Source organism: Caballeronia concitans (genome assembly GCF_001544615.1).
Classification (GTDB): domain Bacteria; phylum Pseudomonadota; class Gammaproteobacteria; order Burkholderiales; family Burkholderiaceae; genus Caballeronia; species Caballeronia concitans.
Genome location: NZ_FCNV02000022.1, coordinates 1 through 44,101, shown reverse-complemented (window position 1 = coordinate 44,101; position 44,101 = coordinate 1). Strand labels below are relative to the sequence as shown.

The following is a 44,101-nucleotide window of genomic DNA, read 5'->3' as shown; positions in this document are numbered from 1 at the left end:
GCTGTTGATACTGAGTTCTTTCGTGCATCGCAACACCTTATACGAAACGGGTGTTGCACTTCGGATTTGAGGCCGCCATGTTTATTGTGCTCGTGGATGTAATGCATGAGTTTGCGATCCAGATCTTTTACTGAAGTGAAGATGCCACGGGCGATCACATCACGCTGGATGCGCGAGAACCAGTTTTCCACTTGGTTAAGCCACGACGAATAGGTCGGCGTGAAGTGCAGACGTACGTTGCGATGCGCGTTGAGGAAGGTGGCCACCCGCTCCGTCTTATGGCTACTCACGTTGTCACAGATGACATGGATTTCTCTGCGTTTGGGCTGGCTGGCCACGACGTCGGTCAGGAAGGCCACAAACTGTTCGCTGGTGTGGCGCGGCGCTGTTTTGCCCAGCACCTCGCCGGTAGCAGTATTGAACGCCGCGAACAAGCTGAGCGTGCCGTTGCGCTTGTACTCGAAGCCGTGACTCTCGGCGCGCCCCGGCGACAACGGCAGCATCCGGTCCTTGCGGTCGAGTGCCTGAATCGCGGTCTTCTCGTCCACACAGAACACCGCTGCGTGCGCCGGCGGGTTTAGGTAAAGCCCGATCACGTCGGCTGCTTTGGCCTCGAAATCCGGGTCGTTGGAGACCATGTGCCGCTCCAACTTCTGCGGCTTGACCCCATGCTTGCGCCAGATGCGCTGCACGGTCGAGACCGACACGTCGCCGAGCTCTGCCGCAAGCTTATAGCTGCTCCAGTGTGTCGAGCCGTCGGCGGGTTTGTGCTTGAAAGTACGGTTGAGCACACGCGCCTCAAGTCTGGCTGGCGGCTGCTTGGGAGCGCGCCCGGGATGTCGGGCGTACATGCCAGACAGTCGCTCGCTAAGAACGCGCCCCGACCAGCGCGCGATGAAGCGCGAGTCGCAACCCAGTGTGCGCATGATGCTGTCGCGCGATTCGCCGTCCTCGAGCATCAGGATCAACTTCGCGCGTCGTACGTCCGCCGCACGCACCGTTCGGCTGCGCGCCGCCGACAGCAGTTGCTCGCGTTCGGTATCGGTCAGATTCATTTTGCCCATGACCTGCATCTGAACACACTTGGGGTGCCAATTCAATGTTGCAATGCACTAGCACGACAAGGGCGCCGGATTTTTCAAGGTAACGATACTCATGGAGCGCGAGGCCCAGCGCAACATCGAATTGATGTGGCTCGCCGGCGGCCTGGCACCGGACTTCAAGACGAGCCACTGGGGGTGACAAAATCCCGTCGGCGCGGACAGTGCAGCTTGCCAGTCGAGTCCAACGAACAACCCGTCGCCGCCCGTCCGGGCACCTCCGTCGTGGGCGGGATGTTCATTGTGGCGTTACGTAGCTGGCACTGGAGCCGCGCATAGGAGATCCTTCTGGAACGGCAGCGATCGCTTCCCAAAGCGCCTCGTGGCGATTTCCAGACAGTGCCTGCAGCGCGTTCGCTCGGCCAGCACCTGCAAAGTCGCGGCGTTCGAGTTGCGGGCGATTTCCAAAGTCGTTGAGGGACGCAAAAAGGGCGCACGAGCCGCGCGCCCTCAATTTGGGCCGCTGTATTTTCACGCATTCCGCGAACGACGGGCATTCAAGGCGCACCGGCATCATTGACCCTCCGCCTCCAGGGAGGAATGCCAGTCGCTGATTGGCACTTCGAACGCGGCATCTGCTGCGCGACTCGCTCGATTGAAAACTGTTCGCGGCGCGTTTCGTCGCCTGGCGCGAAGTCACTCGAAATCCGTCCTGCGCCGTGAACGACGCTTTTTTCCTACCGTCTTTCCAGTCAGTCTCAACACGTTGACAGCGTCTTTAAATGTCACCGGCTAAGGGCCGCGATCTGCCTAAGTCGTCGCGCCAGCGCCTTGGAAATGACTGGTGCCCGCTTTCCATCAGCGACGTCATCGGCTGCCTCGCTCTCGCGCAAAAACAATAGAATCTCTCTCGCCACGATCTCGCGCTCGTTATCGGACGTGATCATGTGATACGAGTCGTCGAGGTAGATAGTGCGCAGGAAGCTGGAGCCGATAGAGCTGCCCACGAAACGCGCGTTTAGCGGGCTGGAGGTCTCATCGTCAATCGCGTGAATAACCAGGCTGTCGGTGGTGATCGACGGCACCACCCGACGAACGCATTTAGCCAGGCGGCTTGCCTCGTGCAGCGCGGGCAACGAGATGGTTGACGGTCCGACTTCGCTGAAGTCGCTGCTTTGCATTGCTCGTGCGACCTTTGCGCGCAGCGCTTCGTTGCGCAGGCCGAAGGGCTCTTCTTCGCGATACCGCCAACGGTGGCGCAGCGGAGTGTAATACGCCCAATATAGTAAGAATCTGTACCAGGGCATCGCCCAGCCATCGTAATCCAGCGTCAGCGAAAGCAGAATCACCGCTTGCGCCGACGGCCGTTCGTGAACAACGGCCAACGACAATGCAGCACCGATCGATAAGCCACAAACGGAGACTCGGGCATATTGTCTTGCCAGCGCATCGAACTCTCGGACTGCAGCGGATATCCACCGCTCTTTCCTAGAGTGGGGCGATCCGGCACTATAGCCATCCAGCAGCGGTGCGACTGCGGTGAAACCTTGGCGATTCAAGGCGCGGGCGAGGAAGCGCATTTCTAGCGGAGAACTCGACAGGCCGTGTAGCAACAATACCGCGTGATCGCCACCTGTGTACTCTATGGGCTTCAATTCGCTCATGACGATTCCTCGAGACGAAACACAAGGAAATCGCCCACATGGGTCGTAAAGCGTTCGCACAGACAGTTCACCGTTTTTTGTGCGGCTCCAACGCTTAGGCGCACGCGGTGACTGCCTGCATGAACCGTCGCCGCCAAATGCTTGACGTCGTCCGCATGAACACTGTTGTAGCGGATTCCCTGCGCAATCGCTGCATTTGAGGTTTGCGCTACGTGAATGCTCGCGCTGGCCCCCGGGGCGTTCCGGTCGACCGCTTTGATCATGACGATATCATTGTGATAATGGGGAAGATGGCGCAGCAGTCGATGTGTCTCGTCAGCTGCGCGATTGGCGACCGCCCGCTCGTTATCGGCCCGCAGGAGCATTTCATATCGCGAGCGCGCCACGTCCGCAATGAGCTCCGCGCGAAACTGAGCACGGCGCAACCGTTCAATGAGACATATAACCAACAGGGTGGCCAGCGGGTAGGAAATAATCAGCGCGACATCGGATTGATCCAACACATCGAACTGGCCATATGGTGGAACGAACAGATAATCCGCGACCACCAGTCCAAAAATCATCACCGTGATCGCGGGGCCTAACCCAAAATAATACTCAACGAGTGCCGCCGCTATAAAAAACAGGGTGCCCGGCATGATTGGCCCGAGGAGCGGTTGGGCTAGGAATCGTATGACGCCCGCAATTCCCAGCGCAATGCCAGCGATAAGCCAGGGCCTTAGCCCACGCGGCGCCCAGCGAGCAGCGTTTCTAACCTTCATTCTATATTCTTCCCAGCCGCAAGTAATCTTGAAAAATGGAGCGCAGGATGAATATACCGTACGCGCTTGCGAAGAAAGCAGCCAGTCGGGGGTCTCAAACACACTTGGAAAGGTCTGCCCGTGGTTGCTAGCAACAACTTCGCAGCGAAATCTCGTGCCGCGCGATCTCTGCTCGACCGTCTTCGACGTTCAAAATGCACTCAGTGGGTCGCGACCTTTGCGCATCTTCGACCGCATCTATCGCGTCGATCCATCTCGCGTGGTGTCGGGCCATTCGGTAAGGTCCGTCGGCTGGGGCTCGCCGTCGGGAAGAGCATCAGGGAGTTGCATCAGGGCTTCGCGCACGGGGAGCGTGATGCAAGAAGCACGCGCTTCATCCCGTCATTTCCCCAGCGTACCAACGCCCCCTGAGCATCGGTAGCGCGGCTTGTTATGCGGTTTTGATTTCAAAATCGTAATCAGGCGGTCAGTTTCCGATCAGCGTGCGAATCGCACAATCGTTCCAACGTCGTTGCCTGAAGCGCGGCGTTGGGAGGCAACCTGCAAAGTCGCAAGGCCCTTCCTCTCTTCTAACGGGAGGTAAGCACCAAACGACGCGTGCTAGGTCTGTTTGCGGTGGCGGCGCTATTGCCGATGAGTAGCCTCGCCGACCATATCGGGCTATGGCGGTGTTACGGACGGTCATGGCGTGGAACGATGCAAGGAGATCAATCAAATGCAGTGTCGAGCGGTGCGACGATGAACGCGCGCTGCGTCTGTTTCGATGCAATGCGACGTGGCCACGAGGACCGGCTTGAAAGTCGTGCACGCAAAGCCGAGGCGATGAAGCTTTATGTCGGTCCCGGTCCGCAAGAATCCGATTGCCGCTAAGTGTCGCTTAAGCGTTCGTTATCGATAATCAAGGCGCGTTGACCAATGCTGCTGCTCGGCCCAGCCGAAGCGTGGAGATCCAGTTGCCATTTTGTTCTGCCGTCTATTTCATTCGCTTGCGATTCAAACGATCAAGCCTCGCCGTACTGACGGGCGCTTGCTTGCTGACGCTATCGGGCTGCGCCTCGTATTACCGCGAACCCCTCGCGCCGTACGCGAGCCGAACGTTATCGAGCCAACTGCAACGCGTGCAGATCGATTCATCGCGGATGCCCTTGCCTGAGCTCGCTGCGCACCGTTTTGACCCGTCGGACGGTTTCGATATCGAAGAAGTGGCCATGCTGGCGGTGGCTAACAATCCGGCGCTCAAGCTTGCACGCGACGACCTGCATATCGCTTGCGCGCAGGCTTATGCGGCGGGGCTGCTGCCCGATCCGCAACTTGGCCTCGCGCGCGACTACCCAGGCGCATTCGGTGCAGTACCCGCATTCAGCTATGCGTTGAGTATCGACGTGATGGCAATCGTGACGCGTAGTGCGAACAAGCAATCGGCGGATGCCACCGTCGCGAAGACCGACCTCGGTCTACTTTGGCAGGAGTGGCAGGTCATTGCACAGGCGAAGCAGCTCTTCATCAAATCCCGATTCCAGACAGACACGTTGCCGCTCTTGCAGCAGCAGCGCGACCTCACGCGCATGCGCTACGAGCGTATGGCTCAGGCGCAACGCGAAGGCAATCTAACTTCGGATGCGCTTACTGCAGCCCTCACCGCCTACACAGACGCAAACCGGCAATATACCGATTTGCAGCGCGCAGCCGTGCAAACGCATCACGACCTGAACGCGCTTCTCGGCCTTGCGCCCGATGTGCAACTGAAGCTCACCGACAGCGATGACATCGCACCCCTGCCCGCGGGCACCGTCGAAGCAGCGTTGCAGGCATTGCCGCAACGCCGTCCCGATCTGCTTGCCCTTCAGGCGGGTTACGAGGCACAGGAACAAAAATACCGTGCGGCGATACTGGGCCAGTTCCCAAGCCTCTCGGTCGGCTTCGTGCGCGCCCGTGATACGGCTCCCATCTACACGAGCGGCTTCCAGCTCAACCTGAGTCTGCCGATCTTCAACCGCAATCAGGGCAACGTCGCGATCGAGCGGGCCACACGCCAGCGTCTGCACGACGAGTATGAGGACCGGCTCAACACCGCATACGCAGACGTTGCGCAGATGCGCGCCGATACGCTCATCCTCACTTCACAGTTGCGCGCGACGGAAACCGCGCTGCCCGATGTCGATCGCGCGGCAAAGGACGCGGCCGCTGCGTACGCCGAACACAATCTTGCGCTGCCCACATATGTCGATGCACAGAGCGCGGCTCTGACGAAGCGCATCGATGCCGCTACTCTGCGCGAGTCGCTCGCAGAACAGCGCGTCGGTTTGCAGGCACTGCTGGGCAGCGTGATTCCTGATGCCTACTCCTCAGATCAGCAATTCACCGGATCCAATGCGAAATAACCCCGTCCGGCTCGTAGAGAGCCTCAGTGCTGCGCCTGTCGCAGTCGTCATCGCCCTCCTGGGGTCGCTCGCGCATGCGGATGAGGCGCCTGTCCCCGTGACGGCAGTGCAGACCGTCGCACTGACCCGAGGCCCAATATCGCGGCCGGTTCACGCGTATGGCGTGGTGGCCGCTTCCGCTTCGAACGTGACGACAATCGACCTGCCTTATATCGCGCGCATCGTACAGCTGCGAGTTCAGACGGGGCAAAGCGTCGTTCGCGGCGCGCCGCTTTTCGTCGTGCAGGCGGATCCTGCCGCCGTTGTCGCGGCTGCTCAGGCGAGAAGCGCGGCGCAGCTGGCAGACGACGAACTCGCGCGCACGCAGTCGCTATTCGACAAGTCGCTCGCGACGCAATCGCAACTCGCCACTGCCCGTAAGGCGGCGCTCGACGCACGGCAGGCGCTGGCTGCGCAGAATCAGCTCGGCGTGGGCAATGGAAAGACGACCGTCGTTGCGCCGCACGACGGCGTGGTGACGCAGGTGTCTGCCGGACAGGGCGACCAGGTCCAGGCCGGCGCGGCGATTCTTTAACTGTCGGCGGGAACGCGCGGTGGCGACGCACAGCCGAACGTGATGCTAGGCGTCGAACCCTCCGATATGCCGTCGATTCATCGCGGCGATAGCGTCACCGTGAGCGGACTGTCGACTGCACTGCAAAGCGCGCATATCGCTGGACGCGTCGTGATGGTAGGCGCAGCCGTTGATGCCCAGACTCAGTTAGTCAGTGTCGGTGCGAACGTTCCGACGGAGGGGAGCGCCTTCATTCCGGGCACGCGCGTGAAGGCCGATATTGATACGCAGTCGGGCGTCCACTGGATCGTGCCGCGCAGCGCCGTGCTTCACGATGCGCAAGGCGATTATGTGTTTCAAACGGGAAGTGACGGCAAGGCGCATCGGGCTAACGTGAGAATCGTCGTGGAAGACGGCGGCCGTTACGGTGTAGAGGGGCCGCTCGACGCGACGCGCCAACTCGTTGTCGTCGGCAACTATGAGCTGCATGACGGAGCACTCGTGCGCGTCGACAGCGCGAAGCAGGGACCGGCGCAATGAACTTCGGTCAGTGGATGCAACGACATTCGCGTTCGTTGCTGTTCGTCATCGCGCTCTTGGCCATTGCGGGCGGGCTCACGGCTTTCCGCATGCCGATTTCGCTCTTTCCCAACGTCGCGTTTCCACGAGCCGTCGTCTCGCTCGATGCCGGCGATCGGCCTGCGGAGCAGATGACCACGCTCGTCACGATGCCCGTCGAGGAAGCCCTGCGCCGTGTGCCGAATGTGCGCGATGTCGAATCCAGAACGAGCCGGGGTTCGGCCGAGATCTCGATTAACTTCGATTGGGGCACGGATATGGCGCAGGCGACCTTACAGGCGCAATCGGCCATCAGCGAGATTCTGGGTACGTTGCCGCCGGGCACATCGATGCAAGTGCGCCGGATGGATCCGACTGTCTTTCCGGTGCTCGCCTACAGCCTCACCTCGCAACGACAGTCGCAATCCGCGCTGCGCGATCTTGCGCAATTCCAGCTGCGGCCATTGTTGTCGTCGGTGGAGGGCGTGGCGCGCGTCGACGTCATGGGCGGCGCTCAAGACGAGTTCGAAGTGGCCATCGAGCCGGCGCGTCTGGCGGCCTACAAGCTGTCGCTCGCGGACGTATCGAAAGCGATCGGGGCGAGCAACGTACTGATGGCGACCGGCCGGATAGAAGACCACTACAAGCTGTATCTCGTCATCGCCAACACGACGATCACGCGCATCGACGAACTCGAGCACGTTGTCGTTGCGTCGAATGGGGGCACGCAGGTCTTGCTGGGCGACGTCGCCAAGGTGCGGCAAAGCGTCGTGCCGCAGTGGATGCGCGTGACCGCCGATGGCAAGGACGCCGTGCTCGTCAACATCTATCAACAGCCGGGCGCGAACAGCGTCGCAATGGCGCGGGCGATCCACGCTAAGCTCGCGGACTTTGAACGCAAGATGCCCTCCGGCGTGCATCTCGCGAACTGGTACGACCAGAGCGAACTGGTGATCGCGTCGGCCACCAGCGTGCGCGATGCCATCATGATTGGCGTCGTCCTCGCTGCCATCACGCTGTTCGTGTTCTTGCGCAACTGGAAGATCACCGCCATCGCCGTTGCACTGGTGCCCGTGGTCATGGCGTCCACCATCCTGCTGCTCGATGTGTTCGGCATGGGCTTCAACATCATGACGCTGGGCGGCATGGCGGCGGCCGTGGGTCTTGTCATCGACGATGCGATCGTGATGATCGAGCATGTCGTGCGGCGCATGCGCGAAGGCGGCGCGCGGGCATTTCATGGCCGCGTGATGGCGGCGGCGCTGGAGTTCACGCGTCCCCTCGCGGGCTCGTCAGGTGCAACGCTGATCATTTTCGTGCCCCTTGCGTTTCTCTCAGGCGTCACGGGCGCCTTCTTCAAGGCGCTGTCGGTAACGATGGCAAGCGCGCTGTTCATCTCTTTTCTCGTGACGTGGCTCGCGGTTCCGATTCTCTGCGACCGGTGGCTGAAGCCAAAGGATGCCGAGGAGCACAAGGAGTCGCGCTTCGCGTCGTGGATGAATCGGCGTTACGCGTTTCTGGTCGCACGCGTCACCGAGAAGCCGCTGCTGGTTCTGGTGGGCGTCGTGCCGCTGTTAGCGGCTGCGGGCTTCGCATTCACACAGGTTGGCAGCGGCTTCATGCCGAGCATGGACGAAGGCGGCTTCGTGCTCGATTACCACACGGCGCCGGGCACTTCCGTTGCGGAGACGAACCGGCTGATGCAGCAGATCGAAGTGATCCTCCAGTCGAATCCGAATGTCTTGACGTATTCGCGCCGCACGGGAGCCGGTCTCGGGGGCGATCTCAATGAGCCGAACAAGGGCGACTTCTTCGTGCGGCTAAAGCCGGGCAAGCGTGAGCCGATCGAGACCGTCATGGAGGAAATACGTTCGCGCATCGACAGCCAGGTTCCGGGTGTCAGTATTGAGCTCGCTCAGTTGATGGAAGACCTGATCGGCGACTTGACCGCCGTGCCGCAACCCGTGCAGATCAAGATCTATTCCGACGACCAGCAGACGCTCGATACCACTGCGCGCAAGGTCGCGGCGCGAATTGGCAAGATACGCGGCGTGGTCGATGTGAACGACGGCATCAATCCGGCCGGCGATGCGCTCGAGTTGCGCATCCGTCCCGACGCAGTGGCTGCCGAAGGAATGGATGTGCAGTCGGTTGCGCAGGCGGTTTCGGACATGCTGCAGGGTAGTGTCGCCACGCAGTTTCAGAGCGGGCCTAAGACGGTGGGCGTGCGCGTGCACGTTGCGAACGCCTTGACGCTTACCGATACGCAACTCGGCCAGTTGCTGGTGCGCGCGCCGGACGGACATTCGTTTCCGGTGGGCCGCGTGGCGAACATGGTCAAGGTCACCGGGCAGCCTGAGATCAGTCGCGACAATCTCAAGCGCATGGTGGCGGTCACGGCACGCATCGATGGGCGAGACCTGGGTTCGACCGTCGCCGACGTGCAGAAGGCGCTCGGCGAATCCAGCCTTTTGCCATCGAGCGTCTATTACGAGCTTGGCGGTCTCTATCAGCAACAGCAGATAGCGTTCAAAGGCCTGATGACGGTGTTCGGCGCAGCTGTGGCGCTTGTGTTCGGCTTGTTGCTCTTTCTTTACGAGCGATTCCGCGTCGCCCTGGCAGTCATGGCCATGCCACTGCTCGCGGCGGGCGCGGTATTCGTGGGGCTGTGGATGACGCACATCGAACTTAACATCTCAGCGATGATGGGCATGACGATGATCATCGGCATCGTGACGGAAGTCGCGATCTTCTATGTGTCCGAGTTGCAGGGCCTGGTGCGCGACGACGGCATGGCGTTCGATCGGGCGCTGGTCGAAGCGGGGCGCAACCGCTTGCGGCCGATTGCGATGACCACCATTGCCGCGATTCTTGCGCTTCTGCCATTGGCCTTCGCTTTGGGACAAGGCTCCGCTATGCAGCAGCCACTGGCGATCGCTATCATTTCCGGACTCGTCGTTCAATTGCCGCTTGTTCTGCTGCTCCTGCCTGTGCTGCTGCGGATCTTGATGCGTTCACGAGGGGAGTAATTTCGCCACTGCTCGCGTTCAGGTGGTCTGGATGCCGGCTGAAATTTATAGTCGTAGCGTCGCTTGTCGTCCAGCCTTCAGGCGATAGCCGACACCTCTCACCGTCACGATCTCTTCAGCACCGATCTTCGACCTAGCATCCTCGATGAGCTGTTCGACCGTACTACTGCTTGTGTCGCAACCCCATTCGAGGAGCTTGGCGTGCAGCTCGTCTCTACGCAACACACGCGTAGGCGCCTCCATAAGTAGCGCAAGCAGATTGAATTCAAGCGGTGTAACGTCAAGTGTAACGTCGGCTCTCTTGACTTCGTGCGAGGCTACGTCGAGTTCGAGTTCGCCGTGGCGCCATGGACACAGTCGGGGCCCGTTTCGGCGAAGTAACGACTGGACCGTCGCGGCTAACTGGTAAAGATCGAACGGCTTCACGAGATAGTCGTCGGCCGCCGCGTCCGACACACTGCTTTGAAACTCGTCGTCCTCAGTCAGGATAATAATCGGCACCGCAGCGTTTCTTCCGCGACAATTGGTCAGAGAATCTCGCCATCGCGCTTTTTGGTGGGATGCATCGATGAGCACGAGGTCATAGGGACGGTTGTTGTCGAGCGAACATCCGGAACATCGGCTGTGATCGGCGCAGTCAACGATGTAGCCCATGCTGCGCAGAGCGGTCGCAATGGTCTCGGCAATCTGTTCGTCGTCCGCAATTAGAAGCAGTCGCATCGACTTATCTCAGGGTAACTCTGTGGAGTGTCCTCTCCCGCTGCTTAAAGGCGGCTTAAGGCTTGCTTTCGTCGTGAAAAAGCGACGGACGTGAGAGGCGGTTCACCCCTTGACAGCAGTCATTCAGCGCGTCGAGGCGCGGGCGTCGCATACGGGTCGGGTACGGCCTCCCTCATGGGGCGGCACCCGGCCGAGGGTGTGTGAAAACGCATTGATCGCCTACACTGAATCAACTCACTGAGACCGGGTGACTCATGAAGCGATTCGTTGAAGGCGATGACCGCAAGCAGGTTTCACTTCTTCCCGAATGCGTCGACGACTATATAGGACAGGACAACCCGGTCAGGATCGTGGACGTCTTCGTCGCCGAATTGGATCTTGAGGAACTCGGATTCGGCGGCGCTACGCCCGCCACCACAGGGCGCCCGTCATATCATCCGAGTGTGATGCTCAAGATCTATATTTACGGCTATCTGAATCGCATACCTTCCAGCCGGCGTCTCGAACGTGATTGTCAACGCAATATCGAGTTGATGTGGCTGACGGGACGCTTGGCGCCAGACTTCAAGACCATCGCAGACTTTCGCCGCGACAACTGTCCAGCTATTCGCAACGTGTGTCGCCGTTTCGTCGAGTTGTGCCGAGGGCTGAAGCTGCTCTCCGGCGATACGGTGGCCATCGATGGCAGTAAGTTCAAAGCTGTGAACAGTCGTGACCGGAACTACACGGAAGGCAAGATCGACAAGCGTCAGCAGCAAATTGAAGAAAGCGTGCAACGCTACCTCGACGCGATCGAAAGCGCAGACCGCACCAGCCCAACGGGTTTCGATGTGAAGACGGTGCGCTTGCACGAGAAGATCGCCCGCTTACGCCAACAGATGCGAGAGCTCGAGCAGATCCGAAAGCAGATAAAAAACCAACCGGACAAACAGCTATCTCTCACAGATCCGGATTCACGCTCGATGACCAGCGGTGGCAAAAGAACCGGAACAGTGGGCTACAACGTTCAGGTCGCCGTGGACGCAAAGCATCATCTGATCGTTGAACACGAAGTGACGAATGTCGGAAGCGATCACGGACAACTTAGCGGAATGGCGATTGCGGCAAGAAAGGCGATGGGCAAGTCTCGATTGAAGGCTCTGGCCGATCGAGGTTATTTCAGCGGTCCGGATATCCGGGCGTGCGAACTGGCAGGTATCACGGCGTATGTCCCAAAGCCGCTCACATCAGCGTCAAGAAAGAAAGGCCTCTTTACCAAGCGCGACTTTATCTACGTTGCAAGGCACGACGAATATCGATGCCCCGCCGGCGAACGTGCGATTCGTCGATTCACGACAGTCGAACACGGCATGAATCTTCAAGTTTACTGGTCCAGCGCATGCCCGCATTGTCATTTAAAGGAGCGATGTTCGCCCAGCGACTATCGCCGCATCCGACGATGGGAGCACGAAGCCATACTCGAAGCGATGCAGCGACGGCTCGATCGGAAGCCAGATGCAATGACTATCCGACGAAGCACTGTCGAGCATGTTTTCGGCACGCTCAAGCAGTGGATGGGTGCGACACATTTTCTGACGCGGACGCTCAAGCGGGTGAGCGCCGAGATGAGCCTTCAGGTGCTTGCCTACAACCTCAAACGCGTCATAAACATACTCGGAGTCGCGAAAACCATGAGGGCCATGAAGATGGTCGGAAGCTGAGGCCCGAGGGGCCTGTCTTTTCGCATATGACGTTTGGATGATGGCCCTCAGGTTTACCGAAATACTCTCTGGGCAGGCCAATTGAACTCATCCTTGCGGCAAGAAAGCAGTTTTCACACACCCTCGGCCATTTCCGGTCATTCGACCGGACAGGTCGTCGGACATTCGGATGACTGCTAGGCTCAATCATCGGCCTGCGAGCCGGTGTGACGGAAAGACATTGCCACGCGATGGCCTCACGCAACCGTCGGCTCATCACGCGGTCACCGAATGGATGGAGACCTATCGCGGCCGAACGCTTTGCGGGCGCAACCAACGTCGATGTCGCCGTCTTGATGAGCACACGCTCTTTGTTGGTTGGCCGGATTGCTTTTTCAGATACAAGTGCCTGCGATTACCTCAAGGTAGGAGCGGCATATCTTTCTGCACAGCCGTCTCCGCGACACAAAGACAGCGAACAGACGCTTGCTGAGGCGCGAGCTAGTATCCGCAAGACAGTCGCGTACCGTCGAGTCAGCCGCCTCTTGACGAATTCGAACTCAGGCGCTTCACGCCATGCCTTGCCTCAGGCGCTTCACAGTATGCTGCGACTCGTCGGATCGGCTGGTGTAGAGCTGTGGGTCGTAGCGCGCGCCTCTTTAGGGCGCCGTCAAGAACGTTCGCGTTGCCAGCAGCGCAGGTCGAAGAACGGTGCGATGCCGTACGCATGATCGAGCATGTCCGACAGCAGACTTTCATACGGCTCCCAGCGCGTTTCATCGATATACAGGCAAATCTCCAGCGCGACGATGGGTGCCTGAGATTGCACGTGACGGATCACGAGCGGCAGGTCGCAACGTACCGCCTGATGCTCGCGCAGATAGCCGCTGAGGTAGTGCCGGTACAAGCCCAGATTGGTGCGCCGCTCGCCTTCGGGGAGGGCGAGCGGATGATCGATGCGCTCGCTTAGTCGCGCGAGCATCCCGTCGTCGGGAAAGCGCACACTATCCACATCGAAATGAATCGCGTGACGCAGACGACGCGCGCCCGCCTCGGTCATGCCCCGCCAGTTCCTTATGCTATGCGTGAGGAGAATCTGGCTTGGCAGCATCACGATGGTGTTGTCGAAGTTCCGGACCTTGATGGTATTCAGCGCGATATCGATCACAGTGCCGTCAGCGAGGAAGCCGGGCACTTCGATCCAGTCGCCTACGCGCACCATGTCGTAGGCCGCGAGCTGGATACTGGCCACGAACCCGAGCAGTGAATCTCGAAAGATGATGATGAGCAGTGCGGTGATCGCACTCAGGCCAGTGAGAAGATAGACCGGCGAGCGGCCGATTAACAGCGACACAATGCCGACCAGCGCGATCAGATAGACGGCGATGGTCGCGATCTGCAAGAAACTCTTGATAGGCCGCTCGGTCGCGTAAGGAACCTGGCTGTAGCGTTCCGCGATGCTGTCGCGCAGTGCTAGCGCCGCTCGCACCAGCGTGTAGACCATGTAGCAGGCGGCGAGCACGGCAATGGGTCGCCCGAGTACCGGGATCAAGGGAAACGTCAGGCCGGATAGGGTCGGCGCGGACGCGTAGACGATCGCCGCGGGCACAAGCGGCGCAAGCCGGTGAAACACCTTGTGGCGCCCGGCAGCGATCAGCCACTTGCGGCCCTCCTTGCGCGCGAGCCGGTTGACCATGCTCAACATGATCGATCGCGTCACGTAATAGCAGATCGTGCTCGCGAGAAGAATGCCCAGAAGCAGAATCGCGACGAGCAGCGTCGCGATGGCCCAACTGTCGGTGGCGACGTGGACCTGAGTCCAGTCGGCTCCGCGTTCGATACGCAAGTGATTGCCGAACATGGACTCTCCGGGTGTGGGACAACCGATGTCTTCGAGCGCGCGTTGGATCGGTCGGGCGGATCGGAAACCTGCGGCGTTGCAGACGATACGCCGAATAGTGTAGGCAGCGTGGGCGCGGGCCGTTGCACGAGTGCTGCGTCGCTGATGTGCCTCTGATGCCCGTCAGGCGCTGCACGTGACGGTCTCCGGATGCCGTATTGAACCAAGCTGGCAATATAACCGCTTATTCGCGCGGTTAGGGGCCCCAAACCAGAGGCACGAATTTGGGCCCGAGTTCGTGAACACGATGCACGCCGAAAATGAGCATGACAGCGTGCCGGGTCGAAGTTCCAGCGGACGCGTTGATAAGCGATTGCGCAACTAACGATCCTCGCCGCCAGCGACCGTAGACATTGGCCGGCACCAGCCGTTGCTTGTCGCCCTTGCCGTGGACGTTGAGCCACCAGCGCAGCGCGCCGTCGGCATCGCGACGCACGAAAAACTGTCCCATCGTATTCGCGCCGACTCCGCGATGCGCAGCCCGCCGAGATAGAGCAGCGTGAACAGCCATCGGGCACGGTACGCATGGGCTTTCTCCCGCTCCGTTTCCCTGGGCATCGTCACGATGAAGTCCTTGACCTGCTGCCAGAGGCTCGGCTCAAGGTAACGAGTTGTGCGCGGCGCGGCATGGCGAGTGCGCTGGCGCGAGAGCGACACCGGATTGCCAGCAAGGTAACCAGCTTGCACCAGCCACGAGAACATGGCGTTCAGGATGACAACCGCCTGGCGTTGACTGGACGGCGAGAGCCGCCCGTAGAACGGCCGCCAGCGCGGGTCGCCGCGCGGATGTTTGCGACCGCCCCCGGCTACCCACGTGGCGGTGGGCTGCGGGTCGGCGAGGAACTGCTGGTAGCGAAGGCAGTCTTCATGGGTCAACGAGGAAAGGGGCCTTTCCATCGCGACGACGGCCCAAAGCAACAGTCGCTCGACTTCCTTGCGATAGGTCTCGAAGGTGGTTTTCGTATCGGCGAAGCGCGACAGCCAGGCGCGAACGGCATCCAGATCGTTATTCGCCGCGATTTGCGCACGGCCCGTCGCGGCTCGGTTCGATCCAGCAGCGCCGTCGAGACCTGCCGGGATAGCGAGCGTTTCGAGCGGTGTCGGCAGGAGCGCCGGTGAGGAAGAGACTTCAATGAACAAGCAGGAACTGATCGACGCCGTGGCGTCGGAGTCGGGCACGAGCAAGGTCGCGGCAGAAGAGACCATCAATGCGGTGCTTGAGACGATTTCAAAAGCAGTGGCCGCGGGGGACGCCGTTCAGCTGATCGGCTTCGGGTCGTTCGGGACCGGTGAGCGGGCCGCACGAACCGGTCGAAATCCGCAGACGGGTGAGATGATCGAGATCGCGGCAGCCAAGACCGTCAAGTTCACGGCCGGCAAGAGTTTCAAAGACGCCGTCAACCAAGCGTGAACGACGGCGGCTCAGTCATGCAGCCGCTCTAGTTTAGAAGAGCTGATCGTCCAACGCCCGCAGACTGTTCAGCTTGACTGCCGTGAGGCGTTCGCTGCCATCCGCATGAATCGACCGAATCATGATCCGTTGGCCGCGCGCTTCGCCCAGCACCTCGACGATGCGAGCCTCATAGCGCACCAGCGTGCCGCGAGGCGGTTTGCGTTTCATGCGGCTGCGACCGGTCGGAGAGGCATAGGGAGTCAAAGCTCGTGGGTCCATCGCATTATGCCAAGACAAAGTCCGACCGATCCGAAGACGCTCATACGAGCCGCGCGAGATTTCGAGACCAAGCAGTCGCGCTTTGCGATGGAGTGTGCGCTTTGCGCCCTGCAATGGATGGAGGCCGGCTACGGCTATGAAGTGTCGATGACTGACGTCACCGATGGCTATGATGCCCTCGTCGCGGCGGCGAGTGTTAGTAAGGTCTCGAAGGCAGCGGTGGACGACTGCGTACGAAGCCTGATTCGCAATGCGGACTCGCTTGTTGGCCGAGCGTTGCACACGCGCATGGAGCCTGTGCGTCCGTGGTCGCGGCAGTGAACTGCCGCTTTGCAATGTCCCTCAACAAAGGAAGTCGGTACTGTCGTCCCGCAATCAGACGTTCTTCCTCCCTCGACAGGAGGCGGCAGGGCGAACAGGGACTTCGATCGTGTCGGCGCCGTTTGCAACCGCCGCTTCGAACGTGTACGCGGCGGCGGCTTGCAAACAAGACGTGGACCAGCCTTACGTCACTAGCGGTTCAAACCGATCCTCCCGCCGGCATTGCGTCCTTATATTCGACAAGCACTTCGCGATACGGCCGATCGCCGTCATTGCGTGCCTTGTGAGTCGCGGGCACGCGTGCGCCCTTGCCGATTTCCGACAGCACTTCGAGATAGCCGTCCTGACACTTGAGCGAATACACCGCGCCCGTCGGTACTTCGAAGATGCCGAGGTCCGCGCCGTCCTTGTCGTAGATATGCAGCGGCGCACCTTCTATCGCGTACCACATATACGAATGCTCGTGCGTATGAACGGGCGTCTCTTCGCCCGGTTCGAGCACAAAGTTCCATACGATCACCTTGTCGTTCTCGAATACCTTTTCGCTTCCTACGCCAGCCATGGTTGTCTCCTGAGATGTGCACCTGTTTGGGCGACGCATGTCAGGCCTGCATGACGATGCTAGGCCAGCAGGCCTTCCATCGGAATCGCCGGCGATTTCCCGGCGACGAGATCGGCCGTGATGCGTGCCGATCCATGAGACATGGTCCAGCCGATATGACCGTGCCCCGTATTCAGATAAAGGTTGCGGTACTTCTTGCGGCCGAAGAACGGCAGGTTCGTCGGTGTCATCGGACGCAAGCCGGCCCACATCTGCGCGTGCTCGTAACCCCCGCCATCCGGATAGAGCTCTTGCGTGACTCGCTTCATGAAGGCGAAGTCGGACGGCTTGTGCGACGTGTCGTAGCCCGCGAATTCGGCTGTCGCCGTCACGCGAATGCGATCCCCGAAGCGTGAGATGGCGACGAGGTTATGCTCGTCCACCGCCGCGACTTCGGGCGGCGCCTTGTGATCGCCGATGGGTATCGTCAACGAATAGCCTTTGATCGGATAGATCGGCAAGTGGATGCCGATTTGTCCGGCCACCTTCGGGCTCCACGTGCCGAGCGCGAGCACATAGGCGTCGCCGCTGACGATTCCGCGGCTCGTCGCCACACCGGTAATGTCGTTGCCCGCGGTCTGGAAGCCGTCCACGAGCGTGTCCGTCATGAACATGCCGCCGCGCTCTGCGACCTTCTCGGCGAGCGAACGCGTGAACTTCGCGGGATCGCCCGTTTCATCGGTCGGGCAGTGGATCGCGCCTGCGATCTTGTCTTTCACACTTGCAAGCGACGGATCGACGGCCACCACTTCGTCGCGGTTCAGCACGCGTATGGTTTGCCCGTCTGATTCGAGCAGCTTCATTTGTGCAATGCCGCGATCGAGCGATTCCTGACTGCGATGAAAATAGAGAATGCCGCGATCGTTGCGGTCGTAGTCGATGCTTTCCTCGCCGAGCATCTCATGCAGCACGCTCTGCGAATACGCAGCGAGCCGATGCTTGAGCAGCGTATTGCGCCGCGCTTTTTCCACGGTGCACTCGAGAAGAAAGCGCCACGACCATGCATAAAGCTGTGGATCGGACGAGAACTTGAAACGCAGTGCCTGATCCTTCATCACGATGGATTTGAGGAGCGTCATCGGCGCTTTCGGGGACGACCACACGAACGAATGACCGGGCGCGACCATGCCCGCGTTGCCCCAGCTCGTCTCCGCGGCCGCAACCGGCTGCCGCTCGATCACCACGACATCATGCCCGTCCCTCTGCAACTGGTACGCGGTAGTGACGCCGACCACGCCCGCCCCGAGAACGATTACCTTCACGATGTATTCCCCATGTGCCGACGGTTTTTGCTTCGAACTGTCGACACCAATGTAGAAAGAAAATAAGACGGCGGCAAGCCCGTTGCAGACTATAAGCCCTGAAAGCAGGGGAAATCAGCATATTTCGGCGTTTTGCAGGTCCGAGAAAACGAGTGCTTGCTTTCACGAATCTTGTTCTGATAGTGTCGACACTGTTGTCGAGACTACGGCTGTTTTCGAACCTTCGCGAAGTGCCTTGCGCTTCGTCGCCACAGGAGAAGTCATGCAGATCCAGCGTTTCGAAAGCGGCAAGCGGATGAGCCAGGCGGTCGTGCACAACGGTTTCGGCTTTCTCGCCGGACAGGTGGCCGACGATACGAACGCCGACGTCAAAGGTCAGACTACACAAATTCTCGCGAAGATCGACCGCTTGCTCGAACAAATTGGCTCCGACAAGACGCGCATTCTGTCCGCGAACATCTGGCTCGCCGACTACAACACGTTCGCGCAGATGAACGAAGTCTGGGACGCGTGGGTGCCAGAAGGCAATGCGCCAGCGCGCGCCTGTGTCGAGTCGAAGCTCGCGTTTCCCCAGTACACGGTGGAAATCGCGGTCATCGTCGCGGTCTAGGGCGGAGCCATCGACATGAACGCTCCAGACGCGCTGTCCCAGTATCAGCGGCTCGGCTTCTCGCTCGATGACGGCATCGCGCGCCGCGCCGCGATCGGCCTCGTCGTGCTCGCGACCGACCACACGATCGAATATGAATGGCGCAAGCTGCTCGCAGCCGATGGCGTCGCGTTCTATGAAAGCCGCATCGCCAATTCGGCCGACATCACGCCGGAAACGCTCGCGCAGATGGACGGTCTCATCGCGCCCGGCGTCGCGCTGATTCGGCCCGGCCAGCGGCTCGACGTGATTGCTTTCGGTTGCACGTCGGCCTCGATGGTGCTCGGCGAAGAGCGCGTGTTCGAACGCATCCGCGAGGCCCGGCCGGGCGTTGCGTGCACCACGCCGATCACCGCCGCGCGCGTCGGCATACACGCGCTCGGCGCGCAGCGTATCGCGCTGCTCACGCCTTATGTGCGTCGCATCAACGAGTCGATGCGTGCGTATCTCGGCGCGCGCGGCGTCGATGTCGTGAGAATGGGCTCGTTCGAGCATGCGGACGACAACGAGGTCGCGCGTATCGATGCGGCTTCGGTGCGCAACGCGGTGCTCGAACTCGGCCGCCACGACGATGTGGACGCGGTGTTCGTGTCCTGCACCTCATTGCGTCTCGTCGATGACGTCGTCGCTATCGAAGCGGAACTCGGCAAGCCCGTGCTGTCGAGCAATCACGCGATGGCGTGGCACGCCTTGCGTCTCGCGGGCGTTACTGACGCGATGCCGCAATTCGGCCGCCTCTATACGGTTCAGCCTAACCGCTCGCATTGATCGCGCAGTCCCACGTCTGGAGATGCCACTATGAGAAGAGCAAGAGTCCTCGGTGCCGGCCTCGCGGCGAGCGTGTTGCTCACGGCGGGAGGCGCGGCCTTCGCGCAAACGGTGTCCATCGGCGCGACTTTGCCGTTGACGGGCGCGAGCGCGTCAGTGGGTGAAGATCAGCGCCGCGGCGCCGAACTCGCCGTCGAGCAGGTGAACGCGCACGGCGGCGTCCTCGGCGGCAAGCTTAAGGTGATCGTCGAAGATTCCGGCGGCAGCGCGCCGACGGCGTTGAGCGCCGCACGCAAGCTGGTGTCGGTCAACAAAGTGCCCGTGGTACTCGGCGAGTTCTCTTCGGGCATCACGATCCCGATTGCGCAATACGTCGTGCAGCAAGGCGATGTGCATCTGAACGTCGGTTCGTCGAGTCCGCAGATTCGCAAGATCGGCGATGGATCGTTCAGCGTGATCGGCCTCGACGACCTCTCCGCGCGCTTCGCCGCCGACGATCTCTACGCGCAGAACCTGCGCAACGTGGCGTTCATCGCGCCGAACAATTCGTATGGACAGGGCGTCGCGCCCGAGTTCAAGAAGCGGTTCGAATCGCTCGGCGGAAAAGTGACGTCGATTGTTATGTACACCGAAGGACAGTCCACGTATCGCCGGGAATTGCAGCAGATGTCGAAGACGCAGCCGCAGGCGTACGTCTACAGTGCCTACGGTCAGGAAGCGGCGACCATCAATCGCGAAGCCTACGAGCTAGGGCTCAACAAGGCGAAATGGTACGGCATCTATCTGACCATGTGCACGAGCGATACCGTCGCACAGGCCGCGCACGGGCAGGAAGGGCTGGAAGTCGCGTCCATTGGCGACGCGGGCAAGTCGTACCAGCAGGCGTATCAGCAGAAGTACAAGGAAGCGCCCAAGTCCGCGTTCGGCGCATACGTGTATGACGGCGTGATGGTGGCGGCCTCGGCCATCAACAAGGCGGGCGCGGCGGATCCCGCGAAGATTCGCGCGGCGCTGCATCAGATGGGCACGTACCAAGGCGCGACAGGCACCATCGCGTTCGACGCCGACGGTCAGCGCAAGGAGCAGCCCTACGACAAGGTGAAGTACGAAACGACGGTCGTCGCTCGTTGACGCGCGCCGTTGCCGGGAGAACGTGATGTTGCAGTTCGTCATCGATCTTCTCATTCGCGCGTCGGACATCATGCTCGTCGCGGTCGGCCTGTCCGTCGTGTACTCGCTCGTGCGCTTCCCGAATGTGGCGCACGTGCAGTATGCGATGACAGGCGCCTTCGTCACGCTCGGCATGACGAAGGCGGGCATGCCGTTCGCGGCTGCGCTGTCCGTGTCGTGCATCGTGACCGGATGCCTCGCCGTCGCGCTCAACGTGTTCGTCTTCCGGCGGCTCTTGCGCTCGGGCAGTTCCATTGCGATGGTCGGCTCGCTTGCCGTATCGATGATCCTCATTGCAGTTGTGCTCGGCAGCGCGGGCTCGAGGCCGCTGCGCTACACGACCGCGCTCTCGACGCCTCTGCAATTGGGCTCGACGATGATCTCCGTCGATCAGATCACGTCGATTGCGTGCGGCTTCGGATGTGTCGCCTTGCTCGCGCTTCTGCTGTTCAAAACCGGCGTGGGCCGTTCGATGCGCGCGATGGCGAGCAACCCGGCGCTCGCGGCGGCAACGGGCGTCGACGGCGCGCGCGTGCTGAACGGCATATCGTTTCTGAGCGGCGCGCTGGCGGCGCTCGGCGGCACCATGCTCGGACTGACCGAGAACGTAGACGTGGACCTCGGCACGAACCTGCTGCTGCCCGTGTTCGCCGCAGCCATTCTCGGCGGGCTCGGCAATCCGCTGGGCGCGGCAGCGGGCGCGCTCTTGATCGCGCTGGCCGAAACGCTCGCGACGAACATCGACTTCGGCTGGATGCTCGGACGCTCGGGCGTGTATGTGCCGGTCAGTTACGTGGGCGCGGCCTCGTTCGTGATCCTGCTCGCGGCGCTGCTTCTGCGGCCTTATGGACTCTTCGACCGGGAGGTGCGCCGTGTCTAGCTTCGTGCTGCACGTGGTGACGCTCGCATGCATCTACGCGTTGATGGCGCTCGGCCTTAACCTTCAGGCGGGCTTCGCGGGCCTGCTCAATTTTGGCTTTGTCGCGTTCGTGGGAATCGGTGCTTACGCAACCGGCATCGCGTCTTCGGCAGGCTGGCCGTGCATCGTGGGCATCGTCGCGGGCATGGCGGGCGCGATGCTCGTCGGCTTCGTGATGGCGCGGCTCGGGCGCAATCTCGCATCCGATTACTGGGCGATCGCGACGCTCGCCATTGCCGAACTGATCCGCACAGTGGCGTTGAACGAAGGCTGGCTCACGGGTGGCGCGCAAGGCATCAGCGGTATCGCGCCGTTGTTTCCGCGGCTCACCGGCGCGCGCAGCGACGTCGCGTTCTTCCTGCTTGCGGTGGCGCTGCTCGCAGCCGCGTTAGTCGTGTGCACGCGTCTCGCGCGTGGACGCTACGGGCGCGCGCTGCGTCTGATGCGCGAAGAACCCGCGCTCGCGCAAAGTCTGGGCTACCGGCTCGTGCAGATGAAAACCACGGCGACGATGACCGCCGCCGCCATCGCCGCGACAGGCGGGTCGCTGCTCGCGCTTTACATGAGCTTCGTCGGCCCCGACTTCATGTTCGCGTCCGAGACCTTCGCCATCTGGACGATGGTGATGATCGGCGGCCTCGGCAACAACGCGGGCGTGGTGTTCGGCGCGCTGCTCGTCGAAGCGATCTACAGCGCGGTGCCCTTCGCGAAGGACTACCTCGACATCGGCACCGATGTGGCGGGTGCCGTGCGGCTCGGCGCAATCGGCTGCATCCTGCTTGCCTGTTTGCTGCTGCGGCCGGGCGGCCTGCTGCCTGAGCGAATCCGGAGAACCGTATGAGCGCGGTGTTGAAGCTGCGGGACGTGTACAAGTCATTCGGCGGCAATCACGTGCTCACGGGAATATCGTTCGATATCCTAAGCGGTGAGCTCGTCGGCTTGCTGGGACCCAACGGATGCGGCAAAAGCACAGTGCTCAACGCGATTACCGGCTATTGCCCCATCGAGCGAGGCAGCATCGAACTGAACGGGCAGCGCGTCGATGCGCTACCGCCCCATGAAGTCGCCGCGCGCGCCGTGCGGCGCACGTTTCAGCTACCGTCGATGCCCGCGCGCATGACCGTCGGCGAAGTGCTGATGGCCGCTTCGACGCAACGTCACGGTCTCTTTGCGACGCTCTTGCCGTCCGCGCGTACAAAGCACATCGAAGCGCAGACGCGTGAACGCGCCCGGCAATTGCTCGACGAACTGCTGCTCGCGAAAGTCGCGCATCTTCCTGCCGCTTCTATATCCGGCGGACAGAAGAAGCTGCTCGGGATTGCGTGTGCGTTGATGGGCGAACCGTCGCTGCTGCTTCTCGATGAACCGATGGCGGGCGTGCATCCGAATCTGCGCACGGAACTGATGCGTGTGCTGAAAAGCATCAACGAGCGCGGCGTCACGCTCGTCGTGGTGGAGCACGACATGCATTTCATCGCGCAGACGTGCGCGCGCTGCATCGTGCTGGATCGCGGGCGCACCGTCGCGGATTGCACGCCTTCGGAACTGGAGCATCACGAAGGCGTCGTCGAAGCGTATCTCGGGCGGACGACCAAGACCGCGACAGCGCCTCTGCGCGCGCAGGGAACGATTGGAGCGACGGCATGATTACCGTCAGCAACGTCGTCGCAGGCTACTCGCGCGATGTCGACATTCTGCGCGGCGTGTCGCTCGCTGCGAAGGAACTCGAAATCGTGACGATTCTCGGGCCGAACGGCTGCGGCAAGTCGACGTTGCTCAAGACCGTCGCGGGCTTTCTTATGCCGAGGAAAGGCGCGGTGCATCTGGACGGCATCGACGTGGGACAGGTGAGCGTGCATCGCAAGGTCCGCGCGCATCGCATCGGCTTTGTGCCGCAAACCGACAACGTGTTCGGCGCGCTCACGGTGTGGGAGAACCTCGCGCTCGGCGGACAGTTCATGCCCGAGCGGGAACGCAATGCAAGGCTCGATGAACTCTACGCGAGCTATCCGATACTAAAGACCAAACGCACGGCGCGCGCCGCGAGTCTCTCCGGCGGCGAGCGGCAGATTCTGTCGCTAGCGCGCGCGTTGATGCCGCGTCCGCGCTTTCTTTTGCTCGACGAGCCGTCGGCGGGGCTCTCGCCGCGCATGCTGGCCGAAGTGTTCGATGCCATCGTGCGCTTGCGCGATACGGAGCGCGTCGGCGTGCTGATGGTCGAGCAGAACGCGGCGCAGGCGTTGCGCATTTCGAATCGCGCGTATGTGCTGTCGATGGGCCAGGTCGCGCTGGAAGGCGATGCCGCCGACTTGCTCGCCAGCGATGAAATGCGGCGGCTCTATCTCGGCGGCAAGGTGCAATGACAACGAACGAAAAGAGCGAGGAACGCGACGTGGTTTTGCGCAAGGTGACACTGGAGGACAAGTACACGCTCGAAGAAGGGCGCGTGTTCATGACGGGCGTGCAGGCACTGGTGCGCTTGCCGCTGATGCAGCGCCGCCGCGACGATGCCGCGGGCCTGCATACCGCCGGCTATATCTCGGGCTATCGCGGCTCGCCGCTCGGCACGTACGACGCCGAACTGCAAAAAGCGAAGAAGCATCTGGATGCCGCGCATGTCGTGTTCGTTCCGGGCGTCAACGAGGATCTCGCCGCAACCGCGGTATGGGGATCGCAGCAGGCTGAGGCGGGCGGCGAAGGCAAGTACGACGGCGTGTTTTCGATCTGGTACGGCAAAGGGCCGGGCGTCGATCGCAGCGGCGACGCGTTTCGTCACGCGAATCTGGCGGGATCGTCGAAGCATGGCGGCGTGCTCTTGCTGATGGGCGACGATCATACGTGCGAGTCGTCGACGACGTGCCATCAATCGGAGTTCGCGCTCGTCGACGCATCCATTCCGGTGCTGAGTCCGAGCGGCGTGCAGGAGATACTCGACTTCGGCTTATACGGATGGGCGATGTCGCGCTATTCGGGCTGCTGGGTCGGGCTCAAATGCGTGAAGGATACGGCGGATGCGTCGGCCGTGATCGACGTCGATGCATCGCGCGTCGATGTGGTTCTGCCTGACGACGTCGCCATGCCGCCCGATGGCCTGAATCTGCGACAGCCCGATACGCCGCATGCGCAGGAATATCGCCTGCACAACTACAAGCTCGACGCCGTGCGCGTGTTCGTGCGCGCGAACCGGCTGGACCGCACGGTGCTCGGACGCGCGCGCGCGCGCATCGGCATCGTCACGCATGGCAAGAGTTATCTCGACGTGCTTCAGGCCATCGACGATCTGGGCCTCGATGAAACGCGGCTCGAAGCGATGGGCGTCGCGATCTACAAGGTCGGTTGCGTGTGGCCGCTCGAACAGGAGGGCGTGCTGGCGTTCGCGCAAGGCAAGGAACTGCTGATGGTGGTCGAAGAGAAGCGCAGTCTGCTCGAAGCGCAGATCAAGGAGATTCTCTATGGCAAGCCGCGCGCGCCGGCCGTCATCGGCAAGAAAGACGAAAGCGGCGGTAAGCTCTTTCAGGCGGAACTGTCGCTCGATTCAGTGCAGATTTCGATTGCGCTCGGCAAACGGCTTGCGTGTCTCACGAACGATACCGGCCTGGGCGAACGCGTTGCGTTCCTGCGCGAACTGCGGCGCGTGAGTTTCGCACCCGAGCCGCTGTCTCGCAACTTCTACTTTTGCAGCGGCTGCCCGCATAGCTCATCGACCGTGGTGCCCGAGGGCAGCAAGGCTTACGCGGGTATCGGTTGTAGCTGGATGGCGCAGACCATGGATCGCAGCACGCTCGGCTATACGCAGATGGGCGGCGAAGGCATGACGTGGGTGGGTGAAGCGCCGTTCTCGAAGCGCGAGCACATGTTTCAGAACATGGGCGATGGCACGTACTTCCACTCGGGCCTGCTCTCGGTGCGTGCCGCGATTGCAGCGCGCACGCGCATTACGTTCAAAATTCTCTTCAACGATGCGGTCGCGATGACGGGCGGTCAGCGTCACGACGGGCCACTCAATCCGCTCACGATTGCGCAGCAGGTTCGCGCCGAAGGCGTGACGCGCATTGCCGTGGTGTCCGACGATCCGTCCAAATATCCGCATCATTTCGCATGGCCGCAGGGCGTGACCATTCATCATCGCTCGGTGTTGCAGAACGTGCAGACCGAGTTGCGCAATGTCGATGGCGTGAGCGTGCTGATCTACGACCAGACCTGCGCTGCCGAAAAGCGACGCCGTCGCAAGCGCGGCCAGCTTGCAGACCCGCCGAAGCGTCTCTTCATCAACGACCTCGTATGCGAAGGCTGCGGTGATTGCGGCGTCAAGTCGAACTGCGTGTCGCTCACGCCGCTCGAAACCGAGTTCGGCCGCAAGCGCGCCATCGATCAAAGTGCCTGCAACAAGGACTATTCGTGCAACGAAGGTTTCTGCCCGAGCTTCGTCACCGTGCACGGCGGCACCTTGCGCCGCGTGCAGCGCAAGCCCGATGCAAGCGTATTTCCCGCATTGCCGGAGCCCGCGTTGCCGTCGCTCGAAGCGCGCGTGTTCTCCATCGTCGTGACGGGCGTGGGCGGCACGGGCGTCGTGACCATCGGCGCGATTCTCGGCATGGCGGCGCATCTCGAAGGCAAAGGCTGCGGCATTCTCGACATGGCCGGGCTCGCGCAAAAGGGTGGCTCCGTGTGGTCGCATGTGCGCCTGGGCGCGAGTCCCTCCGCGATCAAGGCGATCCGCATTGCAACCGGTGGCGTGGATGTCGTGATCGGTTGCGACATGGTCGTCGCGGCAAGTCACAAGACGCTCGCGATGACACGCCACGCATCCACTCGCATGTTCGTCAATTCGCATGAAGCGATGACCGGCGATTTCACGCGCCAGCCGGATCTCGCTTTTCCGTCGGCCGAACTGCGCGCGAGACTGACCGAAGCAGTGAGCGAGCGTCATGTCGAATTCGTCGATGCCACCGCGACTGCCCGCCGTCTGTTCGGCGACACGATGGCGAGCAACATGTTCATGCTCGGCTTCGCGTATCAGCGTGGATGCATACCGCTTCACGCCGATGCGATTGCGGCGGCCATCGAACTGAACGGCGCATCCGTCGCGCTCAATAACGACGCCTTCACCTGGGGACGGCGTTTCGCTGCCGAGCCCACGCTTGCCGCGCGCCTGTCCGAACCCGCGGACGCAACGGCGTCGTCGCGCCGCTCGACGACGCTCGACGAAATGATCGAACGGCGCGTGCAGTACCTAACGGCTTACCAGAACGCGGCGTACGCGGCGCATTATCGTGAGCTCGTGGTCCGCGTGCGACGCTGGGAACGCGCGGTGTCGGCGCGCAGCGAAGGCGTTTCGCGCGCGGTTGCGCAGAACCTGTTTCACTTGCTCGCGTACAAGGACGAATATGAAGTTGCCCGGTTATTGACCGCGCGCGAATTCATCGACGGCTTGCACGCGCAGTTCGACGGACCTGTGCGCGTCGCATTCAATCTCGCGCCGCCCGGCATCGCGCGACGCAATCCACGCACCGGCGAGCCCGTGAAGCGCGAATTCGGTTCGTGGATGTTGCCGGTCTTGCGCCTGCTCGCGCGAGGCAAGGCGCTACGCGGCACGCCGTTCGATCCATTCGGCCACACCGCCGAACGCCGCATGGAGCGTGAACTGGTGCAGCGTTACGAGAAGACCATTGCGGCGATCATCGAACACGGCACCGCGCGCAATCATGCGGCGGCGTTGCGCGCGGCGTCCATCGTGGGGACGATCCGCGGCTATGGCCACGTGAAGGCGCGCAATGTCAATGCGATAGACGCGCAGTGGCGCGAGGCGGTGGAGCAATTGCGTGCGCCCGTCGTGATTCCGTTGCAACGCGTGGCGTGAGGCGTCGGCGAAGGGGCAGCGAAGCTCGCAGGGGCGTTCAGCGTGAGAACAGCCGCACGACGCCTGCATCCACCACACGCGCGATTTCTTCCATGCGCCAGGTGATGTGCGATTCCGTCAGCGCGCGGCATCGTTCGATATCGCGGGCTTCGATGGCATCGAGAATGTCGAGGTGCTCCGCGAAGGCATCGTGGCCGCGCTGTTCGAGATCCATCCAGCGCACGAAATGAATGCGCGCGTTGATGCCGTATAGCGCGCGAACCATTTCGTTATTGCCCGCGAGCGCGACGAGCCGTACGTGAAACTCTTCGTCCTTGATGGTGAGTTCGGCGGCGCTCGTCTGGGCTTTGGTCTTCATCACTTCCTTCCAGAATTTGCGCAACGCGCGCAGATCCTTGATGCTGGCACGCTCGGCGGCGAGCAGTACGGCGGACGATTCGATGCTACGCCGTAACTCGAAGAGATCGAAGATATCCTGCCGATGCAATTCGCGCGCGAAGAAACCGCGGTTCGGCACGAAGTGCAGCAAACTTTCGGCGACGAGGCGGTTGAGAGCTTCGCGTAGTGGCGTGCGGCTCACGTCGAAACGCTGCGCGAGTTCGAGTTCGTTCACGCGCTCGCCGGGACGGATGGTGTAAAGCACCGCCATCTCCTTCAATCGCTCGTAGAGCTCGTTGACGGTCAGCCCCGGGCGCTTTGGCGGCGTCGTCTCACGAACGTTTGGACGCGTCTCCCGTAAAAGGGATGAATACCTGGGCATGTGTCGGCAATTCCTATGCTTGATCGACGGCGGCTCTTCGGCGGCGCGACGCTATGCGCTGGCATGAGCGTTCACCTTCGATAATACAACAGTGCCCACACATTCACCGACGTTGTGCGGACGCGCTTTGGCCCGTGCATACGGCTCAGAGCCGAAGTTGCCGACGGCGCGAGGCTCGCCGCGAATCGGACGTTCGCAAAGGCTAACGGATGTCTGCGCCGCTTTCACCAAAGGCTTCGCAACCACTGATTCGCCTTAGACCAAGGCGCTTCTTGATGACTTGCCGTGACGACGCAAACCTGCCGATGCGCGATTGCGCATTCGCGCGAGTTAGCTCCAGCCGTATAGCCGTTCAGCTTTCGCCCCGAGCGCGCATTTCTCAAGTTCGCAGAACGGCCGGTTCTTGTCGCTCAGTCGCCTGCCCAGTCGCCATGACACGACCAGCGGCAGTGGGTCGGAATGCGACAAGTCGGATGGCCGCAGCCGGGTTAGGTCGTTGAGGATGTCGCGCTAACCTCCGCCAGGCGATTTGCTGCCGAGACGACAGCCTGGATGACCAAAACACTCGGTTAGCCGCCGTCAACGACCTGACAGTGCGACCGACCGTAGTGGGTCGGGTCGCGCCAGCCCCGTCTTTCAGCTCATCGCCGAAAACCGGTCGGTGAGGTTCCGCTTTCCCAAACGGCCTGTCGTCAGCGCACGTTCCCGACCCTCAGCAGCCAATTCCTGTCATTCAGTCAGACGGCAGGATCGACACTTAGATGTCCCATCGACCCAGATCGCGGCCGCTCGCTACTCCTCAGCCGGGAATGAGATGTTCTGCCTTCAATCGCTCGAAAAGATCGAAGAACGCATCTGGCGTACCTTGGTAATCGAGGAACCCGGCCTTGCGGCTTTTGGTCATGTCCGTCACGACTTCCATCGGACGCCCAAGATCAGCGTCGGTGTGCCACCACGAAGCGAGCCGGTCGATGTCCGCCTCCAGCAGGTCGTACTTTGCGGCGACGTCGCGCCATTGCTGCGCGGCCCCCTGCATCCGGCCTTCGAGTGGTCGCATGACGCCGTCGAATGGCGCTGCTTCAATGCCAAAATAATCGGCCAGTTGCGACCACATCGTCTTCCAGCGGAACACATCGCCGTTCACCACGTTGAAGTCCTCGTTGCGGGCCGCCTTGCTCGTCGAGGCCCATTCGAGATGCCGCGCAAGCAAGCGTGCGTCGGTCATGTCCGTGAGGCCATTCCACTGCGCCGCGGAGCCGGGGAAAATGAACGGCTGCCCGGTATATCGGCATAGCGTCGCGTAGACGGCGAGCGTCTGCCCCATGTTCATTGCGTTGCCGGGCGCAAAGCCGATGACCGTGTGCGGGCGATGTACGCTCCACGTGAAGCCGTCGCGGGCGGCCGCGTCGAAGAGTCGGTCTTCCTGCTCGTAGTAGAAGTTCTCGACCGGCTGACGCCCCTGCGATTCACGAAACGGTGTATCGGGAACGGCGCCGGATGCGTAGGCCTCGAACGGGCCGAGATAGTGCTTCAGTCCTGTCACCAGCGCTGCATGTTCGAGCTTTGTGCTCGGGCCTAGCGAATCGAGGACGTGACGGACCATCGCGCCGTTGACGCGGATGTTCTCCTTCTCGTTCGCCTGCCGCGCCCATGCGGTGAAAAACACGTGGCTGACGTCGATGCCGGCCGTCGCGGCGGCGACGGATTCGGCCGACGTGAGATCCGCAATAACGGGCTGGCACCCCGGTACGCCGGCAGTACGTCCGCGCGATAGCCCATAAACGCTCCATCCGCTCGACAGCAGGCGTTCCGCAAGGGCTCGCCCGACGATGCCGCTGGCGCCGACGATCAGTGCTCGATGACTCATCCTTAACTCCGAGTTTCGCTTAGAGCATGAGGATACTTCAGACGACAGTTCCCGTTTAGGATAATATCTCTGAACTCAAACGAATTTATGTCATCAATTGCCTGCTATCCCGACCGAACGCCTGAAGGGCATTGTTCCGTTTGTCTGCGCTGCAGATACAGGAGGTTTCACGGCCGCGGCCGTGCGGCTGAACCTCACAAGTTCGGCAGTGAGCAAGAGCGTCGCCCGGCTCGAAACGCGGCTCGGCGTCGTGCTTTTCGAGCGGACGACGCGCAGCCTCAAGCTCACCGACGCGGGGCGGGCGTTCTATGAAACCTGCACGCGCATTCTGGCGGAACTTGCCGAGGCGGAAGCCGTTCTCGCGGCGCAAAAGCGCGAGCCGGTCGGTACTGTGCGCGTCGCGTTGCCGGCGTCGTTCGGCCGTCTGTGCGTGGTCCCGGTGCTGTTGCGTTTCTCCGCACGGTATCCGGACGTGCGACCGCACCTGTTGTTCGCGGATCGCTTCGTCGATCTTGCCGATGAACGCATCGATCTCGCGGTGCGCATCGGCGGCCCGCCGGATCTACCGTCGTCGCTCAGCCGGCGCTTTTTAGGTCGCGAACGACTTATCTTCTGCGCCTCGCCAGCCTATCTTGAGAAAAGCGGCGTCCCGAAAACGATCGACGATCTGCAGGAACACACCTGCGTCGTGTACGGACGGCCCGACGGCACGCAGTCCCCGTGGGCGTATGCTATGGCGGACGGGCAAGTAGGTCAGTGTGTCGTGCGTCCGCATATCGTGGCAGGCGACGCCGAGGCGCAACTAGCATTCGTGCGGGCGGGATTCGGCATCGCCCAACTCGCGACCTGGTTGGTACGGGATGATCTGGAGGCCGGCCGCCTCGTCAATATCTTTCATGGAGCCGCAACAGACGGCTTGCCACTCAGCCTGCTCTGGCCGGTCGCGCGGCAGTTGACGCCGAAGGTTCATGCGCTGGCAGAGATGCTCGAAGCGCATCTGCATATTCGATGAACCAGAATGTTCGATTCCCCTATCGATCTCTCGCTGGAATGATTCCGGTCACAGGAACCGTACGCTTCATCCTCAGTGTCTCTCCGTTAATGCGCGGGCGCAGCGTGGGGTAATCGTTTGCGAAAACGCTGTTTAGTCAGGCCGATCACAAAGACAATGACGTGCCCGCGAAACAGGACGAGTAAGCGTCTGTTCTAGACCCGAGACCCGTCATACTCAGTTTGTCGCGCCGACGGACTGCTTCGGGTCGCACTCGGCTGCTCGCGACGCGACGACGCAGAGCGGTTCGATGCAAGACGCATCGGGGAGTAGCCGGCCATGTGCAGAAGCGTTCACGGCAGATTGATGCTCGCGCGAGCCGATGCGCGATAAATGGAGCGACCTGACCGACTGTCGTCAGTGCCGCGACGATTCGGCGGTGACGTCACAGCTCGCGAGAAGGTCGAGGAGTGCGTTGATATCCACCGGTTTGACGAAGTGATGGTCGAAGCCAGCCGCTTGCGCCTTTAGCCGGTCTTCTGCCTGCCCGTAGCCGGTAATGGCAATGAGGACAGGGGACTTCTGTCCCTTGGCACGTAAGTGGACTGCCAGTTGATATCCATCCATTTCCGGCAAGCCGATATCCAGCAAGGCGACGTCAGGCTGAAACGACGAGGCCGCTGCCAGGGCGTCGTGGGAGCCGTAGCACGTGTGCGTCTCATGCCCTTCAGACTGGCAAACCAGAGCCAGCGAGTCCGCAGCATCGCGATTGTCGTCGACAACCAAGATGCGAAGCGTATTCCGTGGTGACCGCAAGGGCACCGTTTGATTGCCGACCTCGGAGACTTCCTCTTGTCGATTCAAGCGCGGAAACGACAGGGTGACTGTTGTTCCACGCCCCGGTCCGGGACTTTGGATATGTATCGATCCCTCGTGCATATGGACCAACTTGCGCACGAGGGATAATCCGATGCCCAAGCCGCCTTTCGCGCGATCGAGAGTGCGCTCGCCCTGAGAAAACAGATCAAAAATTCTTGGAAGCAAATCCGCGGCAATGCCGGCGCCAGTGTCCTCGACGACAACATTGACTTGCGCTGAGTTCGCCGATACGCGAACGCGGATGTCGCCGCCAGCGGGCGTGTACTTGCAAGCGTTGTGCAGGACGTTGACGACAATCTGCGCCATTCGCGTCGTGTCCCCGCATACCCATACGGTTTCCCGCGGAACGTCGATCGTAAGCGTTTGTTTACTCTCCTCGACTTGTTGGGCCACTGACTCGGCAGCGCCATAGATAACCCCACCTATCAAAAGAGGTTCCCGCTTCAGGACGATGCGGCCCTGGGTGATCCTTGAGACTTCAAGCAAATCGTCGACGAGCCGGGTCATGTGCGAGATTTGGCGCTCCATCGAGGCGATCAGTGCCTCAGCGTTTCCCACCGTTGCGCCCCGGCGGAACAAGCTCACCACCGTTCTGAGCGGCGCGAGTGGAGTTCTCAGCTCATGTGCCAGCATTGCCAGGAACTCGTCTTTGCGCTTGTCGGCGTCTCGTAACGCGATCTCCATCCGCTTGCGTTCGCTGACATCAGAAAGACTAGCAACAATAAGGTCAGCGAGGCCGTCTTGGCCGCGTTGCAGCACTGCACTCCCGTTCATCCAATGCTCGGCGCCGGAAAGCCGGATGCGTACTTCGAAATGAACGGCGTCGTCTCTATTCGCGCTTAGCCGCCGAATACCGTGTTCGAGTACAGGCCGGTCGTCCACGTGAACCCGGGCCATCGCCTGGTCGTAAGGAAGCTTGGTCACTGACGTCGAACTGACCTGCAAAGGTGCACTCGCGCCTTCAATCGAGAAGACGTAACTGCCGAGATCGAGCGTGACGATAATGATGCTTGCTGCTTTCATCGCCACGGCGAGCCGCAAGTTACGTGCTTCACTAACCGCCTGAGCATGCCGTTGCTCGGTCACGTCCATGGTCGTCCCAAACCATTCGTACAGCGCCCCGCTTTCGTCGCACAATGGTACGGCTCTCGCGAGCATCATTCGGTACTTGCCGTCGGCCCTTCGCATCCGGAAGCATGCCTCGCGAGGGCCCAATTCGCGCAGCGCCTCCGTCCACTTCTCGTTCAAGTTGTCTCTGTCATCCGGATGCACAAGCGACATCCATTGATGCCCGACAAGTTGTTCGCTGTTCATACCTGTGAACGCCTGCCATTCACCGTCGATTGGCTGCATTTCTCCGTGACAGTTTGCCGACCAAACGAGCGCGCCGGACGAACGGGCAAGCTCTCGATAGCGTCGCTCGCTTAGGCGAAGGGTCGCTGCCGCAGCGCGAATCTCTGACACGTCAAACGTGACGCCGAACACCCGGGGAGAGCCGCCCGAAGTTTGCCGCAGCACGTGAGCCTTTAAGCGTAGCCACCGTATCGCCGCGGAGTCCGTTGAGATGGGGAACTCTATCTCAAACGAACCGCCTCGAGCGAGGGCATCAGCAATTGACGTCAAGAATCGCTCGCGATTCTCCTCGGCTACCTTCCCCCAGAGCAACTTGAGTGGCACCTCTGTCATGTTGGCGTCGATGCCGTAAAGCCGGGCAAGAACAGGCGTTATCCGGGCGTTGCCCGCCGCAAGATCCCATTCCCATGCACCTAGGTCGGCCGCTTCAAAAGCGGATAAGAGACGCGCCTCGCTCTCTGCATGAAGGTGCCACCCACGCTTGCATTCGTCGACGTCAATTCCGATTATTTGAAATTCCAGCAGGCTAGTAGCAAGTTCCTCGGTTCGCTGAAGGTACAACCGGTGCCACCTTAGTTCGTCGTCAGTACCGAGTAACCTCGCGTACACACTTTCCTCACGGCAAACCGAGCCGAGGGCTAAGACCTTACATTCGACTGCTGCCACATCGACGGGCGCGATGAGTCGCCGCCAGGGGAGTCCGGCGTTTTCCAAGCATGTGCCGAAATACCGCCGGGCGGCCTCATTTGCATGCGCCACCGCACCGTCCCCATCAACCGTCAAAAGAAGCAGATGTGTCGATTCAGTGAGGCATGCTGTGTGCATAAAATACATATCTCGATGCGTGTTTAGCCGGCGTTTTGACAGAGCCCAAACCAGGCAGTTTAGGGTACCGCAACGATTAGGGAAGCTAACGACGCAAACACGTGGCGCAGTGCGTTACGCACAACCCTACTTGGACCTATAAGGTATTCGCGGCAGCCGATGTCGAGCCGGATTCGCCGGTCCGAATGTTTCGGGAATGTTCGCGTCGTTGGAATCAATGTGTTCCTAGCGGGAAGCGAGCGCTCGCTCGAGATCATCGTGGTTCGTTTCGACATATTTGCGCGCCCACAAGACAGCTTCATACTCGGCAGCGAGGCTCGTTCCCGCAAGTCGGGGGCAAACAAACGCCACCTTGGGCACGATGCCTCCCCGCCCGACGTCACTGATTCGGGAGAAACGAACGATGCATCTCCAGCCCCGCGCTTCGTCTTTCGAAGGAACGCACTCAACAAAGTAAGCACCTGCTTTATACATCGCGCCACCTTTTACGCTTACGTAACGGTTTTACTTCATAGAAGCGGCTGGACGCAATGGCAAGAAGGGCTCCCTACTACGAAAAGACGGGCGCGATTCGACGTTTGATTTTTGTTCCGGCGTTTGCTTCCGGCTGTTCGTGCTTTCTGAAGAGCGGGACAACTCACGGCATGGCGCTTCGAGGCTAAGCCGCCACGAGCACCGATGCTAACGTTCACCGGTGTTTCGTCAGGCAATCGGCGGTCGCGAACCGGTTTGATCGCTCCTGAATAGCGCTTCGTGCACCGCTCAAAGCATTAGAACGGCTGCGTCCTGGCTCCGATCTCTCCGAAAGGTCGGGCGAGCGACAGATGGCGCATTAATTGCTAACAGCGTACCAAAGTGTCCATTAGGCAGGATGATGAAAGCTACGATTTGGGGCCATACCCAGCTGCCGGAAGGGCATGAAGAGGTTCATCGTTTCGCTTTTGAACTGCACGACGGAAGTAAAGCGCCGCCCGTCCGCGAATCTGTTTCCCTGCGCACTGCACGTGTCGTTGTCGCGCATCTACAAGATGGCAACGCGTTAATCCAGATGTTCCGCGCCATCGTAAGTAGCGACGCGGCGGGCTACGATCACTTGGTCGGGCAGAGCTTTGAGGATGATTTCGTCGAGAATGGTCCAAGCGATCGCGTCGATGACTCGTCCGGATGGCAGAACGCCAATCGTTGACCGCCGACGTCGAAGACGAGTAGGCCGCAGCAGACAGCGGGCGGCTTAGATCAGCTTCCGCAAAGCGAACTACAGCTCCCCGCGCCACGTTCGAATGACCGATACACTCACTCACCCGCCGTCGAGCTTCGGACTATTCGACCGTCGGCAACGGGTCGTGAAGACTCATACTCATACGGAGTCGCGAAAGAGCATATCCAATTGTGCAGCGTCGGCAGCGATGGAAAGCGGCAATGAGAGGCCGGACGGCGGGTGAGCACCGAACGTCGACAGGGACGAACCCGCCGACTCGCCAAGAACTAATGTTCATATTGCCGACGAAGAGGTCCTGCACACCCGGTTCAAACTGCCGAGCTGTGACCAAGGACGTCCTTACGCGACCAGCGCATATGGCTCCATAGCCTGCCGCGTTTCGCCCTGCACCGCGAGCGCAAAAGCGCGCATCGCAGCACAGCCGGATCGAAGGAGTGCCTCGGGAAAAAGCTACCTCAGCGCAAACATCTTCCCAGTGAGCCGCTCTGCGATATCAGCGTTTCCGGCAGTCCGAAATCAGCGGGCGTTCGTCGCCGGGGACTCGTCCGCGGATGGCCGGCCAGCTGAATGCGTCCCCAAGATCACCGGCAATTGCCCGACTGCGACGTCGTGCTGTCTTCTACGCCATGCTTTCCCGACGTGGGTTGCTCCAACTTCACAAGAGGCCGATCTCGACAGGCTGCTCGGACATCGTAATGGTATGCTTGATTTTTGGCATCGGTCTTCGACTGCTGAAGAGAGGCCGCTCTCTTTTGCGGCAATCTTCAGCTTACGAAGGCATCGGAGAAGCGCAACGGGACACCGCAGACAAAGACAAAGATCGACAAACTTTGACGTTGTCGTAAAATTATGCGCACGGGCTGCTCTGTTTCCGAGCTGCAGTCTTACTTGCGACTACTCGATGCGGTTTTCCCGTATGAGATACATGTTGCACCGGATGGTTCTAAGAGGATCGGGGACGCCTGGCGCTACCTCGATGTGCGACAGGCAAGGCTTCTAGCGCGCTGGCTCATTGCGCAGAATGCCTGGGAGCGGCGGTTCCCTGTTTGCTTCGACGGCGTCAGAACGGCTATTACGGCGTTACGTGAGATTGCTGAGCAAGCGGTGAGACGATGGAGGTGCATGCATGTCCATCATGCGCCTCGGGCAGCGAGAAGTGGTTGCGACGAAACCGCGTATTGGGTCGTCCGCAACTCAATGAACGCCAAAGTATTCGAGTTCGCATGAGGATGCAGTTGTCGACACGCTCATGCGGACGGAGCTTGAGACGTTGTCGGTTGGGCGACCATCAGCATGCCTTCCTCGCGAGCTACCTGGAGATTCTCAGCGACATCGCCGATGATGCCGACGGACCCGTTAATCGCCACCTTTCCGCACTCGCTACGAAGTACACGCCCGCTCTCCAGTACCTGAAGGATCAGAAGTCACGAAAGCGCGGAGATAACAATGGCGTACTGCCTGAACTCGCAGTCATCTATCAGCGGAACCGATAACGGCCGCCGCGTTGTCGATGCATCGAGCGACAGCGTTATTTTTTCAAGTAGACAAGGAAAAGAACCAGGTCGTCGTCGCCGACGTTCTTAAGGATATAGGCGGGACTGGCTTCCAGAACCTTTACTTCATCTGTCTTATACTGGCCTTCCTCTTTCCGTCCATCTGCATAGATGCGTACAAAGCGCCCGCCCTTGATGGCACGAGAGACCCGAAAGGGCCTTGCCATGTTCGCACTCTCCGCGCCGGGCTTGAAAGTAAGCTCCGCCACCCTTACCCGCTCGTTGTCGACATAGACCTTCTGTTCGACGGCTGGCGCTGGCGAGGACTTCGTTTGCTGACTCCACCCGGTATTGCAACAAACGCAAAGCAGTAGGGCGGTTAGCATGCCAGCAGCTTGTTTGATCGTCTTCTTCATGGCTCCCCCGGGCTTTCCTCAGGGTGGTACTGCATCAAAAAGGAACGGCGTCGGCGAGGTCCGACCGACAGCAATGAATACCAATTTCATGCTTCGACTCGACGCGGATTGCATGCTACTGCGATCGTTTTGTGCGTGAACCGTTGACACCGCCTGACGGAAGGCTAGTACAGCGACTACAAAACAGCAAAGGATAATGATCCGCAACCGCCGATGAAGAAACTCGCGAACGAGGCTGCACCGCAGAAGTCGGACGCCAGTCGAACCTCCGGGCGGGGTGCTTCTCGCGCCAGGGGTTGGCGGCGTAAGGGCGGCCAGTGCGGCCGGTATCGAGCGCGAGAACGATTACTACATTGCGCGGTTCGAGCGGTCCACGCTGAAGCAGATGCAGGGCGAAGGCTCGTCTGATCCGGAGGCGGCCGCGCGCTTCGACATGCGCAACCGTTCTGTCATTGGGCTGCGGAGACGGCAGTATGATAAGCGCGGTTTAGCCGCTTTGCCTGCGCGCCCGCGGTATCCGTCAGCTGTGTGATTCATAGACATCGTTTCAACTAGAATGAAGCGATGGACCGCGAGATTGCAACACGATTACAGTGGGTATCGATGTATCACAAGACCGGCAACGCCGGTCTCGTATGCGCACGGTGTGGCATCTCAAGACCGACACTTCGCAAGTGGTTACGACGCTATCAGGATGCTGGAGAAGAAGGTCTTCGTTCTCAAAGTCGCCGCCCTTCTCAACAGTCCGAACCGGAAGGTCGCCGAGACTGACCGGGCGACGATTCTACGACTGCGTGCCGAGCACGAGGGAGCACGGCGGATCCAGAACGAGTTGCGACTCCGCGAGCAAAGAGAGTTGTCCCTAGCAACCATTCACAAGGTTCTATGCGAAGCGTCTGTGAAGCCGTTGGTACGTTCCCGGCGGCCGGCACATCTCAAACTCTATAGCCGCCCGGTTCCGGGGGATCGGGTCCAGATGGACACAATGAAGATCGCGCGAGGCGTCTATCAGTACACGGCCATCGACGACTGCTCGCGCTTCCGCGTACTGGCCGTCTATCCCCGCAGAAACGCCCGTAATACACTGCTTTTTCTTGATCGCGTGATCGAGGAGATGCCGCTTCCTATCCAGCGTATCCAGGCCGATAGGGGCGGCGAGTTCTTCGCCGAATCAGTGCAGCGGCGTTTGATGAGCGAGTGCATCAAATTTCGACCGATTCCGCCACGCTCGCCACACCTCAATGGCAAGGTCGAGCGCCCGCAGCTTACTGATCTTAACGAATTCTGGTCCCACCGTACTCCAACCGAGGATGCGATTGACCGGCGAATTGAGGAGTGGCAGTTCGAGTACAACTGGCGCCGCCTACACGGCTCACTCGGGGGCAAGACTCCGGTTGACCGAATCGCGGAAGTGAGCGAAATCACCCCTCTCGCGGAGCAGGTGGAAAGCGCCTACGACGAGGAGAAAGAGCGAATCCGACATCGCGAATGGCGAGTCGACAAGATCCTTGCCCAGCATCATCGGCGCGCGCTTGATGTTGCGACTCCGGTAGAAAACGCGAGGTCTAGAACGCCAAGAAAAGCGTCTTCAAGAAAGTGAAATGATGTCTGTGAATCGCACACGTCAGCGCATCCCGCGTTGACAGGTTCATCAGATATCGAGGATCTTCCGCAGTAGACCGTACGAGACGCGCCAGTGTCCTTCGGGATCTGTCACGGCGATGGACGCCGTTTTTCGCATTGAGTCTGACGACGGTTCCAACACGCTCGTTCAGATGTTTGTCGGTGAATCCCACGGTGTCGCCGATGAAGAACTCTTCGGGGCGCGGGCGAGGTGGCGGCGCTTCCTTTTGAGTCGGGGCTGCGGTGGCATCGAGGAGAATCGCCGCATACAACACTGCCCATCGGCGGCGAGTTACGTTGTCCTGTATGACCGCTTGCGTATGTCGCAGCTCGGTGACAGTGCCTTCCAAAGGGGCCCCCAACGGGTTGTCACCGATGTATCTGACGGTCATCCCAATGTGCAGTCGTTGACGAACTTCGAAAGTGCGTCGGGGGTCATCGAGCATTTTGCCGATGGTCAGATAGAGGCGATATACCTCGCTGGGCGCCTGCCGAAGGGAGTCCTGAACCGCCCCGGCTTTGTCGGAGACCGCCGATTCTGGCGCTACGCCGCGCGAGGGCAGCTTCATAGTCCGATTGTAGGCCTACTCAGCCTCCGCCGGCGACACATACCCGGGCGGGCCGAGCAACCGATGATGGTTATACCATTGAAACCATTCAGCGCGGCGAGCTGGACGTCGTGCAGCGATTCAAGAACGTCGATGCACAAGTTTCGCCTTTTACAAGCCGTTGATCGTCTCGGCCATAGCATTGTCATAGGAGTCGCCCAGTTCCGACTGATGGTTCAAGGCCAACGTCCCCCGAATGTTCGGCGTACCAAATGTTGAGATATGGCGACCCGCGATCGCTGTGATGGACGAGCCAGGCAATTGCGCACGATCGTGTAACGCCTGGTTCAGCGCGTCCAGCACGAAGTCAGTCTTCATCGATACCGCCACGCGCCAACCGACGATACGGCGCGCGAACACATCGTTCATGAAGGCCACGTAGACGAAGCCCGCCCACGTCCAACAATAGGTGAGATCCGCGACCCACAGCGCGTTAGGACACTCGGCTCGGAACTGACGTTTGACCCGGTCCGGCGGTCACGGCACCCCATCGTCACGCTGCGTCGTCTTGATCCGGCGCCCACGGCGCACGCCTTCGCGGCCCATCACCTTCGTCAGGCGCGCGGCCGTGCAGCGCGCGACCCTGATGCCATCGCGCAACAACTGGCGCCAGACCTTGCGCACTCCATACACGCCGAAGTTCTCGTCCCAGACCGCCCGGATGAAAGTCTTCAGTTCAATATCGCGACGCGCTCGTGCTGGCCATTGCTCCGGATCGCTGCGCCGCCCGGCGTGCCGGTAATGCGTCGACGGCGCGATCGGCAGCAGGCTGCAGATCGGCGCGATACCGTAGACGTCGCGATGCTCGTCGATGAACGCGATCATGGCTTCGATCGGCGGTCGAGCTCCGCTTGCGCGAAATATGCGGAGGCCTTGCGCAGGATCTCGTTGGCCGTGCGCAGTTCACGATTCTCGCGCTCCAGTTCCTTCAGACGCGCCAGCTCCAGAGTTGTCGCGCCCGCTCGTTGTCCACGGTCGCGTTCAGCCTAAATGATCCAGTTGCGAAGCGTCTCGCGCGACATCCCCATCTTTGAGGTGATCGAGCCGATCGCCGCCCTCTGCGTTTGATACTCGTGTGGTGCTCAGGCACCATCCGGATCGCTCGCTTACGGACCTCATCCAAATATTCGCGTCCCTGTGCGCTTCATTGTGTTGCCTTCGTTTCCACGCTTCGGATCCCCCGTTACAGCCAAGACCCGAATCTCCTACACTTCCGGGAATTGGTAAGGACCTCCCCATGGCCAGAGCGGTATCTATCGGTGTCATCATGGCTGTTGCTACGCAACCTTCAGCGAAGGGGGAAGTCATGGAACGGATTACTCGCGTTGGTGTAGATCTCGCCAAGAATGTGATGCAGGTCCACGCAGTTGACGGCGCCGACCGTGTAGTTGCACGCAAGGCGATTTCTCGCGAACGGTTTGTGAGCTGGTTTGCCAATCTTGAGCCTTGCCTGGTCGCGATGGAAGCGTGCGGCGGTGCCCATTATTGGGTCCGCAAGCTACGCGCGCTCGGACATGATGTCCGTCTCATTCCACCACAGTTCGCTGCCCCTTATCGCAGAGGAGGCCCACACGTGAAGAATGACGCACAGGATGCCGAAGCGATCTGCGAGGCGGCAAGCCGCCCACAGATGCGCTTCGTGCCGATCAAGTCACCTGCCCAGCAAAGTGTGCTTGTACTTCACCGCATGCGGACCGGGTTCGTCGAGGAGCGTACCGCACTGGTAAATAGGTTGCGCGGGCTTCTTGCCGAGTTCGGCGTGTTTCTGCCGCAAGGCATTCGTTCGTTACACAAGCACTTGGTCGACCGTCTCGAGGACGGTAGCAACGAACTTGGAGGTCCCGCGCGCCAAGCGCTGATGCGGGGCTGGGCGCAGTGCCAGGTGCTCGATCAGGAAATCGCGTGCCTCGACAAACAGATCGCTGAACACGCCGTCCACGACGAACAGGCGCAACGCTGCATGGAGGTGTGTGGCGTCGGCCCTCTGACCGCATCTGCCGCTGTCGCAACCGTTGTCAACGCACGGCAATTCAAAAATGGTCGGCAGATGGCAGCCTGGATCGGTACCGTACCCAGGCAGAATAGCAGCGGCGGCAAACAACGGCTCGGACGCATTACCAGACAAGGTAACGACTATCTGCGAACGTTGCTATATCAAGGTGCGCGTTCGGCCATCTTACTGCACCGCGACGCGTCGATAGGCTCTCGCGCTGGATCGTTCAGCTGCAGGCCCGCATCGGCTATTACAAGACCTTGGTCGCCGTCGCCAACAAGCATGCGCGCATTCTTTGGGCCGTGTTCGCGAAGGGCGAGAAACTCGATCCATCACATGTAAGCGGTGTTCCGTGTGTGGTGATTCGCGCAACAGACATTTGAACCGGGAGCCGACAAGAAGTTACTTCCCACTCGAAGACGCATAGGTAAAGGATAGCGAACAGGTCAGACCGGCAGCGGGCGAACTCGATGAACCGTAAGGCGCCACAGCGCATCGAATCGCCGACCCGGGGATGGAGTCCCGCTGCGCGGTTACTATCAGGGACCGGGCGGAGCAGATGTCATCGCGCCCAGAAAGGCCGTTTATAGGCATGCAGTCTGTCTCCTCGCCATCCCTGCCACTCACGACTCGAGTGATATCGGTGCCCAACCAATGAATCATAAAAATCGCTTGCACAAATGGGGAGGTGCTTACAGGCGGTTCATCGCGCCAACGCGTTTTTGAGATACGCGGTGGTGCCGGCCGAGCGGAATGCGTGATTCACAATCGGGTGCCAATGTCGGCGGCCAGCGCCCGTCGCCGCACCATCGCATAAAGCGTTCGCTCGGGGCAACGGCTTGATGCTCAGTTGCCGGATCCCTCCCGCAATGGTGCAAAGCCGCGGACTATTAGGCTCGTCGCGTAGCCCCGTCTCGTCCAAATACGCATGCAGGTACGCATCGAGCGTGGGATGACAGGGCATCGCGTGCGCCTTGGCACCGTCGTCAGGCTGATTTCGAACCGGCGTCGATCGCCGTGACACACTCCGAAGGACATCGGTGCGTCTTGTACGCTCGATTACGGAAATCCTCAATATGTGATTGAAGTCCTGTTAACACGGAATGCGCCGACGGATACGCGTCAAATCCCACGCCCGTATCCTGCTGTCAATTGCAAGGTTGAACAGCGTTAGCTCACGAGCGCGCCGACTCACGAGCATGGACGACATCTGGAGTCTGACTCAACAGGATAATCATTTCTGTCCGTGGCGCGTCTTGAGCGCGTGAACTTCGGCTGCCCCGGCTCCGGTCAGACTGTAGGAGAAATAGAACGAAGCGCCGCTTTGCACGTTACTCGCCGATTTGCGGGCGAGCAGCCCGCGTTCACGGAGTTCGACGAGGTCGTCCGCAAGATGCCGCGCCCTTAACCGGCCGTATCGGCGAGCACCCGGCATACGCGTGGCAGCAATGTAGTGCTCGATAAGTTCCGGGTTGATGGTATTAACCGCTTGCCCATAGCGGCCGGAATGAATGGCCAGCAGTAGCCATTCGAGTCTGTCTCGCAACGACAGCCTGCGAGCGTCTGCGTTATTTGCCATGCTGGCAAACTGCTGAAAAGTCGCCGCCAAGGGGTCCGGAAGTTTTTTTCGTCCTTGGCGATATAAACGCTTTTGTATTTTCCTTGCACACGCCATCTACCCAATATTTCCAGTAGGTAAGTCGACTAAGCAAGCGATTGACGGAGAATGCCTTTTGCGATGTTTTGAGATCATCAGAACCGCCGCGATGTGTGAGGTTCCGCAGAACAAAATAACGCTCGAAAATACATTGCTTTATTATTGCAGGCATTGCATTTAATGCGGGGATTTCTGTGGCAATGAAGCCGATCAATGTTTCGCCCATGGCGACCTCCTGTGAGCCACGCACGACCGACCATGGCTACTCAGTCTGTCATCATAACTTAGTATCTTATTTACCCGATGAAATAATTAAGAATGCACAAACCTGCATGCTACAAGGAATACTCTGAACCTAAATTCACTGTTCGTTTTCAAAGCTAAATTTTTCGGGCTTTTTGGGGGGAAACCGGCTGAGCCGCCCCCGCTTTTTTAGCGGAAGGACTCGGCCGCCGCCGGCGTCTGCGATCGGACACCGGCGAGCGTCTGAGATGAGCCGTTACTTTGTCTGGCCGGGGCCGAGGTCCGCGCCAGTGACCGGATCGCTGGCGGTGTCGGATGCGGTGCGTGCGGCCATTGCCTGCAGGGTTTCGACATCTTGCGCCGGTCATGAATTCGCCCCTGGTGATCGCCGAGCGCCAGCGTTCCGAGGGCTGCAGCGTTGGTTGGCTTGGCGCAGAACGCGTCGAATCCAGCCTGCTTAGTCGTTGACCTGCTTTTACCTCTTGCGCGGCTTGATCATGTACCCGCGAAGCGAAAGTGCATCGCTTAAATGCGCAATCTGGACGCGTAGAAGGAAGGACGCGGTTGGAAGTCCGCGGGTCCTCGTTGTTGACTTATGTGTAGTGCGCGGTTATGTGGAGTTCCCTCTGGGCGCTGCTTCGGCGCGGGGTTGGGTCAGGAGTTCGTC

31 protein-coding genes, 5 pseudogenes and 1 other annotated feature are annotated in these 44,101 nt (G+C 60.5%); of the genes and pseudogenes, 18 read left to right on the top strand and 18 right to left on the bottom strand.

The genetic code is table 11. From position 1 onward, the window contains the following. From AWB72_RS27410 to AWB72_RS27400, 3 genes are all read right to left on the bottom strand, one after another. On the bottom strand, positions 1–1,073 hold a 1,073-nt coding region (locus tag AWB72_RS27410; RefSeq protein WP_244285778.1), incomplete at its 3' end, for an IS630 family transposase. 752 nt (positions 1,074–1,825) lie between these two features. Continuing rightward, positions 1,826–2,704: an alpha/beta hydrolase gene (locus tag AWB72_RS27405; RefSeq protein WP_087129082.1), complete on the bottom strand. Its 879-nt coding sequence runs from the start codon at positions 2,702–2,704 to the stop codon at positions 1,826–1,828. Beyond that, positions 2,701–3,465 carry a DUF4118 domain-containing protein gene (locus AWB72_RS27400; RefSeq protein ID WP_087129081.1) on the bottom strand — a complete coding sequence of 255 codons (765 nt, stop codon included), beginning with the start codon at positions 3,463–3,465 and terminating at the stop codon, positions 2,701–2,703. Before AWB72_RS27400 ends, AWB72_RS27405 begins: the two co-directional genes overlap by 4 nt. Before the next feature lie 941 nt (positions 3,466–4,406). Between AWB72_RS27400 and AWB72_RS27395 the strand changes: the two genes are divergently transcribed. From AWB72_RS27395 to AWB72_RS27385, 4 genes are all read left to right on the top strand, one after another. Continuing rightward, a complete protein-coding gene (locus AWB72_RS27395; RefSeq protein WP_244285777.1) occupies positions 4,407–5,846 on the top strand; it encodes a TolC family protein in 1,440 nt (479 codons plus the stop codon). Positions 5,847–6,033: 187 nt separating this feature from the next. Continuing rightward, positions 6,034–6,420, top strand: a complete 387-nt coding sequence (locus tag AWB72_RS29905; RefSeq protein WP_244285776.1) for an efflux RND transporter periplasmic adaptor subunit — start codon at positions 6,034–6,036, stop codon at positions 6,418–6,420. Positions 6,421–6,462: 42 nt separating this feature from the next. Further along, positions 6,463–6,939: an efflux RND transporter periplasmic adaptor subunit gene (locus AWB72_RS29590; protein ID WP_244285775.1), complete on the top strand. Its 477-nt coding sequence runs from the start codon at positions 6,463–6,465 to the stop codon at positions 6,937–6,939. After that, complete coding sequence (locus AWB72_RS27385) at positions 6,936–9,986, top strand: efflux RND transporter permease subunit (protein ID WP_087129079.1); 3,051 nt, start codon at positions 6,936–6,938, stop codon at positions 9,984–9,986. The genes AWB72_RS29590 and AWB72_RS27385 overlap by 4 nt, the downstream gene beginning before the upstream one ends. 45 nt (positions 9,987–10,031) lie before the next feature. Here AWB72_RS27385 and AWB72_RS27380 read toward each other — a convergent pair whose 3' ends face one another. Further along, positions 10,032–10,706: a winged helix-turn-helix domain-containing protein gene (locus AWB72_RS27380; protein WP_087129078.1), complete on the bottom strand. Its 675-nt coding sequence runs from the start codon at positions 10,704–10,706 to the stop codon at positions 10,032–10,034. A 254-nt stretch (positions 10,707–10,960) separates the two neighbouring features. Here AWB72_RS27380 and AWB72_RS27375 point away from each other — a divergent pair, with 254 nt between their 5' ends. Beyond that, positions 10,961–12,406, top strand: a complete 1,446-nt coding sequence (locus AWB72_RS27375; RefSeq protein WP_087129076.1) for an IS1182 family transposase — start codon at positions 10,961–10,963, stop codon at positions 12,404–12,406. A 649-nt stretch (positions 12,407–13,055) separates the two neighbouring features. Here the strand turns inward: AWB72_RS27375 and AWB72_RS27370 are convergent. Both AWB72_RS27370 and AWB72_RS27365 read right to left on the bottom strand, forming a co-directional pair. Beyond that, positions 13,056–14,246: a mechanosensitive ion channel family protein gene (locus tag AWB72_RS27370; protein ID WP_087129075.1), complete on the bottom strand. Its 1,191-nt coding sequence runs from the start codon at positions 14,244–14,246 to the stop codon at positions 13,056–13,058. 394 nt (positions 14,247–14,640) lie between these two features. Then, a pseudogene (locus AWB72_RS27365) lies at positions 14,641–15,491 on the bottom strand (tyrosine-type recombinase/integrase); the annotation flags it as partial. On the opposite strand from AWB72_RS27365, the gene AWB72_RS27360 reads away from it, so the two are divergent. After that, entirely contained in the window at positions 15,418–15,696 is a 279-nt protein-coding gene (locus AWB72_RS27360) for an HU family DNA-binding protein (protein ID WP_087129073.1), read from the top strand. The pseudogene AWB72_RS27365 and the gene AWB72_RS27360 overlap by 74 nt on opposite strands. 33 nt (positions 15,697–15,729) lie before the next feature. Here AWB72_RS27360 and AWB72_RS29235 read toward each other — a convergent pair whose 3' ends face one another. From AWB72_RS29235 to AWB72_RS27345, 3 genes are all read right to left on the bottom strand, one after another. Next, positions 15,730–15,906, bottom strand: a complete 177-nt coding sequence (locus AWB72_RS29235; protein ID WP_167550983.1) for a hypothetical protein — start codon at positions 15,904–15,906, stop codon at positions 15,730–15,732. A gap of 571 nt (positions 15,907–16,477) precedes the next feature. Next, entirely contained in the window at positions 16,478–16,840 is a 363-nt protein-coding gene (locus tag AWB72_RS27350) for a cupin domain-containing protein (RefSeq protein ID WP_087129072.1), read from the bottom strand. Between the two features lie 59 nt (positions 16,841–16,899). After that, complete coding sequence (locus AWB72_RS27345) at positions 16,900–18,141, bottom strand: D-amino acid dehydrogenase (protein ID WP_087129070.1); 1,242 nt, start codon at positions 18,139–18,141, stop codon at positions 16,900–16,902. A gap of 262 nt (positions 18,142–18,403) precedes the next feature. On the opposite strand from AWB72_RS27345, the gene AWB72_RS27340 reads away from it, so the two are divergent. From AWB72_RS27340 to AWB72_RS27305, 8 genes are read left to right on the top strand one after another with little or no spacing between them, the layout of a single operon-like run. Then, on the top strand, positions 18,404–18,751 hold the full coding sequence (locus tag AWB72_RS27340; protein WP_087129069.1) for a RidA family protein: 348 nt from the start codon (positions 18,404–18,406) through the stop codon (positions 18,749–18,751). A 15-nt stretch (positions 18,752–18,766) separates the two neighbouring features. Further along, the gene (locus tag AWB72_RS27335) at positions 18,767–19,558 is read left to right on the top strand and encodes a maleate cis-trans isomerase family protein (protein WP_087129067.1); all 792 of its coding nucleotides are present in this window, start codon (positions 18,767–18,769) and stop codon (positions 19,556–19,558) included. Between the two features lie 30 nt (positions 19,559–19,588). Then, positions 19,589–20,689 carry an ABC transporter substrate-binding protein gene (locus tag AWB72_RS27330; protein ID WP_087129066.1) on the top strand — a complete coding sequence of 367 codons (1,101 nt, stop codon included), beginning with the start codon at positions 19,589–19,591 and terminating at the stop codon, positions 20,687–20,689. A gap of 25 nt (positions 20,690–20,714) precedes the next feature. Next, complete coding sequence (locus AWB72_RS27325; RefSeq protein WP_087129065.1) at positions 20,715–21,608, top strand: branched-chain amino acid ABC transporter permease; 894 nt, start codon at positions 20,715–20,717, stop codon at positions 21,606–21,608. Next, entirely contained in the window at positions 21,601–22,488 is an 888-nt protein-coding gene (locus AWB72_RS27320; RefSeq protein ID WP_208863193.1) for a branched-chain amino acid ABC transporter permease, read from the top strand. Before AWB72_RS27325 ends, AWB72_RS27320 begins: the two co-directional genes overlap by 8 nt. Beyond that, on the top strand, positions 22,485–23,294 hold the full coding sequence (locus tag AWB72_RS27315) for an ABC transporter ATP-binding protein (RefSeq protein ID WP_087129062.1): 810 nt from the start codon (positions 22,485–22,487) through the stop codon (positions 23,292–23,294). Before AWB72_RS27320 ends, AWB72_RS27315 begins: the two co-directional genes overlap by 4 nt. Further along, complete coding sequence (locus tag AWB72_RS27310; protein WP_087129060.1) at positions 23,291–24,010, top strand: ABC transporter ATP-binding protein; 720 nt, start codon at positions 23,291–23,293, stop codon at positions 24,008–24,010. The genes AWB72_RS27315 and AWB72_RS27310 overlap by 4 nt, the downstream gene beginning before the upstream one ends. Beyond that, positions 24,007–27,507, top strand: coding sequence for an indolepyruvate ferredoxin oxidoreductase family protein (locus tag AWB72_RS27305; RefSeq protein WP_087129059.1), 3,501 nt, complete (start codon positions 24,007–24,009; stop codon positions 27,505–27,507). The genes AWB72_RS27310 and AWB72_RS27305 overlap by 4 nt, the downstream gene beginning before the upstream one ends. A gap of 37 nt (positions 27,508–27,544) precedes the next feature. Here AWB72_RS27305 and AWB72_RS27300 read toward each other — a convergent pair whose 3' ends face one another. Continuing rightward, complete coding sequence (locus tag AWB72_RS27300) at positions 27,545–28,267, bottom strand: GntR family transcriptional regulator (RefSeq protein ID WP_087129057.1); 723 nt, start codon at positions 28,265–28,267, stop codon at positions 27,545–27,547. 799 nt (positions 28,268–29,066) lie between these two features. Beyond that, positions 29,067–30,134 carry an SDR family oxidoreductase gene (locus tag AWB72_RS27295; protein WP_087129055.1) on the bottom strand — a complete coding sequence of 356 codons (1,068 nt, stop codon included), beginning with the start codon at positions 30,132–30,134 and terminating at the stop codon, positions 29,067–29,069. A 97-nt stretch (positions 30,135–30,231) separates the two neighbouring features. Between AWB72_RS27295 and AWB72_RS27290 the strand changes: the two genes are divergently transcribed. After that, a complete protein-coding gene (locus AWB72_RS27290) occupies positions 30,232–31,146 on the top strand; it encodes a LysR family transcriptional regulator (RefSeq protein ID WP_087129054.1) in 915 nt (304 codons plus the stop codon). Positions 31,147–31,542: 396 nt separating this feature from the next. Here the strand turns inward: AWB72_RS27290 and AWB72_RS27285 are convergent, their stop codons facing one another. Then, on the bottom strand, positions 31,543–34,191 hold the full coding sequence (locus AWB72_RS27285) for a hybrid sensor histidine kinase/response regulator (RefSeq protein WP_244285773.1): 2,649 nt from the start codon (positions 34,189–34,191) through the stop codon (positions 31,543–31,545). 865 nt (positions 34,192–35,056) lie between these two features. Between AWB72_RS27285 and AWB72_RS28720 the strand changes: the two genes are divergently transcribed. Beyond that, positions 35,057–35,368, top strand: coding sequence for a hypothetical protein (locus AWB72_RS28720; RefSeq protein ID WP_143754705.1), 312 nt, complete (start codon positions 35,057–35,059; stop codon positions 35,366–35,368). A gap of 1,561 nt (positions 35,369–36,929) precedes the next feature. Here AWB72_RS28720 and AWB72_RS27270 read toward each other — a convergent pair. Beyond that, positions 36,930–37,310: a cupin domain-containing protein gene (locus AWB72_RS27270; RefSeq protein ID WP_087129049.1), complete on the bottom strand. Its 381-nt coding sequence runs from the start codon at positions 37,308–37,310 to the stop codon at positions 36,930–36,932. A 564-nt stretch (positions 37,311–37,874) separates the two neighbouring features. Between AWB72_RS27270 and AWB72_RS27260 the strand changes: the two are divergent. Next, positions 37,875–38,910, top strand: a pseudogene (locus AWB72_RS27260) (IS481 family transposase). On the opposite strand, the gene AWB72_RS27255 reads toward AWB72_RS27260, so the two are convergent. Next, positions 38,876–39,502 carry a hypothetical protein gene (locus AWB72_RS27255; protein WP_244285772.1) on the bottom strand — a complete coding sequence of 209 codons (627 nt, stop codon included), beginning with the start codon at positions 39,500–39,502 and terminating at the stop codon, positions 38,876–38,878. The pseudogene AWB72_RS27260 and the gene AWB72_RS27255 overlap by 35 nt on opposite strands. 15 nt (positions 39,503–39,517) lie before the next feature. Further along, a pseudogene (locus tag AWB72_RS27250) lies at positions 39,518–40,634 on the bottom strand (IS3 family transposase). Then, positions 40,292–40,408 (bottom strand) — a sequence feature (AL1L pseudoknot). It overlaps the preceding pseudogene by 117 nt. 213 nt (positions 40,635–40,847) lie before the next feature. Between AWB72_RS27250 and AWB72_RS27245 the strand changes: the two are divergent. After that, positions 40,848–41,917 (top strand): annotated as a pseudogene (locus AWB72_RS27245) (IS110 family RNA-guided transposase). A gap of 851 nt (positions 41,918–42,768) precedes the next feature. Here AWB72_RS27245 and AWB72_RS27240 read toward each other — a convergent pair. The 3 genes and pseudogenes from AWB72_RS27240 to AWB72_RS29585 all read right to left on the bottom strand — a co-directional run. Beyond that, positions 42,769–43,113: a hypothetical protein gene (locus AWB72_RS27240; RefSeq protein ID WP_143754704.1), complete on the bottom strand. Its 345-nt coding sequence runs from the start codon at positions 43,111–43,113 to the stop codon at positions 42,769–42,771. Then, a complete protein-coding gene (locus AWB72_RS28715) occupies positions 43,103–43,417 on the bottom strand; it encodes a hypothetical protein (RefSeq protein WP_143754703.1) in 315 nt (104 codons plus the stop codon). The genes AWB72_RS27240 and AWB72_RS28715 overlap by 11 nt, the downstream gene beginning before the upstream one ends. A 273-nt stretch (positions 43,418–43,690) precedes the next feature. Next, positions 43,691–43,792: pseudogene (locus tag AWB72_RS29585) on the bottom strand (manganese catalase family protein); the annotation flags it as partial. Positions 43,793–44,101: the final 309 nt, after the last annotated feature.

Bases quoted from the DNA above. Each gene is read 5' to 3' on its own strand.
- AWB72_RS27405 (WP_087129082.1), bottom strand. From the start codon at position 2,704: ATGAGCGAATTGAAGCCCATAGAGTACACAGGTGGCGATCACGCGGTA.
- AWB72_RS27400 (WP_087129081.1), bottom strand. From the start codon at position 3,465: ATGAAGGTTAGAAACGCTGCTCGCTGGGCGCCGCGTGGGCTAAGGCCC.
- AWB72_RS29590 (WP_244285775.1), top strand. From the start codon at position 6,463: ATGCTAGGCGTCGAACCCTCCGATATGCCGTCGATTCATCGCGGCGAT.
- AWB72_RS27385 (WP_087129079.1), top strand. From the start codon at position 6,936: ATGAACTTCGGTCAGTGGATGCAACGACATTCGCGTTCGTTGCTGTTC.
- AWB72_RS27380 (WP_087129078.1), bottom strand. From the start codon at position 10,706: ATGCGACTGCTTCTAATTGCGGACGACGAACAGATTGCCGAGACCATT.
- AWB72_RS27375 (WP_087129076.1), top strand. From the start codon at position 10,961: ATGAAGCGATTCGTTGAAGGCGATGACCGCAAGCAGGTTTCACTTCTT.
- AWB72_RS27370 (WP_087129075.1), bottom strand. From the start codon at position 14,246: ATGTTCGGCAATCACTTGCGTATCGAACGCGGAGCCGACTGGACTCAG.
- AWB72_RS27360 (WP_087129073.1), top strand. From the start codon at position 15,418: ATGAACAAGCAGGAACTGATCGACGCCGTGGCGTCGGAGTCGGGCACG.
- AWB72_RS29235 (WP_167550983.1), bottom strand. From the start codon at position 15,906: ATGAAACGCAAACCGCCTCGCGGCACGCTGGTGCGCTATGAGGCTCGC.
- AWB72_RS27350 (WP_087129072.1), bottom strand. From the start codon at position 16,840: ATGGCTGGCGTAGGAAGCGAAAAGGTATTCGAGAACGACAAGGTGATC.
- AWB72_RS27340 (WP_087129069.1), top strand. From the start codon at position 18,404: ATGCAGATCCAGCGTTTCGAAAGCGGCAAGCGGATGAGCCAGGCGGTC.
- AWB72_RS27335 (WP_087129067.1), top strand. From the start codon at position 18,767: ATGAACGCTCCAGACGCGCTGTCCCAGTATCAGCGGCTCGGCTTCTCG.
- AWB72_RS27330 (WP_087129066.1), top strand. From the start codon at position 19,589: ATGAGAAGAGCAAGAGTCCTCGGTGCCGGCCTCGCGGCGAGCGTGTTG.
- AWB72_RS27325 (WP_087129065.1), top strand. From the start codon at position 20,715: ATGTTGCAGTTCGTCATCGATCTTCTCATTCGCGCGTCGGACATCATG.
- AWB72_RS27315 (WP_087129062.1), top strand. From the start codon at position 22,485: ATGAGCGCGGTGTTGAAGCTGCGGGACGTGTACAAGTCATTCGGCGGC.
- AWB72_RS27310 (WP_087129060.1), top strand. From the start codon at position 23,291: ATGATTACCGTCAGCAACGTCGTCGCAGGCTACTCGCGCGATGTCGAC.
- AWB72_RS27305 (WP_087129059.1), top strand. From the start codon at position 24,007: ATGACAACGAACGAAAAGAGCGAGGAACGCGACGTGGTTTTGCGCAAG.
- AWB72_RS27300 (WP_087129057.1), bottom strand. From the start codon at position 28,267: ATGCCCAGGTATTCATCCCTTTTACGGGAGACGCGTCCAAACGTTCGT.
- AWB72_RS27295 (WP_087129055.1), bottom strand. From the start codon at position 30,134: ATGAGTCATCGAGCACTGATCGTCGGCGCCAGCGGCATCGTCGGGCGA.
- AWB72_RS27285 (WP_244285773.1), bottom strand. From the start codon at position 34,191: ATGTATTTTATGCACACAGCATGCCTCACTGAATCGACACATCTGCTT.
- AWB72_RS28720 (WP_143754705.1), top strand. From the start codon at position 35,057: ATGAAAGCTACGATTTGGGGCCATACCCAGCTGCCGGAAGGGCATGAA.
- AWB72_RS27270 (WP_087129049.1), bottom strand. From the start codon at position 37,310: ATGAAGAAGACGATCAAACAAGCTGCTGGCATGCTAACCGCCCTACTG.
- AWB72_RS27255 (WP_244285772.1), bottom strand. From the start codon at position 39,502: ATGAAGCTGCCCTCGCGCGGCGTAGCGCCAGAATCGGCGGTCTCCGAC.
- AWB72_RS27240 (WP_143754704.1), bottom strand. From the start codon at position 43,113: ATGGCAAATAACGCAGACGCTCGCAGGCTGTCGTTGCGAGACAGACTC.
- AWB72_RS28715 (WP_143754703.1), bottom strand. From the start codon at position 43,417: ATGGGCGAAACATTGATCGGCTTCATTGCCACAGAAATCCCCGCATTA.